This is a genomic window from Pseudomonas sp. PDM22 (genome assembly GCF_014851965.1).
Taxonomy (GTDB): Bacteria; Pseudomonadota; Gammaproteobacteria; order Pseudomonadales; family Pseudomonadaceae; genus Pseudomonas.
This window is the reverse complement of the sequence record NZ_JACVAR010000001.1, coordinates 559301-612937: the sequence shown is the minus strand read 5'-3', so window position 1 is coordinate 612937 and position 53637 is coordinate 559301. Positions and strand designations below refer to the sequence as shown.

Genomic DNA, 53637 nt, shown 5'->3' with positions numbered 1-53637 from the left:
CACGTATCCATGCTGACGACCCAATGCCTTTGCACCAAACTGCGCCGCTCGGCTCGCGCCGTGACTCGCGTCTACGACGATGCCCTGAAGGGCGTCGGGCTGACCACTGCGCAATTCTCCCTGCTGCGGCACCTGTCGCGGCTGGAGCAGCCGAGCATCTCCGAGCTGGCCGATGCCATGGGCCTGGACCGCAGTACGCTGGGGCGCAACCTCAAGCCGCTGGAGGCCGATGGCCTGGTGAAGCTGGAAGAGGGCGAGGATCAGCGCAACCGCATCGTGGCGCTGACGCCGGCCGGGCTCGAGCGCATCGTGCGCGGGCGCGACGCCTGGGACGTGGCGCAGCAGGATGTGGCTGCGCACCTGGGCGATGACAAGCGCCGTCAGCTGGAAGCCTTGCTGGATGAACTGGCCGCGCTGGAGAGCTAGCAGCGGCCTGCGTGCTGTTTAGAAGAACGAATAAAAGCGGGTATATACCCGTGTAGGAGCAACTGATGTCGAAGCTGTCGCGCACGGGGTTCTGGATACTGCTATCCGGCGCCCTGATCCTCGCCCTGTCCCTGGGCATCCGCCATGGCTTCGGCCTGTTCCTCGCGCCGATGAGCGCCGAATTCGGCTGGGGGCGCGAGACCTTCGCCTTCGCCATCGCCCTGCAGAACCTGATCTGGGGGATCGCCCAGCCGTTCACCGGGGCCATCGCCGACCGTTTCGGCGCCATGCGCACCGTGCTGGTGGGTGGCATTCTCTACGCAGTCGGCCTGGTGCTGATGGGCTATTCCGACTCGGCCTTCAGCCTTTCCATGAGCGCCGGCCTGCTGATCGGCATCGGCCTGTCGGGCACGTCGTTCTCGGTGATCCTCGGCGCAGTCGGCCGCGCGGTGCCGCTGGAGCGCCGCAGCATGGCCATGGGCATCTCGGCCGCCGCCGGTTCCTTCGGTCAGTTCATCATGCTGCCGGGCACTCTCGGGCTGATCGGCTGGCTGGGCTGGTCCGCCGCGCTTCTGGCGCTGGGCCTGCTGGTGGCCTTCATCGTGCCGCTGGCGGCGCTGATGCGCGACAAGCCGTTGCCCATGCAGGGCCACGAGCAGACTCTTGGCGAGGCGCTGCGCGAGGCGGCCGGGCATTCCGGGTTCTGGCTGCTGTCCCTGGGCTTCTTCGTCTGCGGCTTCCAGGTCGTGTTCATCGGCGTGCACCTGCCGGCCTACCTGGTGGACCGCCACCTGCCCGCCACCGTCGGCACTACGGTGCTGGCGCTGGTCGGGCTGTTCAACGTCTTCGGCACCTACCTCGCCGGCTGGCTCGGCGGACGCATGAGCAAGCCGCGGCTGCTCACCGGCCTGTACCTGCTGCGCGCGGTGGTGATCGTCGCCTTCATCTGGGCGCCGCTGAGCGTCTGGACGGCCTACGCCTTCGGCATCGCCATGGGGCTGCTGTGGCTTTCCACCGTGCCGCTCACCAACGGCACGGTCGCCACGCTGTTCGGCGTGCGCAACCTGTCGATGCTCGGCGGCATCACCTTCCTGTTCCACCAGATCGGCGCCTTCCTCGGCGGCTGGCTGGGTGGCTACGTGTATGACCACACCGGCAACTACGACCTGGTCTGGCAGGTTTCCATCCTCCTCAGCCTGCTGGCCGGCCTGCTCAACTGGCCGGTACGTGAGCGCCCGGTCGAGCGCGCGGCACTGGGGGCCGCGTGAAGCGCCCGTTGCTGATCGCACTGGTGCTGGGCCTTGGCCTGGCGCTGGCCGGTCTTGCCTGGTGGGGCTGGCAGCGTGGCGGGCTGGCGCTGATGCAGCTCGGAATGGGCAGTTGCTGATGACCGGCGCGCGGGGTAGCGTGGCCTGATCACCGGAGGATTCCCACGATGCGCCCACGTCTTTCCCTGCTCGCCCTGACCCTGCTGCTGCCGATGGCCGCACAGGCCGCCGACTGCCCGGCGCTGCTCAAGACCCAGGGCGAATTGCCCAAGCTGCGCTCCAAGGACAGCCTCGATCTCTGCGAACTGTACGCCGGCAAGCCGCTGCTGGTGGTGAACACCGCCAGCCACTGCGGCTTCACTCCGCAGTTCAAGGGCCTCGAGACGGTCTACCAGCAGTACAAGGGGCAGGGCCTGGAAGTGCTTGGCGTGCCCTCCGACGACTTCAAGCAGGAAGACGCCGATGCCGCCGAGACCGCCAAGGTCTGCTACGGCAACTATGGTGTGACCTTCAACATGACCTCGGTGCAGCACGTCAGCGGCGACGAGGCGATCCCGCTGTTCAAGGACCTCGCCCAGCAGGCCGACCAGGTGCCGCGCTGGAACTTCTTCAAGTACGTGGTGGACCGCCAGGGCAAGGTGGTGGCGCAGTTTTCCAGCCTGACCAAACCGGACGATCCGCAGCTGCAGGCGGCGATCGAGAAGGCTATCGCCAGCCAGCCCTGAGGTGTAGCCCGGGCCCATGCCCGGCTTTTCCTTGCGCCAGAGCGGCGGAAGTGAAATTTCCTGTTACAGGTTCGACGCTGGAGTGCGACAATTCGGGCCCGGCGGCACTGCAATTGGCCGTCGATGTCATGGATACGATTCAGGAGATTCACCCTATGGATGGCAAAGCCCTCTTCCTGGCTGCCTTGCTCGCACAGGCTGTCGCCGCCCCGGCGTTCGCCGCTCCCGCCACTTCCAACCAGAGCGAAGCCCCCGCGGCTGCCGCTGCTCCCGCTCCCGCCGCCGAGTCGGACGAGGAGATGTCGCCCGAGACCTTCGTCGCCAGTCTGCACTTCCAGAAGGGCAAGGTGGTGGTCGGCGATAACCTCGCGACCTTCGACCTGCCGGACAATTTCGTCTTCCTCGACGGCAAGGATGCCGAGCGCGTCCTCGAGGCATGGGGCAACCCGCCCAACGACGAGCCGCCGCTGGGCATGCTGATGCCGGCCGGCGTGTCGCCCTTCGACGCCGAGTCCTGGGCGGTGACCGTGCAGTACGAGGAGAGCGGCTACGTTTCCGACGAGGATGCGGCGAAGATCGACTACGCCGAGATGCTCAAGGACATGCAGGACGACCTCAAGGAAGCCAACCCGCAGCGCGAGCAGCAGGGCTTCGAGGCGATCCAGCTGATCGGCTGGGCCGCGCCGCCGCGCTATGACGCCGCGGAGAAGAAGCTGTACTGGGCCAAGGAGCTGCAGTTCGGCGACGCCAAGGAACACACGCTGAACTACAACATCCGTGCACTGGGCCGCAAAGGCGTGCTGGTGCTGAACTTCGTCGCGGGCATGGAGCAGCTGCCGGAAATCGAGAAGAACGTCAGCAAGGTGCTGGCGATGACCGAGTTCAACCCGGGCAGCCGCTATGTCGACTTCAACCCCAGCGTCGACAAGGTTGCTGCCTATGGCCTGGGCGCGCTGATTGCCGGCAAGGTCGCCGCCAAGGTCGGCCTGTTCGCCACCCTGCTGGTCCTGCTGAAGAAGTTGTGGATCGTTCCGGCCCTGGCCATCGGCTGGATCGCCCGCCGCTTCAAGCGCAAGCCGTCAAACGAGGGCTGATTCGCCGACCCGGGTTTCGCGGCACAAAAAAGCCGGGCATCTGCCCGGCTTTTTCTTTTGCGCTGAAGGATCAGCCTTTCTCGCCCTGGACGGCCTTGCCGCCCACGGTGCCTTCCTTGAGCATGATCTGGTATTCCTTGCCGTCGGACTCCTGCTGGTACAGGCGCACGAGGAGGAAGTCCCAATCCTTGGCGAACCAGAGGATGGTCTTGCGGTTGCTCTTGGTGGGGTCGCGCACGCGCTCCACCTTGATCGCGGTGATCAGGCCGGCCTGGGTGCGGACCTTTTCTTCGCCGAGCACGCGGAAGTCGTAGGTATCGGTATCGGTACCCTCGATCACCTGGTAGCTCATGGCCTTCTTGCCGACAGCCACGTCATGCTGCAGCGCGAGCTGGTAGGTGGACTTGTCCAGCTGGCCCTTGTTCAGCGGCTGGCGCACCTGGTCGCCACGGTCGCTGCCCAGCACCTGCTTCTCGGCCCAGTCGAAATCGAGCTCGGTCTGCTTGTTCTTGCCCAGGCCTTCGCGGGCCCAGCGGTAGGTCAGCGGCAGGTAGGTGTCGTTCTCGACCTTGAACGTGCTGGTCTCGGTGAGGCTGGCGAGCAGCATGGACGCCTTGAAGTCCAGTTCCCAGCGGCCGCCGTCGCCTTGCTTGAGGCTGCGGGAAGCGGTCCCGCTGATCGGCATCTGTTTCCAGTCGGCGGTGTAGCTGGCCTCGAACGGCTTCAGCTCGAAAGCCTGGGCCGGCAGGGTCAGTACAGCCATCAGGAACAGCAGGGCTCTACGCATCACGAATCTCCTAGGTTCGGTACGAATGGCCGGATGCGGGCAGAAGCTCCCCATCCAGCGTGGCGCCATGTTCACCCAGCCTGACTCGGCCTTCGGCGAACCAGCGCATGGCCAGCGGATAGATCACATGTTCCTGCACGTGAACGCGCTGTGCCAGCGTTTCCGGCGTGTCGTCAGACTCTACCGGGATTGCCGCCTGTACGACCAGCGGACCGCCATCAAGTTCCTCGGTGACGAAGTGCACGCTGCAGCCGTGCTCGGCGTCGCCAGCCTCCAGCGCACGCTGGTGGGTGTGCAGGCCCTTGTACTTGGGCAGCAGGGACGGATGGATGTTCAGCAGGCGGCCCTGGTAGTGACGCACGAAGTCCGCGCTCAAGATGCGCATGAAGCCGGCGAGCAGCACCAGATCGGCGTCGAAGCCGTCGATGGCCTGGATCAGCGCGGCGTCGAAGCTTTCGCGGTCGGCGTAGGACTTGTGGTCGAGGAAGCGAGTCTCGATGTTGGCCTTTCGCGCACGCTCCAGGCCATAGGCGTCCGCGCGGTTGGAGATCACCGCGCGGATCACCGCCGGCGTGTCAGCGCCGGCGAGACTGTCGATCAGGGCTTGCAGGTTGCTGCCGGAGCCGGAAATCAGCACCACGACATTGCAAGGTGTGGACATCAGTGACCTTTCAGGTTGTTCAGGACCACGCGCTCGGCGTCGGCGGCGCAAGCGTCGATGCGGCCGATGACCCACGGCTGTTCGCCGGCGTCACGCAGGGCCTTCAGGGAAGCCTCGACCTGATCCTGTGCAACGCAGATGACCATGCCCACGCCGCAGTTCAGCACGCGGTGCATTTCGGTCTCGTCGACGTTGCCTTTTTCCTGCAGCCAGTCGAAGACCGCCGGGCGCTGCCAGCTGGCTACGTCAACCACGGCCTGGGCGTTGTCCGGCAGAACGCGCGGGATGTTGTCCAGCAGGCCGCCGCCGGTGATGTGGGCCATGGCCTTGACCGCGCCGGTCTGCTTGATCAACTGCAGCAGCGGCTTCACGTAGATGCGGGTCGGGGCCATCAGCAGATCGGCCAGGGGCTGGCCGTTCAGCTGGGTGGATTCGATGTCGGCACCGGAGACCTCGATGATCTTGCGGATCAGCGAGTAGCCGTTGGAGTGCGGGCCGGAGGAGGGCAGGGCGATCAGGGCGTCGCCGGCGACCACTTTCGAGCCGTCGATGATCTCGGACTTTTCCACCACGCCGACGCAGAAGCCGGCCAGGTCGTAGTCTTCGCCTTCGTACATGCCCGGCATCTCGGCGGTTTCACCACCGACCAGGGAGCAGCCAGCCAGCTCGCAGCCGGCACCGATGCCGGTGACCACGGTGGCGGCCACGTCGACATTGAGCTTGCCGGTGGCGTAGTAGTCGAGGAAGAACAGCGGCTCGGCGCCGCACACGACCAGGTCGTTCACGCACATGGCGACCAGGTCCTGGCCGATGCTGTCGTGCTTGTTCAGGTTCAGTGCCAGGCGCAGCTTGGTGCCGACGCCGTCGGTACCGGAGACCAGTACGGGCTGCTTGTAACCGGCCGGGATTTCGCAAAGAGCGCCAAAGCCACCCAGGCCGCCCATGACTTCCGGACGCGCGGTGCGCTTGGCGACGCCTTTGATGCGTTCGACCAGGGCTTCGCCGGCGTCGATGTCCACACCGGCGTCCTTGTAGCTCAACGAGGGTTGCTTGTTGCTCATAAATCCAGGCCTATAGAAGGGATGATTCGTCTTGCCGCCGGGTGCGCCGTTCGCGCTTCCCGGCCTGCGCGGGAGGCGCGGGATTTTATCAGGCTTGCCCGGCAGCGGCCATCTCGCGCTGTTGCCGCTGGCCGGACGGCTGTTTAAGGTATAGGCCTTCCTTGCCAGCTCGTTGCACGCTGGCATCTTCGTTTTTGCCGCGAGAGCCCGCCATGCGCCTGACCGCCCGCCTGTTGATCCTCTGCCTGTCGCTGTTCAGCCTGCCGTCCTTCGCTGAAACGCTGGGCAACCTGTACCAGGTGCACGAACCGGTCGCTTCCCAGCAGCCGGACGAGCGCAATGCCGGCCTGACCCGTGCCCTGCAGACCCTGGTGCTGCGCCTGACCGGCAACGCCAGCGCCGCACAGAGCCCGGCGCTGGTCGGCTACTTCAAGGACCCGCAGCAACTGATCAGCCAGTACGGCTTCGAGAACGGCCCGCCCATGGCGCTGGTGGTGGACTTCGATCCGACCGCCACCGACAACGCCCTGCGCCAGGCCGGACTGCCGGTGTGGGGTGCCAGCCGGCCGAGCGTGCTGGCCTGGTGGCTGAACGAAAGCGCCAACGGCAGCAGCCTGGTGGGCGACAGTCAGGAAGCCTCCGCCCCGCTGAACCGTGCGGCCCAGCGCCGCGGACTGCCGCTGCGCCTGCCGATGGCCGACCTCGGCGAGCAGCAGGTCGGCACCCCCGAGAACCTCAACGCGGCCCAGCCGGACGCGCTGCAGGCCGCCTCCGAGCGCTACGGCGCCGATGCCCTGCTGGCGGTGGACGCCAAGGAAGCCGACGGCAAGTGGACCGCCACCTGGCGCGTGTGGATGGGCGACAGCCGTGAACAGGGCCAGGCCCAGGGCGATACCCCGGACGCGCTGGCCGATGCGGTGATGCTCGGTGTGTCGCAGCGTCTGTCGCAGCGTTTCGTCGGTTCGGCAGGCTCGGCTTCGGCCCAGGTCCTGCAGATCGAGGGCGCCGACCTGGCCCGTTACGCCGAAGTCTCGCGCCTGCTGGAGCCGATGGGCGCCAAGCTGGTGGAAGTCCAGGGTAACAAGCTCGTCTACCGCGTGACTGCCAGCACCGAGCAACTGCGTGCGCAACTGGCGCTGGCCCGCCTGCAGGAAGCCCCGGCCGAGCCGGCGCAACCGGCGGTCGACGCCAATGGCCAGCCGGTACCGAACGCAGCCGTTCCGGCCCAGAACACCCTGCGCTTCCACTGGTGACGAGCGCTCCGGAAGCGGGCAAAGTCCCGCTTCCCGGCGCCGATGGCTCTGAGTCGCACGTGGTAGCTGCGTTATCCTTCTGATTTGGATAAACTTTCAGTCACCAAGGCCCACCCCAAGCGATTGAAGAAACGCCCGGCCCGGCATGACTCCTATGCAGCTCCCACTCAGCGTACGTCTGCGCGATGACGCAACGTTCGCCAACTACTACCCCGGTGCCAACGCCGCGGCGCTCGGCTATGTCGAGCGTCTGTGCGAGCCCGAGGCGGGGTGGACGGAAAGCCTGATCTATCTCTGGGGCGCCGAGGGCGTGGGCCGCAGCCACCTGCTGCAGGCTGCCTGCATTCGCTCCGAGCAGTTGGGGGAGCCGTCGGTCTACCTGCCGATGGCAGACCTCGTGGCCTACGGTCCGGAAATCTTCGACAACCTGGAGCAGCGCGAGCTGGTGTGCCTGGACGATCTTGACGCCCTGGCCGGCAAGCGCGAGTGGGAAGAGGCGCTGTTCCACCTGTTCAACCGCCTGCGCGATTCCGGTCGCAAGCTGCTGCTGTCGGCCTCGGTATCGCCGCGCGAGCTGGGGGTGAAGCTGCCGGACCTGAAATCCCGCCTGACCCTCTCGCTGATCTTCCAGCTGCACCCGCTGACCGACGACGAGAAGCTGCGCGCCCTTCAGCTGCGCGCTTCGCGCCGGGGCCTGCACCTGACCGACGAAGTGGGACGCTTCATCCTCACTCGCGGCGCGCGCAGCATGCAGTTCCTCTTCGACCTGCTGGACGAACTGGACAAGGCCTCGCTGCAGGCCCAGCGCAAGCTGACCATTCCCTTCCTCAAGGAAACCATGGGCTGGTAAGCCCCGGTCTCCCCGATTTGCGGTTTCCGATCAGGCGCTCGTCGCTTCCTGTTGTGGCTCCTGGCCTTCGCCCGCCAGTTTGCGGTCGTACTGGAAGCGCCAGCGCGTGTACATCAGCGCCGAACAGAACAGCGACACGCTGAGGATGATCTCCGCCCAGCCGAAGATGGCGTGGTTGGGATCGAAGGCGTTGAGCACGCCGAGGATGAAGTACAGGTTGATCACGTAGCACGCCCAGGCGTGGCCACGCGCGCTGCCGATCAGGATTCCCGGCGCCACCACCAGCAGCGGTAGCAGCTTGAAGCCGAGGAAGGCCCACGGCACCCAGTGCGCGCCACCGTGGGCGTCGGCAAACAGCACGTCCCAGATGACGATGAGCAGCATCAGCCCGATGAAGCTGCCGAGGGCGACCGCGCGGCTGGCGGCCAGCCGGGGTTTTAGCCATTCCATGGGCGGCAGCGGTTTGTTCTTGCGGGCCATTCAGCTCTCCAGTTTGCGGGCGACTTCGGCCAGGCGCTTGCCCAGCGCGCGGCACAGGGTGATTTCGTGTTCGTCCAGGCTGCGCTTGCCGTCGGCCGTAGCGAAGTGGCTGGCGCCATAAGGCGTGCCGCCGCCGCGGGTTTCCAGGAGGGCGGGCTCGCTGTAGGGGATGCCGGTGATGATCATGCCGTGGTGCAGCAGCGGCAGCATCATCGACAGCTGGGTGGTTTCCTGGCCGCCGTGCAGGCTGGCGGTGGAGGTGAACACAGCCGCCGGCTTGCCCACCAGGCCACCGGTCAGCCACAGGCTGCTGGTGCCGTCGAGGAAGTACTTGAGCGGCGCGGCCATGTTGCCGAAGCGGGTCGGGCTGCCGAGGACGAGGCCCGAGCAATCCTTCAGGTCATCCAGGGTGGCATAGAGCGCGCCTTCGGCCGGGATATCCGGGGCAACGGCTTCGCACTCGGTGGAAACCGCCGGCACCGTGCGCACGCGCGCTTCCAGCCCGCCCTGCTCGACGCCACGGGCGATCTGCCGCGCCATTTCGGCGGTGGCGCCGTGGCGGCTGTAGTACAGGACCAGGATATAGGGCGCGCTCAAGGCAGGATCTCCAGCACTTTCTCCGGCGGACGGCCGATCACTGCCTTGTCGCCGACGATGACGATCGGACGCTCGATCAGCTTCGGATGGCTGACCATCGCCTGGATCAGCTGGTCATCGCCCAGCGCCGGGTTGGCCAGGTCCAGTTCCTTGTATTCGTCTTCGCCGGTACGCAGCAGCTGACGTGCGCCAATGCCCAGCTTGCCGAGCAGCGCCTTGAGTTCGGCGGCGCTGGGCGGGGTTTCCAGGTAGCGCACGATGGTCGGCTGGATACCGCGCTCTTCGAGCAATTCGAGGGCACCACGGGATTTGGAGCAGCGCGGATTGTGGAAAATTGAAATCTGGCTCATGTGCCGGGACTCGCAAGGCCGATGAAGTGGCGGCTATTCTAACCGCCTCCTCGGACTGGACTGAACCGCTGTCGTTCGCCGCGATCTACGAGGACGGTTTTTTCAGTGCAGCCAAAGGACACTTCATGCACGAACGCTTGCAGGGCCTGGTCGAATTCGGCCGCTATCTGGTCCAGCGCTTCCTGGCCGACAAGGCGCCCAACAGCGCCGCGGCCCTGACCTACACCACGCTGTTCGCGGTCGTCCCGATGATGACCGTGACCTTCGCCATGCTCTCGGCCGTTCCGGCCTTCGAGGGCATGGGGGAGCGCATCCAGCTGTTCGTGTTCCGCAACTTCGTGCCGTCCACCGGCGAGGCGGTCGAGGCCTACCTGCGCAATTTCACCGTGCAGGCGCGGCACCTGACGTGGCTGGGCGTGGCTTTCCTGGCGGTCACGGCCTTCACCATGCTGGTGACCATCGAGAAGGCCTTCAATGCCATCTGGCGCGTGCGTCAGCCGCGCCGGGGCGTGACTCGCTTCCTGCTGTACTGGGCGATCCTCAGCCTGGGTCCGCTGCTGCTGGGCACCGGCTTCGCCGTGTCCACCTACATTACGTCGCTGTCGTTGCTCTCAGGCCCCCATGCGTTGCCGGGGGCGGCAATGTTGCTGAAGTTCATGCCGCTGCTGGCCAGCGTGGCAGCTTTCACCCTGATCTACGCGGCGGTGCCCAACGCGCGGGTGCCGTTTCTGCACGCGTTGGCGGGTGGTGTCTTCACCTCGATCCTGTTCGAGGCGGCCAAGTCGCTGTTCGGCTTCTATGTGAGCTTCTTCCCTGGTTACAAACTGATCTACGGCGCCTTCGCCACCGTGCCGCTGTTCCTGCTCTGGGTCTACCTGTCGTGGCTGATCGTGCTGTTTGGTGCCGAGCTCGTCTGCAACCTGTCCTCGACCCGGCTCTGGCGCCGCCGCGCCCTGCCGCGCCTGCTGGTGATCCTTGGCGTGCTGCGGGTGTTCTTCGACCGTCAGCGCCACGGCCTGCCGACGCGCCTGGTGCATCTGCACCGCGCCGGTTGGCTGCTGCCCGAAGACGAGTGGGAAGAAGTGCTGGATTTCCTCGAGGGCGAGCAACTGGTCTGCCGTGCCGGTTCGACCACCGCGGCCTGGGTGCTGTGCCGCGACCTGGGCAGCTACAGCCTGCATCACCTGCTCAACCGCAGCCCCTGGCCGCTGCCTTGCCTGGAGGCGCTGCCGGCGGAGCTGGATGAGCCCTGGTACCCGGAATTACGGGAAACGCTGGCGCGCTACCAGGCGGATCGTCAGGCGCTTTTCGGTGACAGTCTGGCGAAATGGTTGAAGCCGTCACATTCCGAGTGACGCAAAACGTCAGTTTGCGGCGAATCTGATGCTTTGACAGCTTTGTACCACTTCAGAAATGCGCCATTTCTGGCTATTTCAGAATTGGCACAGTTCTGGCTATGGAGGATTCAGGACACAGGAGTCCTTCAGAAGTTCCTCCAAGGCCAGCGAATCCATGAAAAAAGACCAGAACAACGTAGTGCACCTGCATCAGCGCGATCTGACGAGCGCCCTGGAGCGGTTGAATAGAATCACTGGTCTGCAGTTCAGCAGCTGGCCCGAATCGCTCCTGCCGTCCGTCTCGCAAGAGGCCGCCGAACCCGCTGCAGCCGAGTCGTCGGACGACGACACGCTGGTACGTCAGCTGGGCTGAATCTTCACAGGCTGGTGGCTACCGGACGTGTTGCTCCGGCCTGCTGTTCCACCGCCTGCATGAAGACTTCCTCGGCGATTACCCGCGACAGGGGAATGGCCGCGCGCAGCTTGATCTGCGCGTCCTCGATCCGCTGGGAGAACACCAGGCGCGCCACGCCAGACAGCAGGATGCGGCTCTGCTTGTTGATCGTGCCATGGTCGATCACCACTTCCCGGCTGCGCTCGCCATCGCGGTAGCTGAGCAGCAGCGTCACCGGCAGGTCCGCCACGCCGGGCAAATGCAGCCAAATCGCGACATTGAAGTCGGCCAGGCGTCCCCCGTTGGCCGCATTGGCCGGCCGTGCGCTGGCGACAATATGGCTGGGAACCTTGCTGACAAGATGGTCTGTAGGCTGCATCGGGCTGTCCTGTCGATGGAGGCTGGCGTACTTGGCGCAGTCGCATTCTGAAGGCCGCTGAATAGTCGGCGAGCGAGAGTCGTCCCGGAAGTCAGGACGAACGTTCGAATTATAGGGAGGAGGTCTCCTGGCATTCCGGGCTTACTGCCGATCTTGCCTGTGACATCTCTCCCAAAATCGACAATCAGGCCAGGCGCAGCGGGTGGCGAGCTACCAATGGCGTGCTGAGGTTGGCGACGGGCAGCGGCAGGATGGTCTGGTTGTCGAAGCTGGCCAGTTGCAGCCACAGGTTCTCGCCTTCGACGAACTGCCCCTGGGCTACCCAGAGCCCGTGATACCAGCCGTTGCCCGGTTCCGGCGTACTCTGCAGGACGCCGGGGTGACGCTGTGCGTCAGGTGCGCGGCGCAGCCAGACCGGACGGGGCAGTCCCTTCAGGTAGCGCAGGCCGAGGTGCAGTCCGTCGTTGTTGAGGTGCCGCCAGCGCACTACCGCAAGGGTTGGCGTGCCGCCGTTGCCGGGGATCAGCAGCAACTGGCCGACCGGCAGCTGCCCGGCCTGCTGGCCGGCGCAGAGGATGCGGGCACCGCCCGCGCTGGCGTCCATCAGCGTCGCTTCCCGGCAGGGGCTCGTCGAGCTGTCCAGCAGGTGCTGCTGAATAGCCGGAAGGCCGACGACTACCCGGCAGGTACCCTTCTGTTCGGCACGCTCATGGCGGCGCGTCTGGTGTCCAAGCCAATGGTGGCGGACGCGCTCCAGCAGCACGCCCTGGTCCAGGCGGCGTAGCGGCGCCGGGTCGTGCAGGGCGATCAGCAGGGCGCCCAGTTCCAGTCGGCGCAGTTGATCGGGCGGCGCGTCAGCGGCCTGTTCGACTGCAAGGCAAGGCTCGTCCGAGCCGAGGTCGACGACGAAGCCTTCCTGTTCCTCGTCGTCCCAGGGCAGCAGGCGGCCGAGTGCGGCCAGCGGCGCCAGGGCTGAAAACAGCTGGGGGGCTTCGCCCTCGGTCAGGTGGAAAGGGTTACTCAAGGCCAGTAGCAGTATCTGCTGGTACAGCCCGCGCAGGGTGCCGGCCGGGATCGGGTCGAATGCCGCCGCCACCGGTTCGTCCAGGCACTCCTGGTGCTCGCCGATCCAGTACAGCAGGTGGCTGTCGCGCCACAGGCTGCCCGGTGGCTGCTGGTATTGCTGGTAGTGCCGCAGCAGGGCCTGGGCGAGGAAGTGCTGGGCCATGTACAGGCACCAGGCCATGTGCGGCCGCGACGGCTTGCGGCCGTGCAGGATCTGCAGCAGCAGGCGCTTGAAGCCGGCGGCGAGTTCGCTGCAGAAGTGTACGAAGAGCGCTGGCGGCACCTTTTCCTGGCGAATCAACCGTTCGTAATGCCGGTATTCTTCGCTGAGGCTTTGCAGGGCGCGTTGTCTTTCCAGTAAGGTCAGCGCGCATCGGTTGAGGCGGAACAGCGTGCCCAGCGCCCTCTGCAGACCTTCCTGCAGGGGCTGTTGCCGCGATTCCTGGAGCCTGACCGCCAGGTTGCTCATTGCCTCGGCGTCTTCTTCGAGGATGTCCGGCACCTCCAGGCGCAGGGCATCGAGCATCATGACCACCCCGCATACACGAGGATTGAAGGCATGGGAGTGCGGCTCCGTATTGTGATTGGCTTGATGGCCGGCCTGATCCTGGCCGGCTGCTCGGCGGACTATGGCACCGATCAGCATGGACAGAAAGTACCCGCTGCGAGTGTAGATGGCCAGTGGCTAGTTATTAATTACTGGGCGGAGTGGTGTGCGCCGTGTCGCAAGGAGATTCCCGAGCTGAATCATCTGGCGCAAGAGGGCAAGGCTAAGGGCTTCCGGGTGCTGGGGGTGAACTTCGACGGGCTGCGCGACGCGGACCTGGCGAAGGCCTCGCAGGACCTGGGCGTGCAGTACACCGTGCTGGCCGACGACCCCGCGCCGCGCTACAGCCTGCCGCGCAGCGAAGCGCTGCCTGTAACCTACATCATCGACCCTGAGGGCAAGATGCGCGAGCAGTTGCTCGGCGAGCAGACCGCCGCCGGCCTGCAGGCGCGACTGAGCGCATTGCGAGAGGAGGAGCAGTGATGGCGAGGATCTGTCTGCACGGCTACATCAGCGGCAAGGTGCAGGGCGTCTATTACCGCCAGAGCACCCAGGAACAGGCAGATCGACTGGAGATCGATGGCTGGGTGCGCAACCTCGAGGACGGGCGCGTCGAGTTGTTGGTCGAAGGTGAGGAAGAGGCGGTGCGCGAGCTGGAGAAGTGGCTGGCGCGCGGCCCGGTGAAAGCCAAGGTGACTGCGGTGGAGTTGCAGCCGATGACACCCCAGGGCATCACCGGCTTCATCGTTCGCCGCTAGGCGTCAGTTGCTGACGCCGGGGTCCGCTGCCAGGCGACCGGCGTCGGTCATCAGGCTGTGGAGGAATTCCTTCTGCAGTTCCGGATCGTTGCGGGTCAGCTCGATCAGGCTCTGTTCCAGTTCGCTCGCTTCCTCTTCCAGGCCGAGGTCGGAGAGGCGCTTCACCCGGTGTACCCAGTGGTGCACATCGTCACCTTCCAGGTCGTCGTAGATCAGTGCGTGGGCTTCCTGCAACTTGCCGCGCAGGGAGCGGCTGACCAGCAGGCTGGCATCGGCGCGGGTGTCGTCCGAAGGGTCCTGGACGCTGAACTGCAGGCGGCCGATGCGGCTGACTTCGTCGTCGCTGAAGGGGCCTTCCAGCAGGTTCAGGCGCAGCACTCCGTGGCGGTCGGTGAGCAGTTCCTGGGAGTTCTTCCCGGCAGTAACGGTCACCGGGCGCTCTGACCAGGGCAGGCTGGAGTACTCGGTGCGCTTTTCGCGCTGCTTCTCGTCGATCGATGCCAGGTTCTGCTCGGCGCGGCCGTTGGACTCGACGTTCATGAACGGGTTCATGCCGTCTATGCCGTAGCGAATCCAGCCGCGGGTGACGCTCTCGGGCAGGTTGCCGAGTGCGAACACGTTGACCACATTGGCGCCGATGCCGCCGACGAAGGCGACGATGCCCAGCGGCATTTCGTAGACCTTGCGCCAGCCCTGATACGGCGTGTAGCGGTCGTAGCGCCGGGTGACCTCGAACTCTGTGACTTCGAAGGTCTTCTGTTCCTGCACGCGGATACGACGCTGCGGCAGTTCCAGGGTGCCCGGCGTGCCCACGTCGATCTGCAGGCTGTGGTCGAGCAACTTGCGCTCGACTCGCTCTTCATGCTCGCTGCGTTGCGACAACTGGTTGGCGCAGCCGCTCAGCAGGAGGCTGCCGCACAGGGCGGCAGCCGCGAGGCTTGTGGTACTTCCGGTGGACATCGCTCTGCTCAGTTGCGGATCTTGGCCGTGATGAAGGCTTGCAGGTCGGACAGGGCGACAGGCTGCGACTCGGCGTCACGGCGGCCCTTGTACTCCAGAGTGCCTTCGTCCAGGCCGCGCTCGCTGACGACGATGCGGTGCGGGATACCGATCAGCTCCATGTCGGCGAACTTCACGCCGGGGCTGGTCTTCTTGTCGCGGTCGTCCAGCAGCACTTCGAAGCCGGCGGCGGTGAGGTCCGCGTAGAGCTTGTCGGTGGCGGCGCGCACAGCTTCGTTCTCGTACTTCATCGGCACGATGGCGATCTGGAAGGGCGCCAGGGCGGCCGGCCAGAGGATGCCGCGGTCGTCGTAGTTCTGCTCGATGGCGGCGGCGACCACGCGGGATACGCCGATGCCGTAGCAGCCCATGATCAGGGTGACCGGCTTGCCGCTCTCGCCCAGTACGGAGAGCTTCATGGCTTCGCTGTACTTGGTGCCGAGCTGGAAGATGTGGCCGACTTCGATGCCGCGACGGATGACCAGCGTGCCCTTGCCGTCCGGGCTCGGGTCGCCTTCGACGACGTTGCGCAGGTCGGCGACTTCCGGTACGGGCAGGTCGCGTTCCCAGTTCACGCCGAAGTAGTGCTTGTCGTCGACGTTGGCGCCGGCGGAGAAGTCGCTCATCAGCGCCACGGAGCGGTCGATGATGCAGGGCAGCGGCAGGTTCAGCGGGCCGAGGGAGCCGGGGGCGGCGCCAATGGCAGCCTTGATCTCCGCTTCGCTGGCCATCTGCAGGGGGCTGGCCACCAGCGGGTGGTTGCCGGCCTTGATTTCATTGAGCTCGTGGTCGCCACGGACGATCAGGGCGATCAGCTTGCCTTCCTCGGCGGCGTGCACCACCAGGGTCTTGATGGTCTTCTCGATCGGCAGGCCGAACTTCTCCACCAGGGCGGCAATGGTCTTGGTCTCGGGGGTGTCGACCAGGCGCAGCTCTTCGCTGGCGGCGCCGCGAGCGGTTTCGCGCGGCAGGGCCTCGGCCTTCTCGATGTTGGCGGCGTAGTCGGTGGATTCGCCGAAGACGATGTCGTCCTCGCCGGAGCCGGCCAGTACGTGAAATTCATGGGAGCCGCTGCCGCCGATGGAGCCGTTGTCGGCCTGCACGGCGCGGAAGTCCAGGCCCAGGCGGGTGAAGATCTTGCTGTACGCGCCGTACATGACGTCGTAGGTCGCCTGCAGCGAGTCCTGGCTGGCGTGGAAGGAGTAGGCGTCCTTCATGATGAACTCGCGGCCGCGCATCAGGCCGAAGCGCGGACGGATCTCGTCACGGAACTTGGTCTGGATCTGGTACATGTTGATCGGCAGCTGCTTGTAGCTGTTCAGCTCGTTGCGCGCGAGGTCGGTGATCACTTCCTCGTGGGTCGGGCCGACGCAGAAGTCGCGGTCATGGCGATCCTTCAGGCGCAGCAGCTCGGGACCGTACTGCTGCCAGCGGCCGGATTCCTGCCACAGTTCGGCGGGCTGGATGGCGGGCATCAGCACTTCCAGGGCGCCGGCGGCGTTCATCTCTTCGCGAACGATGGTCTCCACCTTGCGCAGTACCCGCAGACCCATTGGCAGCCAGGTATAGAGACCGGACGCCAGCTTGCGGATCATGCCGGCGCGCAGCATCAACTGATGGCTGATGACGACCGCATCGGAAGGGGTTTCTTTCAGGGTGGACAGCAGGTACTGACTGGTACGCATCTTTGGCCGTTTTGTCGGTTGCGAAGGGGAATATAGGCTGGGCATTGTACGGTGCAGGTCTGGCTGCGTACAGCGCGCGGCGGGTGGAGACGGAGGAGTGGTGTGAGTCGATTGAATGCAGCGCAGGTACAGGCGTTCATCCGCGCGGGGTTGCCCATGGCGGACGAGATGGATTTCCGCATCGATGCCCTGGAAGGGCGCAGCGCCTTCGCGCGGATCCCCTTCCATGGAAAGCTGGTGAGGCCGGGCGGAACCGTGTCCGGGCCGACCATCATGGCGCTGGCGGACGCGGCGATGTACGCGGTGATCCTGGCGCAGCTGGATAACGTCGAGATGGCTGTTACTTCCAACCTGAATATCAACTTTCTCAGCAAGCCCAAGCCGGAAGACCTGCTGGCCGAGGCGAAGATATTGAAGCTGGGGCGCCGGCAGGTCGTTTGCGAAGTAGCTGTCTACTCGGTCAGCAATCCGCAGGAACTGGTCGCCCATGTAACCGGCACATATGTATTGCCGATGTAACAGCAGTAATGGATACGTTCGAAGTTGTAGGTAAGTTGCAATAAAAAAGCCCGGCAGAAGCCGGGCTTTTTAGTTACCTGCAGTTCGCTCTGGATTACAGAACGGACAGCGGGTAGTCGATGATCAGGCGGAATTCATCAACGTTGCCTTCAGCCTGGTCGGAGTTGGCGCGGTGCCAAGCCTGACGAGCACGGAAGGACAGGTCTTTCGCCGGGCCGCTCTGGATGACGTATTTGGCTTCCAGGTTGGTCTCGCGGTGTTTGCCGTCCGGACCATAGCCATAGTTGGCGTAGGGGCTGGTCGGATCGATCTTGTCGCCGTCGATGTCCTTACCGTAGATGTAGCGGCCCATGAAGGTCAGGCCCGGAACACCGTACTCGGACATGTTCAGGTCGTAACGGCCTTGGATGGATTTTTCACCCGGGCCGTTGAAGTCGGAGTACTGAACGGAGTTGGCGAGGAAGATCGAGTCGCCGCCGGCGTTGTTGTCGCCGATACCGATGTAGTCGAACGGAGTGTTGCCGTTCACTTTCTGGAAGGCGAGGGTCAGGGTGTGCGCGCTGATGGTGTAAGCGGCGGCCAGCGAGTAGGTGTTGTTGCTGATGTCGCCGAGCTTGGAGGAACCTTCGTCGCGGGTGTTGTAGTAGTTGAAGTCCAGGCCGAGGGACTGATTGTCAGCGATCGGCAGGGTGTAGTTCAGGTTCACGTAGTACTGGTCCCACAGGTCTTCGACCTTGGCGCCGTACAGCGAAGCGGAGAACTGGTCGTTGATGGCGTACTTGCCACCCAGGAAGTCAGCGCTGTTGGCGGTAACGCCACCGTACTGGGACCAGATCTCACCGTCACGGTTGGTGGTGTCCTGGCCAGTACCGGAGTAGAAGTGACCGCCTTCCAGATCCAGGCCGTCGATTTCGCTGCTCATCAGGCTGAAGCCGCTGGCGGTTTGCGGCAGCAGGCGGGTGCCGCCTACAGCGAACACCGGAGCGGTGGGCTGCATGTCGCCGAATTTCAGCTCGGTCTTGGAGATGCGGATCTTGACAGCTGCGCCGGCCTTGCCGAAGTCGTCAGCCTTGTCGCCGTCATCGTGAACCGGCAGGTTGCCAGTGCCGCCGTAGCCGCTGCCACCGTCGAGTTTCAGACCCAGGTAGCCGAAGGCGTCAACACCGAAACCAACGGTGCCTTGGGTGAAGCCGGAGTTGTAATTGGCCCAGAAACCCTGGGTCCAGTCACGGGCATCGGTGGCGCCGTCTTTCTTGTTGCGATTGAAGTAGTAGTTGCGAACCAGGAAGTTCAGGCTGCTGTCTTCGACAAAGCCTTTAGCGTCAGCCTGATTGCCTACGAAGGGCTCGGCCATTGCCAGTTGTGTGCTGCCTGCAGAAACGGCCAGGGCGATGGCGCTCCACTTCATCACTTTCATTGTGATTGCTCCTTTGGTTTTGAAATTATTCGCCATCACTAATGCCGCGGTGACGGCTCTTTCTTTTTTTGTCGGCGCTAACTTATAGCACGCGTGTTCAGTTGGCGATAGTTGCCCAAATGAACACACAAAATCTTTACGGGGCTGTCGCAAAGCTGCATGACGCATGTCGCATTCAAGCAGTTCTCATGTTGCAAAAAGAGATTGCCCCCTGATTGCTTCATTGATGCTTCAGTCCTTGTGGTTCTCTATTCCATTGACCACTTCTTAAGTTCTCTCGCCTCCGCGTCCACTTCTCCCAAAGGGGTGGCCGTCGGTGCGCTGTCCTTGCCTCTAGCAACAACCGTGCACAAATGCCCGGAGCTGCCCTCACAGTGTTCGTCTTGCGACGTGTTGACGCATTTCACGGCTTCCGTTGGGGATTTGCAACATCCACGAGCACGCATGTCGTTTTCTGGCATCCCGTAGTTGTAGCTGTTTAAACGATTTTTCGCTGCTGATTGCCGTGATTGCCGTGCAGATTCCTGCACGCGCCTGTTGTCGGGATATGCCAATCCGCGTCATGCACGATCCTGGTGCGACGCTGCAAAGGGCGTGCTCCGGCACGATGCGTCGGTCGGGCATGTTCGTCGGAAGGGCTCTCTAGTATTCTTCGCGCCCTTCGGCTCCCCTGTGGGGCTAGGCTTAAACAAGGCTCGTCGAACAGGAGAGGTCTTATGTTCGCCCTGGATTCCCGTCTCCAGCAGGACACCGTTGCGCTGGGTGATTTCCCGCTGAGCAGCCTGCTGTTGATGAATGACTCGCAGTACCCGTGGTTCATCCTGGTTCCGCGTCGCGAAGACGTCAGTGAAATCTTCCAGCTGGATTCCGCCGATCAGCAACAGTTGTGGCGCGAAGCGACTCAACTGGCGGAAATGCTCAAGGACACTTTCGATGCGGACAAGATGAACGTGGCCAATCTCGGCAACGTCGTCAGCCAACTGCATGTGCATGTGATTGTGCGCAAGCAGGATGATGTCGCCTGGCCGGGGCCGGTCTGGGGCAAGCACCCGGCGGTTCCCTATAAAGAAGAAGAACTGGCGCAGGTGCGCGAGAAACTGCGCATGGCGCTGGGCGATGGCTTTCGCTTCAGCCAGGAGTGAATGATGGATCTGGAGACTCGAGTGATGGACCTGGAGAGCCGGCTGGCCTTTCAGGATGACGCACTGCAGACCCTGAGCGACGTGGTCTACGAGCAGGAGCGGGTGATCGAGCGCACCCGCCTGCAGATGCAGGCGCTGCTCAAGCGCCTGGAAGACCTGCAGGGACAGGTTGGCGTCGCGGAAGATGACGCTCCGCCGCCGCACTATTGAGCCGCACTGGTTAATCAGTACAGAAATGACAAAGCCCGCCGATTGGCGGGCTTTGTCATGGGGCTGTGGATCAGCGGCGGTTGGGCAGGGCGGCGATCACGTCCTCCGCCTGCAGGCCCTTGTCGCGCTGAACTACCGAGAACTCCACGCGCTGCCCTTCGATCAGGATGCGGTGACCCTCGCCGCGAATGGCGCGGAAGTGGACGAAGATGTCTTCGCCCGAGTCGCGGGAGATGAAGCCGAAGCCCTTGGAGGTGTTGAACCACTTCACGGTGCCGGTTTCGCGGTTCTCGCCGAGGAAGGTTTCGATGGGCGCGTGGGGGCGTGCCGGGTTCGGGTTGGCGGCCCACTGCAGCACGACCGCGCCAGCCAGGCTCAGCAGCGGCAGCACGATGGCCGGTTGTTCGCCGATGAAGGGCAGTGGGGCGAGCAGGATCAGCACCTGCAGCACCACGGCCAGAACCACCAGGGCAGTGGCCAGGCCTTGCAGGGCCGAAGGCTGTTTCAGGTTGCTGCCCGGGGCGAGCAGGAGGCTGGTAAGGCCGAGCAGAGCCAGGTAAATGGCATCGCTCTGTTGCAGGTAGGGCAGGGCATCACTGCGCAGACTCGGGATAAGGGACAGCACGAGTGCGGCAACGCCCGTCACGAGATGGACGATCTTGAGCATGGCTACGGATTCACCTTGAGCGGGTAACGAAAAAAAGAAGCAGCCGTCCCCAGGTGCGACGCCGGAAAGGAAAATGAAAGCGTGCTGGGCGGCCTATGCGCGAAGCGCACGGCGGTTATTTAACCGCAAACCACTTGCCTTCTCAAATCAACCGCTTAGGCCATTCGTAGGGGGGGGAAGGCCCGCCGACTGGCGAGCTTCCTTATATAAGGAGGGATCACTCGGCAAGCAGGCTGCGCAGCATCCAGGCGGTCTTCTCGTGTACCTGCATGCGCTGGGTCAGCAGGTCGGCGGTCGGCTCGTCCGCCACCTTGTCGGCCAGCGGGAAGATGCTGCGTGCGGTGCGCACTACGGCTTCCTGGCCCTGCACCAGCAGGCGGATCATCTCCTGGGCGTCCGGTACGCCTTCTTCTTCCTTGATCGAGGACAGGCGCGCATAAGCGGCATAGGTGCCCGGCGCCGGGAAGCCCAGGGCGCGGATGCGTTCGGCGATGCTGTCCACGGCCAGTGCCAGTTCGGTGTACTGCCCTTCGAACATCAGGTGCAGGGTGTTGAACATCGGCCCGGTGACGTTCCAGTGGAAGTTGTGGGTCTTCAGGTACAGCGTGTAGGTGTCGGCCAGCAGACGGGACAGGCCGTCGGCGATGGCAGCGCGATCCTGTTTGGCGATTCCGATATCGATGTCCATGGCGATCTCCTCATCGTGACATGGGTGATTCAAGGTGTTGGGTTCGAGGCTATCACCTGTGCAGGTGCGAAGCTCTTGGTCTATATCAAGGCAATCGATTGAGCTTTTCTATTAAAAGGTTGTGCGTCCGGCTGGCTTTTCCGCCACCGGAGTCCGGCTGCAACCCGTGGATTTTTCAGGCTATAATCGGCCTCTTTGCCGCGGGACGCGGACCCGTGGCGTTACACAGCCAAGGTGTTCCATGCCGATTTACGAGTACCAGTGCCAGTCCTGCGCGCATCAGCTGGAATCGCTGCAGAAGATCAGCGATGCGCCGTTGGTCGATTGTCCGGCCTGCATGGCTCCCGAATTGAAGAAGATGTTGTCGGCTCCGGGCTTCCGCCTGGGCGGCAGCGGTTGGTACGAGACCGACTTCAAGACCGGAGCGAAGAAGAACCTGGCCTCCGGCGATGCTCCAGCGGTCTGTCCGGCCACCGGTTGCGGTGCCGGCGCCTGCTCCGCCAGCGAATGAGCGGTTCCCTAGAATTCAAGACTTTCGAGAAGCGAAACACACCATGATGCGCAGCCACTATTGCGGCCAGTTGAACGAGAGCCTGGACGGCCAGGTAGTCACTCTTTGCGGTTGGGTACACCGTCGCCGCGACCACGGCGGGGTGATCTTCCTCGACGTGCGTGATCGTGAAGGTCTGGCCCAGGTGGTATTCGACCCGGATCGCGTCGAGACCTTCGCCAAGGCCGACCGTGTGCGCAGCGAGTACGTGGTGAAGATCACCGGCAAGGTGCGCCTGCGCCCTGAAGGCGCGCGCAACTCGAACATGGCTTCGGGCGCCATCGAAGTGCTGGGGCATGAACTGGAAGTGCTGAACCAGGCCGAAACCCCGCCGTTCCCGCTGGATGAATACTCCGACGTGGGCGAGGAAACCCGCCTGCGCTACCGCTTCATCGACCTGCGTCGCCCGGAGATGGCCGCCAAGCTGAAGCTGCGTGCGCGCATCACCAGCAGCATCCGCCGCTACCTGGACGACAACGGTTTCCTCGACGTGGAAACCCCGATCCTCGGTCGCCCGACTCCGGAAGGCGCGCGTGACTACCTGGTGCCGAGCCGCACCTACCCGGGTCACTTCTTCGCCCTGCCGCAGTCGCCCCAGCTGTTCAAGCAGCTGCTGATGGTGGCCGGCTTCGACCGCTACTACCAGATCGCCAAGTGCTTCCGCGATGAAGACCTGCGTGCCGACCGTCAGCCGGAATTCACCCAGATCGACATCGAAACCAGCTTCCTCGAAGAAAGCGACATCATCGAGATCACCGAGAAGATGGTTCGCCAGCTGTTCAAGGAAGTGCTGAACGTCGAGTTCGACGAATTCCCGCACATGCCGTTCGAAGAGGCCATGCGCCGCTACGGTTCGGACAAGCCTGACCTGCGCATTCCGCTGGAACTGGTCGACGTGGCCGATCAGCTGAAGGACGTCGAGTTCAAGGTCTTCTCCGGCCCGGCCAACGATCCGAAGGGCCGCGTTGCCGCCCTGCGCGTTCCGGGCGGTGCGAGCATGCCGCGCAAGCAGATCGACGACTACACCAAGTTCGTCGGCATCTACGGCGCCAAGGGCCTGGCCTACATCAAGGTCAACGAACGCGCCAAGGGCGTGGAAGGCCTGCAGTCGCCGATCGTGAAGAACATCGCCGAGCCGAACCTGAACGAGATCCTCGATCGCGTTGGCGCGGTCGATGGCGACATCGTGTTCTTCGGCGCCGACAAGGCCAAGATCGTCTGCGACGCCCTGGGCGCGCTGCGCATCAAGGTCGGCCATGACCTCAACCTGCTCACCAAGGAGTGGGCGCCGATGTGGGTCGTGGACTTCCCGATGTTCGAAGAGAACGACGACGGCAGCCTGACTTCCCTGCACCACCCGTTCACTGCGCCCAAGTGCACCCCGGAAGAGCTGGAGGCCAACCCGGCCGGCAAGCTGTCCCGTGCCTACGACATGGTGCTCAACGGTACCGAGCTGGGCGGCGGCTCCATCCGTATTCATGACAAGTCCATGCAGCAGGCGGTGTTCCGCGTGCTCGGCATCGATGATGCGGAGCAGGAAGAGAAGTTCGGCTTCCTCCTCGACGCCCTCAAGTACGGTGCACCGCCGCACGGTGGCCTGGCCTTCGGCCTGGACCGCCTGGTGATGCTGATGACCGGCGCGGCCTCGATCCGCGAAGTCATCGCCTTCCCGAAAACCCAGAGCGCCGGCGACGTCATGACCCAGGCTCCGGGCACTGTGGATGCCAAGGCTCTGCGCGAGCTGAACATCCGCCTGCGCGAGCAGCAGAAGGCCGCCGAGTAAGTCGATCCAGATTGCCGCGGCGCCCGCAAACCGGGCGCCGCGAGCGAAGCAAACAAGCGATACGGAGTGAGTTATGGCTGGTCATTCCAAATGGGCCAACATCAAGCACCGCAAGGAACGTCAGGACGCCAAGAAGGGCAAGATCTTCACCAAGCTCATCCGTGAGCTGACCGTCGCTGCCAAGCAGGGCGGGGGGATCCCGGCGGACAACCCGCGTCTGCGCCTGGCCGTGGACAAGGCGCTGACCGCCAACATGACCCGCGACACCATCGATCGCGCCATCCAGCGTGGCGTGGGCTCCAGCGAAGCGGACAACATGGCCGAGCTGACCTACGAAGGTTACGCACCCAGCGGCGTGGCGATCATCGTCGAAGCGATGACCGACAACCGCAACCGCACCGCGGCCGAAGTGCGTCATGCCTTCAGCAAGTGCGGCGGCAACCTGGGTACCGATGGTTCGGTGGCCTACATGTTCGAGCGCAAGGGCCAGATCAGCTATGCGCCGGGCGTGAACGAGGAAGCCCTGATGGATGCCGCGCTGGAAGCCGGCGCCGACGACGTGGTGGTCAACGATGACGGTTCCATCGACGTCTTCACCACCTTCGTCGACTTCATCTCGGTCAATGAAGCGCTGACCGAAGCCGGTTTCAAGGGCGACGACGCCGAGATCACCATGATCCCGTCGACCACCGCGACCCTGGACCTGGACACCGCACAGAAGGTCCTCAAGCTGATCGACATGCTCGAAGACCTGGACGACGTGCAGAACGTCTACTCCAATGCGGATATCCCGGACGAGGTGATGGCCCAGCTGGGCTGATCCCTCCACCGGCGCTGGTCTGAAGCCGGAAGCGGGAGTGGTCGTCAGCGGCGCCTCCCGCTTCCGGTTTTTGTTATCTGAAGTACAGGTTACGGACAAGGTTTGATCGGACGGACATGACCCTGATTCTCGGTATCGACCCAGGTTCACGGATAACCGGCTTCGGCGTGGTGCGCGACACCGGCCGTGGCTGCGAGTACGTGGCATCGGGCTGCATCCGTACCGGCAACGGCGAACTGTTCGAGCGCCTGCAGATCGTCTTCCGTGGCGTGCGCGAGGTCATCCAGACCTACCAGCCGACCATGATGGGCATCGAACAGGTGTTCATGGCGCGCAATGCCGACTCGGCGTTGAAGCTGGGGCAGGCGCGCGGTGCGGCGATAGTCGCTGCGGCGGAAGAGGGCTTGCAGATCGCCGAGTACACGGCGAGCCAGGTCAAGCAGGCGATTGCCGGCACCGGAGGTGCGGACAAGCAGCAGGTCCAGATGATGGTCATGCACTTGCTCAAGCTTGTGCAGAAGCCGCAGATCGACGCCTCCGACGCCCTGGCCATCGCCCTGTGCCACGCGCACACCCGGCAGAGCCTGGTGCCACACGGCCTGGTAGGCGCGCGCCGACGTGGCGGACGCTTGCGCCTGTGATATCCGGAAAAACATTGAGCAAGGACAAACACCCGTGATTGGACGCCTGCGTGGCACCCTGGCGGAAAAGCAACCGCCGCACCTGATCGTCGATGTGAATGGCGTGGGCTACGAGCTCGAAGTGCCGATGACCACCCTGTATCGCTTGCCGAGCCTGGGCGAGCCGGTGACCCTGCACACCCACCTCGTGGTGCGCGAGGATGCCCACCTGCTCTACGGCTTTGCCGAGAAGCGCGAGCGCGAGCTGTTCCGCGAGCTGATCCGCCTCAATGGCGTGGGCCCGAAGCTGGCGCTGGCGCTGATGTCGGGGCTGGAAGTCGATGAGCTGGTGCGTTGCGTGCAGGCGCAGGATACTTCCACCCTGGTGAAGATTCCGGGCGTGGGCAAGAAGACTGCCGAACGCCTGCTGGTGGAGCTGAAAGATCGCTTCAAGGCGTGGGAAAATATTCCTTCCATCGCGCCGTTGGTGGTGGAACCCCGACTGGTTGCCGCAGTCTCAAGCGCCGAGTCCGATGCGGTCAGTGCGCTGATCGCACTGGGCTTCAAACCCCAGGAGGCGAGCCGCGCCGTGGCCGCCGTGCAGGAGGAAGGCTTGTCCAGCGAAGAACTCATCCGTCGTGCCCTCAAGGGCATGGTCTAGGTAGCCATCGATGATCGAAGCCGATCGCCTGATCTCCTCTGTAACCGGTCGTGACCGCGAAGAGCAGCTCGACCGCGCCATCCGCCCGCTGAAGCTGGCCGACTACGTCGGTCAGCCGGTGGTGCGTGAACAGATGGAGTTGTTCATCCAGGCGGCCCGTGGGCGCCAGGAGGCCCTCGATCACACGCTGATCTTCGGCCCGCCCGGCCTGGGCAAGACCACCCTGGCGAACATCATCGCCCAGGAAATGGGGGTTTCGATCAAGAGCACTTCCGGCCCGGTGCTGGAGCGGCCTGGCGATCTGGCGGCGCTGCTGACCAACCTCGAACCCAACGACGTGCTGTTCGTGGACGAGATTCACCGCCTCTCGCCCATCGTCGAGGAAGTGCTGTATCCGGCCATGGAAGACTTCCAGCTGGACATCATGATCGGCGAGGGCCCGGCTGCGCGTTCGATCAAGCTCGATCTGCCGCCCTTCACTCTGGTGGGGGCGACCACTCGCGCCGGCATGCTGACCAACCCGCTGCGTGACCGCTTCGGTATCGTGCAGCGTCTGGAGTTCTACGGTGTGGACGACCTGTCCAGCATCGTCGCCCGTTCGGCGGGCATCCTCGGTCTGGAGATCGAGCCGGCGGGCGCCTACGAGATTGCCCGGCGCGCGCGCGGTACGCCGCGGATCGCCAACCGCCTGCTGCGGCGGGTGCGGGATTTCGCCGAGGTGCGCGGCACCGGCCACATCAGCAGCGACATCGCCGACAAGGCGCTGAACCTGCTAGACGTGGATGAAAGAGGCTTCGATCACCAGGATCGCCGCCTGCTGCTGACCATGATCGACAAGTTCGACGGTGGCCCGGTGGGGATCGACAACCTCGCGGCGGCCATCAGCGAAGAAAGACACACGATTGAAGACGTGCTGGAGCCCTATCTGATCCAGCAAGGCTATATCATGCGCACACCTCGGGGGCGTGTAGTGACCCGGCATGCGTACCTGCATTTCGGCCTGAATGTGCCGAAGCGGATGGGGGAGGGGACGACATCGGATCTGTTCGTCCCTGAAGATGGTAATTAATTGCATTTGTAGACGATTGCCGATTGGCAAAGTCTTTACTTGGTTCTAGAGTATGCGCGCGCAACACGGGGGTCAGCCGTTCCAGCAGCGGTATCGGGTCTATTACGAGGACACCGATGCCGGCGGCATCGTCTACTACGTCAACTACCTCAAGTTCATGGAGCGGGCTCGTACCGAGCGGCTGCGTGATCTGGGCTTCGCCCAGTCACAGCTGGCGGGGGAGAACCTGCTTTTCGTCGTTCATTCGGCCGAAGCGCGCTATCACGCGCCGGCCCGCCTGGATGACGAGCTGCTTGTCAGCGTCGAGGTGGAGGAGTTGAACCGTGCGAGCCTGAAGTTTCGTCAACAGGTTCGACGGGCGTCGGATTCGACCTTGCTCTGCGAGGGGCGATTCCTGGTGGCGTGCGTGCGGGCGGACAACCTGAAACCCCGCGCTATCCCAGATGTGTTGCGTGCGGCATTTGCCGGCAGTCCGGACACCCTTTCAGCAGGAGATTAACGTGGAACCGAACGTCGTCGACCATACTTCCATGTGGAGCTTGATCAGTAACGCCAGCGTCGTGGTACAGCTGGTGATGCTGACCCTGGTGGCCGCATCGGTCACTTCCTGGATCATGATTTTCCAGCGCAGCAACATGATGCGCTCGGCGAAGAAGGCCCTGGAAACTTTCGAAGAGCGCTTCTGGTCGGGCATTGACCTGTCCAAACTCTATCGTCAGGCGGGCAGCAACCCCGATCCGGATTCGGGGGTCGAGCAGATCTTCCGTGCCGGCTTCAAGGAATTCTCCCGTCTGCGCCAGCAGGCCGGCGTTGACCCGGATGCGGTGATGGAAGGCGTTTCCCGCGCGATGCGCGTCGCCATTTCCCGCGAGGAAGAGAAGCTGGAAACCAGCCTGCCGTTCCTCGCCACCGTCGGTTCCACCAGCCCGTACATCGGTCTGTTCGGCACCGTGTGGGGCATCATGAACTCCTTCCGTGGCCTGGCCACCGTGCAACAGGCCACCCTCGCCACCGTGGCGCCGGGTATCGCCGAAGCACTGATCGCCACCGCCATCGGCCTGTTCGCGGCCATCCCCGCGGTCATTGCCTACAACCGCTTCGCCGCCCGCTCGGAAATGCTCATCGGTCGCTACTACACCTTCGCCGACGAGTTCCAGGCGATCCTGCACCGCAAAGTGCACACCAGCGACGATTGATCGACGACCAAGAGGTAAGCCGTCATGGCAAGAGTTCGTCACAAGCGCAAGCCGGTCGCGGAAATGAACGTGGTGCCCTACATCGACGTGATGTTGGTACTGCTGGTCATTTTCATGGTGACCGCGCCCATGCTCAACCAGGGCGTCAAGGTCGACCTGCCCAAGGTTTCCAGCGAAGCGCTGCCGCAGGATAACGATTCCCGCGTGCTCACCATCTCCATCAAGGCCGACAAGACCTACTACTGGAACATGGGCTCCGAAGTGGACCCGGATCAGGGCAAGGCCAGCCAGACTGCCGTTGACCTCGATCAGCTGGTGACCGCGGCTACCGCGATCATGGCGCAAAACAGCAGTCAGGGTAAGAAAGTCCAGGTCTTCGTCCGTGGGGACAAGGCAGTCGACTATGGCTCTGTCATGGCCGTCATGGGCGGTCTGCAGAAAGCCGGAGTCGGCAACGTCGGTCTGATTACCGAGGCACCAGGTAGTTGATGCACCAGCTCGAGCGCTCTCAATCGGAAGGCTACTTCTGGCCAACGGTCCTGGCCGTGGCTCTGCACGTCCTGATCTTCGCCATGCTGTTCGTCAGCTGGGCCAGTACGCCTGAACTGCCGCCTTCGCGGCCGATCGTCCAGGCTACGCTGTACCAGCTGAAGTCCAAGAGCCAGGCGACCCAGCAGACCAACCAGAAGATAGCCGGCGAGGCGAAGAAGACTTCGGCCAAGCAATACGAGCAGGAGCAGCTCGAGCAGAAGAAGGCTGAGCAGCAGGCATTGGCTGCTGCGAAAGCCGAGGAACAAAAGAAGGCCGATGCGGCTCAAAAGGCTGCAGATGCCGCCGAGAAAGCCGCTGAAGCCAAGAAGGCAGACGACGCCAAGAAGGTGGCCGATGCTGCCGCAGCCGCCAAGAAAGCGGCTGAGGCCAAGGCTGCCGAGCAGAAACAGCAGGCGGATATCGCCAAGAAGAAAGCCGAGGAAGAGGCCAAGAAAGAGGCCGCTGAAGAGGCGAAGAGGAAAGCTGCCGAGGAGGCTAAGAAGAAGGCCGCCGAGGACGCGAAGAAAAAAGCCGCCGCGGATGATGCCAAGAAGAAGGCTGCCGCGGTCGAGGCTGCGAAGAAGAAGGCTGCTGCTGCAGCCGCTGCCGCAGCCCGCAAGGCCACGGAAGACAAGAAGGCCCAGGCGCTGGCTGACCTGCTGTCCAACGACACGCAACGGCAGCAGGCCCTGGCCGACGAGCAAGGTGACGAGGTGGCGGGCAACTTCGACGATCTGATCGTCAGCCTGGTGAGCCAGCAGTGGAGCCGTCCTCCTTCAGCTCGTAACGGAATGAGCGTAGAAGTGCTGATTCAGATGCTGCCGAGCGGGGCGATCACCGGCGTAAGCGTAACCCGCTCCAGTGGTGACAAGCCGTTCGACGATTCGGCGGTGGCAGCGGTCAAAAACGTGGGCCGTGTTCCCGAACTGCAAAAACTGGATCGTGCCACTTTCGATAGCCTGTATCGTCAGCGCCGAATGGTCTTCAAACCGGAGGATTTAGATCTGTGAGTACCCTGATTCGCTTCGCGCTCTTCGCCCTGGCCCTGGTGGCCGGCGCAGCGCAGGCCGCCGACCCGCTGGTGATCTCCAGCGGTCGTGACTCGGCCGTCCCGATTGCCGTGGTTCCGTTCGGCTGGCAGGGCGGCAACGTCCTGCCCGAAGACATGTCGAACATCATCGGCAGCGACCTGCGCAACTCCGGTTATTTCGAGCCGATCCCGCGCCAGAACATGATCAGCCAGCCGGCCCAGGCCAGCGAGGTGATCTACCGCGACTGGCAGGCCCTCGGTGCGCAGTACGTCCTGGTCGGCAGCATCGTCCCCAGTGGCGGTCGCCTGCAGATCCAGTACGCCCTGCTCAACGTGTCGACCCAGGAGCAGGTCCTGACCGGCAGCGTGGGCGGCACCACCGACCAGCTGCGCGACATGTCGCACTACATCGCCGACCAGTCGTTCGAGAAGCTCACCGGCATCAAGGGGGCGTTCTCCACCAAGATGCTCTACGTGACCGCAGAGCGCTTCTCGGTGGACAACACCCGCTATACCCTGCAGCGCTCCGACTATGATGGCGCCCGCCCGGTGACCCTGCTGCAGTCGCGCGAGCCGATCCTCTCGCCGCGCTTCTCGCCCGATGGCCGTCGCATCGCCTACGTGTCCTTCGAGCAGAAGCGTCCGCGCATCTTCATGCAGTACGTCGACACCGGTCGCCGCGAGCAGATTTCCAACTTCGAAGGCCTCAATGGCGCCCCGGCCTTCTCGCCGGACGGCAACCGCCTGGCCTTCGTGCTGTCGCGTGACGGCAATCCGGAGATCTACGTGATGGACCTGGGCAGCCGCCAGCTGCGTCGCCTGACCAACAACTCGGCGATCGACACCGAACCCTTCTGGGGCGCGGACGGCTCGACCCTGTACTTCACCTCGGATCGTGGCGGCAAGCCGCAGATCTACAAGATGAACGTGAACTCGGGCGCTACCGACCGTGTGACCTTCATCGGCAACTACAACGCCAACCCGAAACTGTCGGCGGACGAGAAGACCCTGGTCATGGTTCACCGCCAGGACGGTTTCACCAACTTCCAGATCGCGGCGCAGGACCTTCAGCGCGGTAATCTCCGGGTACTTTCCAACACCAACCTGGATGATTCGCCCACTGTTGCGCCAAATGGCACGATGCTAATATATGCCACCCGCCAGCAGGACCGGGGCGTGTTGATGCTCGTGAGCATCAACGGACGTGTTCGGTTACCGCTACCCACCGCTCAAGGCGACGTGCGCGAGCCTTCCTGGTCCCCTTACCTGAACTGACGGTTGCCAACTGTTTCAAATTTATACACTGGGGTTCATTAGGAGTTACATGATGGAAATGCTGAAATTCGGCAAATTTGCCGTTATCGCCCTCGCCATGGCTGTTGCCGTCGGCTGTTCGTCCAAGAAAGGCGATGCTACTGGCGAAGGCGCCAATGGCGGCGTTGATCCGAACGCTGGCTACGGCGCCAACAGCGGTGCCGTTGACGGCTCCCTGAGCGACGAAGCCGCTCTGCGCGCTATCACCACCTTCTACTTCGAGTACGACAGCTCCGACCTGAAGCCGGAAGCCATGCGTGCCCTGGACGTACACGCCAAGGACCTGAAAGGTTCCGGCCAGCGCGTAGTCCTGGAAGGTCACACTGACGAGCGCGGCACCCGCGAGTACAACATGGCTCTGGGCGAGCGTCGTGCCAAGGCCGTACAGCGCTACCTGGTACTGCAGGGCGTTTCCCCGGCTCAGCTGGAACTGGTTTCCTACGGCAAAGAGCGTCCGGTTGCCACTGGCCACGACGAGCAGTCCTGGGCCCAGAACCGTCGCGTTGAGCTGAAGAAGTAAGACCTGATGCCGATGCGCCTGCGTTTTCTGACCTTGATCGCATGCGGACTGCCCCTCATGGCGGCAGCCGCGGTTCCGGTACAGGACGGTAATGGTGGCTATGCCAGCACACCGCCCTCGGGTTATGGCACCGCAGGCGCCGATGGCGCCTACGCCGGAGGCGGGATGACTACTCCCGTCTCCGGTCAGGCTCAGCTGTTCATGCAGCTGCAGCAGATGCAGGACGAGATGTCCCGTCTGCGCGGCATGCTCGAAGAGCAGCAGAACCAGATCCAGCAAATGAAGCAGGAAAACCAGGAACGCTTCCAGGACATCGACAGCCGCCTTTCCAGCGGTGCAGGTGCAGGAGCGGCCGGTGCTGCTGTTCAACAGGATTCCTCCGCTGCCGGCGCCAGTGCCGGAGCTGCCGCCGGGGCAGGCGTAGCCGCCGCCCAGCAACAGCAGCCCGCTGCCAGCAGCGAGCCGGGTGACCCGGCAAAAGAAAAGCTTTACTACGACGCCTCCTTTGACCTGATCAAGGCCAAGGATTTCGACAAGGCCAGCCAGGCCTTCGGCGCCTTCCTGCGCAAGTATCCAAACAGCCAGTATGCTGGCAACGCACAGTACTGGCTTGGCGAAGTAAATCTCGCCAAGGGTGACCTGCAGGGCGCCGGCCAGGCCTTCGCTCGCGTCAGCCAGGCCTACCCGAGCAGCGCCAAGGTGCCGGACTCGCTGTACAAGCTCGCTGATGTCGAGCGCCGCCTGGGCAATACTGACAAGGCCCGTGGCATCCTGCAGCAGGTCGTGGCCCAGTATCCGGGCTCTTCCGCCGCCCAGCTGTCCCAGCGTGACCTGAAGAACCTCAAGTAAGGCTCCGCACCGCACTGTCCGAAAACCCGCGCCCGTCGCGGGTTTTTTCGTTAGAATTCCCGCCCCCCGGAAAGCACCAGTGGTTTCAGCTCGGCTGATGTCTGCTGTGTTCCGGGCTTGCCGGGCGCCCAGCGCGCCCACGACTCCAACGCAACGGAGGCGGATGGTCTGTGTAGCCGTCACGCCCGTGGCTGATATGCAACAGACCCTGCGCATTACCGAGATTTTCTACTCGCTGCAGGGGGAGACGCGCACCGCCGGCTTGCCGACTGTGTTCGTTCGCCTGACCGGCTGTCCCCTGCGCTGCAATTACTGCGATACCGCCTATGCCTTCAGCGGCGGTGAAATCCAGTCACTCGACGCCATCCTTGACCAGGTTGCCCACTACCGCCCGCGCTACGTCTGCGTGACCGGCGGCGAGCCCTTGGCCCAGCCCAATTGCATCCCGCTGCTCGAGCGCCTGTGCGATGCCGGCTATGAGGTTTCGCTGGAAACCAGTGGTGCGCTGGATATCTCCGCCACCGACCGCCGCGTCAGCCGCATCCTCGACCTGAAAACTCCGGGCTCAGGGGAGGTGGTGCGCAATCGCTACGAGAACATCGGCGAGCTGACGTCCAACGATCAGGTGAAGTTCGTCATCTGCTCCCGCGAGGACTATGACTGGGCGGTGTCCAAGCTGATCGAGTACCGCCTGGAGCAACGAGCCGGCGAGGTGCTGTTCTCGCCCAGCCACCGCGAAGTGCACGCGCGTGAGCTGGCCGACTGGATCGTCAGCGACAACTTGCCAGTGCGCCTGCAACTGCAGTTGCACAAGATTCTCTGGAACGACGAGCCGGGCCATTGAGCGCGGAGGAGACCTTCTCATGTCCATCAAGCCATCCATGAACGACAAGAAAGCCGTAATCCTGCTCTCCGGCGGCCTGGACTCCGCGACCGTGGTCGCCATGGCCAAGGCAGAAGGCTACGACTGCTACACCATGAGTTTCGATTACGGACAGCGTCACCGTGCCGAGTTGCAGGCAGCCGAGCGGGTCGCTCGCCAGCAGGGCGTGATCGAGCACAAGGTGATCGGCCTGAACCTGAACGGCATCGGCGGCTCCGCCCTGACCGATAGCCGCATCGATGTGCCCGAGGCACCCGGCGAAGGTATCCCGGTCACCTACGTGCCGGCGCGCAATACCGTTTTCCTTTCGCTCGCGCTGGGGTGGGCGGAGGTGCTCGGTGCACGGGATATCTTCATCGGCGTGAACGCCGTGGATTATTCCGGCTACCCGGATTGTCGTCCCGAGTTCGTCGAGGCTTTCGAGCGCATGGCCAACCTGGCGACCAAGGCCGGTGTGGAGGGCGACGGCTTCCGCATCCAGGCGCCGCTGCAGTTCCTTTCCAAGGCGCAGATCATCGAGGCGGGCATCGCCCAGGGCGTGGATTACAGCCTGACGGTTTCCTGCTATCAGGCCGATGATGACGGGCGTGCGTGCGGTAAATGCGACAGCTGCCGACTGCGTTCCGAGGGCTTTTTGGCCGCGGGAATTTCCGACCCGACGCGATATTTCTGAAAAAAGTTTTCGAAGGGTGTTGTTTTTGCGTTAGAAATCAGTATTATACGCCCCACGTTGGGTCGTTAGCTCAGTCGGTAGAGCAGTTGGCTTTTAACCAATTGGTCGTAGGTTCGAATCCCACACGACCCACCAACATGTAAGACAAAAGCCCCGTGATCGAAAGATCACGGGGCTTTTGCCATGTGCCGGAAAAAGTCTGCCGTATGGCCATCCACGGTGCACCGCGTCGTAAGGCGGTGGTGATAAAATCGCCGGCATAATCAGACCGTGCCTGTTGAGGTTTTCACACGATGTCCCAGATTTCCGAACGCCTGCTGGTCCAGGCCCATCTGGCGGCGAAGCAGCCGCGGGTGCTGAGCGTGCAGGAGGAAGCCGACTACCGTGCGGCCATCGCCGCCGAGCTGAAGGCGCAGAACGCCGTGCTCGTCGCACACTACTACTGCGACCCGGTGATCCAGGCGCTGGCCGAAGAGACCGGCGGCTGCGTTTCCGACTCGCTGGAAATGGCCCGTTTTGGCAACCAGCATTCGGCGCAGACCGTGGTGGTCGCCGGTGTTCGCTTCATGGGCGAGACCGCGAAAATCCTCAACCCGGAAAAGCGCGTACTGATGCCGACCCTGGAGGCGACCTGCTCGCTGGACCTGGGCTGCCCGGTGGAAGAATTCTCCGCTTTCTGCGACCAGCATCCCGAGCGCACCGTGGTGGTCTACGCGAACACCTCGGCAGCCGTGAAGGCGCGCGCCGACTGGGTAGTGACCTCCAGTTGCGCTGTGGAGATCGTCGAGCACCTGATGGACAACGGCGAGCCGATCCTCTGGGCGCCGGACCAGCACCTGGGCCGCTATATCCAGCGCGAGACTGGCGCCGACATGCTGCTCTGGGACGGTGCCTGCATCGTTCACGAGGAGTTCAAGGCCAAGCAGCTGGAAGACCTCAGGGCGATCTACCCGGACGCCGCGATCCTGGTGCACCCGGAGTCGCCGGAAGCGGTGGTGGACCTGGCCGATGCCGTGGGCTCCACCAGCCAGCTGATCAAGGCCGCGCAAACGCTGCCGAACAAACGCTTCATCGTCGCCACCGACCGCGGCATCTTCTACAAGATGCAGCAGCTGTGCCCGGACAAGGAATTCATCGAGGCGCCCACTGCCGGCAATGGCGCGGCCTGCCGCAGCTGTGCGCACTGCCCGTGGATGGCCATGAATACCCTGGAGCGCACCCTGGCGTGCCTGAAGGACGGCTCGGGCGAAATCTTCGTCGACCCGGCGCTGATTCCCAAGGCAATCAAGCCGCTCAAGCGCATGCTCGACTTTACCCAGGCGGCGAAGTTGAAGCTGGCGGGCAATGCCTGATCAGCATGCGTGAATGAAAAAGCCCGGCAGATGCCGGGCTTTTTTGTGGGCGGGAGAAGGGCTCAGCGTCCCATCATTTCCTTGAGGATGCGCTCCTGCTCGCGGAACTCCTGCTGGCGGGCATCCAGGCGCGCGGCCAGGGTGAAGTTGCCGCCGGCGCGGCGCTTGGCGAAGTCCAGCTGCTCGATCGCCTGCTTGTAGTCGCCGGTGAGTGCGTAGTACTCCGCGCGGGCCTGGTACACGCCAATGGCGTTGCCACTCAGGGTGCAGGCGTCGGCCAGGCGGTTCCACACGTCCGGGTCCAGCGGGCGGCGCTGGGACAGCTTGAACAGCGTTTTCTCGGCATCGGCCGCGCGGTTGGTCTTCATCATCAGGTCGGCATTGGCCTGGATCAGCGGGTAGCTGTCCGGGTACTGGCCGAGCATCTTCTGCACCCGCGCCTGGGCGTCGGGCAGCTTGTTGGCGGTGATGTCGAGATCGGACATGGCCAGGTTGTAGCTGATGTCGTTGGGCGCCTTGGCCAGCAGCTGCTGCAGGTTGCTGCGGGCGTCGTTGAGCTGGCCGATCTTGGTCTGCGACAGCGCAAGGCCGTAGCGCGCAGCGTCGTTCTTCGGGTCTTCGTCGAGTTGCGCGCGGAACTGCTTGCTGGCCATGCCCGGCGTGTCTTCGAACATCTGCTGGACGCGGGCGCGCATCAGCTCGTAGCGCAGCGAGTCTTCCTTGCCGCCCTTGGGGTACTGCTCGGCGCGGTTGCGGGTGTCGGCGATACGCGATTCGGTGACCGGGTGAGTCAGCAGGAATTCCGGCGGCTTGCCCTCGTAACGGTACTGGCGGGCCAGGCGCTCGAACATGTTGGGCATGGAGCGCGGGTCGTAGCCGGCGCGGACCATGGTGGCAACGCCGACGCGGTCGGCTTCCTGTTCGTTCTGCCGGGAGAAGCGCAGTTGGTTCTGGATGGCCGCGGCCTGGGTGCCGGCGATGGCAGCGATACCCGCATCACCGGCGCCGGCGGCGGCGGCGATGATGCCGGCCAGCATGGCGGCCATCACCGGTACCTGCATGCGCTGTTGTGCTTCGATGCCGCGGGCGAAGTGGCGTTGGCTGAGGTGGCCGAGTTCGTGCGCCAGTACTGCGATGTACTCGCCTTCGGTCTGGGCATAGATGAACAGGCCGCCGTTGACGCCGACCACGCCGCCAGGGGCGGCGAAGGCGTTGATCTGTTTGTCTCGGATCAGGATGAACGCCAGGCGGTGGTCCTGCAGTTCGCTGGACTCCGCCAGGCGGTAGACGCTGGACTCGACATAGTCCTTGAGTTGCGGATCGTTGAGCGTGTCGACCTGGTTGCGCAGCATGCTCAGCCAGGCGCGGCCGAGCTGGAACTCCTGCTCCGGGGAGACGATGGACGAGCTGGCGTCCCCCAGGGAAGGCAGGTCGTCCGCCAGGGCCGGCATGGCGAAGGCGACAGCGAGCGACAGCAGGGCAGGGCGGAGTACTTTCATGTACACGAGGCTCGTTCCGAGAAAGGCTCTACTTTAGCCGCACGCTTACGCCTATGCCTAGTTTGCAGGGCGGAAGTGCGGCGCAATTCGAATCGGGTATTTCCGCTCCGTGGCCCTTTCAACCCCGAGTCTGACGGCTTCATTAATGAACAGCGTCTCTGCAGGGCCTGGTTACTTTTCCAACGCTTTCGGTATTCTTGGGCGCCCTGACTGGAGTTCGTTTCGATGTCCGATTCCACGCCGTCCGTCCCCGCCTGTGACGCGGAGCTGGACGCCAGCGGTCTCAATTGTCCGTTGCCGCTGCTCAAGGCCAAGCTGGAGCTGAACCGGCTTCCCAGTGGAGCGGTGCTCAAGGTGATCGCCACCGATGCGGGCTCGCAGCGCGACTTCCGCGTTTTCGCCGATCTTGCCGGGCACTCGCTGCTGCATGAAGAGGTCGAAGCCGGCGTCTATCGCTACTGGCTGCGCAAGAAGTAGCCCTTGATCGCGGGTAACCGCGACGTTACCCCATTCGTTTCGCAGGTTTCGTTGATGCTCAAGGTTTTGCAGGACTGGATGCAGCGCTATTTCTCCGACGAGGAGGCGATAGTGCTGGCGGTCATTCTCGGACTGGGATTTACCGTCATCCTGACCTTTGGCGGGATGCTCGCGCCGGTGCTGGCGGCGATGGTCATCGCCTTCCTCATCCAGGGCATGGTCGGCGTGCTGGAGCGCCTGCGTGTGCCACATCTGTTCGCGGTGTGGCTGGTCTATTCGCTGTTCCTCGGGCTGCTCGCAGTGTTCCTGCTGGTGCTGGTGCCGCTGCTGTGGAAGCAGCTGTTCACTCTGTTCAACGAACTGCCCGGCATGCTCGGCGAGTGGCAGGCGACCCTGTTGATGCTGCCTGAACGCTATCCGGACATGGTCACCGAGGAGCAGGTGCTGCACACCGTCGAGGCGGCGCGCAGCGAACTGGGTGAGCTCGGCCAGTGGGCGCTGACCTTCTCCCTGTCGGGCCTGCCGGTGGTGGTCAACATCATGATCTACCTGGTGCTGGTGCCGATCCTGGTGTTCTTCTTCCTCAAGGACCGCCGCCGCTTCTACCACTGGTTCCGCCGCTACCTGCCCCGTGAGCGCGGGCTGATGAAGCAGGTGTGGAACGAGATGAACCAGCAGATTGCCAACTACATCCGTGGCAAGGTCATCGAGATCTTCATCACCGGTGTGGCGACCTACATCGCTTTTGCGCTGCTGGGGCTGAACTACGCGGCGCTGCTCGCGCTGCTGGTCGGCCTGTCGGTGGTCGTGCCTTATATCGGCGCAGTAGTGGTCACCGTGCCGGTGGCGATGATCGCGCTGTTCCAGTGGGGCTGGAGCGACCAGTTCATCTACCTGATGGCCGCCCACGCGATCATCCAGGCGCTGGACGGCAACGTGCTGGTGCCGCTACTGTTCTCCGAAGCGGTGAACCTGCACCCGGTGGCGATCATCTGCGCGGTGCTGCTGTTCGGCGGGCTGTGGGGCTTCTGGGGGGTGTTCTTCGCCATCCCGCTGGCGACTCTGGTGAAGGCCGTGCTGGATGCCTGGCCGCGACAGCCGCCATTGGAGCCGCAAGTCAGCCCGATGATGTAAACGAAAAAGGCCGCTGATCAGCGGCCTTTTTCATTGGCGCTGGCTCAGCGGCTTACTGGTTCAGCGCTTGAGCGGCGGCGAGCACGGCGTCCACGTGCCCGGGCACTTTCACGCCGCGCCACTCCTGGCGCAGCACGCCCTTGGCGTCGATCAGGAAAGTGCTGCGGTCCACGCCCATGTATTCCTTGCCGTAGAGCTTCTTCAGCTTGATCACGTCGAACAGCTGGCAGACGGCCTCATCCTTGTCGCTGATCAGCTCGAAGGGGAAGCACTGCTTGGCCTTGAAGTTCTCGTGGGACTTGATGCCATCGCGGGAGACGCCGAACACCAGTGTGTTGGCCTTGGCGAAGTCCTCGATCCTGTCGCGGAAGCCCTGGCCTTCGGTGGTGCAGCCAGGGGTGCTGTCCTTGGGGTAGAAGTACAGGACGACCTGCTTGCCCTTGAGTTCGGACAGGCGGAATTCGACGCCGCTGGTGGCCGGGGCCTGGAAATCGGCGACGGGTTTGTTCAGTTCGACTGCCATGGGAATTTTCTCCTTGGGAGCATCCTTACGGATGCTGCGGACGCCAGGGTTCGATCAGCGCGTCCAGGTTCAGCGCATCGGCGAAGTCGAGGAACTGATCGCGCAGCCAACTGATCTGGGTGCCGGCCGGCAGCGTCACGGTGATGGTGGCGTTGAGCATGCTGGTGTTGGTGTGCGGCGCCTGGTAGGTGTCGCAGGTGAGGTTTTCCAGCTCGATGTTGTGATCGATGAAGAACTGGCACAGCTCGTTGAGGATGTCCGGACGATAGACGGCGCTGACATAGGCCACATAGGGCAGGGCCTGGGCGCGGGTGACGTGGACATTGCTGCGCGTGACGCTGAGGGTGAAGCCGTGACGCTTGGCCAGGGGCGGCAGGCCGCCTTCCAGGCGGGCCAGGGCATCCCAGCTGCCGGAGATCTGCAGGATCAGCGCACTGAACTCGCCGTGACGGGTCAGGCGGCTGCTGACCACCGAGCAGCGGTTGTCGACGCAGGTGCGGCACAGCACGCTGGTCAACTCCATCGGGTTCGGGCCCAGAGCACTGATCAGAAGGAATTGTTCACGAGGGTGAGAGGTGGACATGCAGCTTTCCTGGGAGTGGCGGCCAAGCGGGCCGCATCGACAAAGGAGAAAGGGTAGCGAAAAGCGCCGATGAGGGGAATGTCTGACCGCTCGCGGGTCGCTGCGTCACCTTGTGCGTGGCCGGTGGCGACAGTACCATTACGGCTTTCTTTTTCCGGCAGGAGCGGTTGCATGATTGCGGGCAGTATGGTGGCGCTGGTCACCCCCTTCGATGCTCAGGGTCGACTGGATTGGGACAGCCTCGCCAAGCTGGTGGACTTCCACCTGCAGGAAGGCACCAATGCCATCGTAGCGGTCGGCACCACGGGTGAATCGGCCACTCTGGACGTGAACGAACACCTGGACGTCATCCGTCGCGTCGTCGACCAGGTCAACGGCCGTATCCCGGTCATCGCCGGCACCGGCGCCAACTCCACCCGCGAAGCCGTCGAGCTGACCGAGGCCGCCAAGTCCGGCGGTGCCGACGCCTGCCTGCTGGTGACCCCGTACTACAACAAGCCGACCCAGGAAGGCCTGTACCAGCACTTCCGCCACATCGCCGAAGCCGTGGCCATCCCGCAGATCCTCTACAACGTGCCGGGTCGTACCGCCTGCGACATGCTGCCCGAGACTGTCGAGCGCCTGTCCAAGGTGCCGAACATCGTCGGCATCAAGGAAGCCACCGGCGACCTGCAGCGCGGCAAGGAAGTACTGGATCGCGTCGGCAAGGACTTCCTCGTCTACTCCGGTGACGACGCTACCGCCGTCGAGCTGATGCTGATGGGCGGCAAGGGCAACATCTCGGTGACCGCCAACGTCGCCCCGCGCGCCATGAGCGACCTCTGCGCCGCCGCCATGCGTGGCGATGCCGCCGCTGCCCGCGCCATCAACGATCGCCTGATGCCGCTGCACAAGTCGCTGTTCATCGAATCCAACCCCATCCCGGTCAAGTTCGCCCTGCACGAAATGGGGCTGATTCCAGAGGGCATCCGCCTGCCTCTGACCTGGCTCAGCCCGCGCTGCCACGAACCGCTGCGTCAGGCCATGCGCCAGACCGGCGTCCTGGCTTAAGGAGCTCCCTCGCATGAAGCGACTGGCAGGACTGACTGCGCTCGCCCTGGTTATCGGCAACACCTCCGGCTGCGGCTGGCTGTGGGGCCCGGAAGGCTACTTCCGCGACCGTGGCGACGATTACCTCAACGCCCGCGAAACCGCACCGATGAAGGTGCCCGAGGGCATGCAGAGCAAGCAGCTCGACCCGCTGCTGCCGATTCCGATGAACGTCGCCACCAGCACCGAGAAGGAAGGCGAGTTCGAAGTGCCGCGTCCGCAGCCGCTGTCCGGCGCCGGCGAAGTCAGCGACTTCAGCCTGCAGAAGAGCGGCGACTCGCGCTGGCTGGTTGCCCAGCGTCCGCCGGCCGAAGTCTGGCCGGTCGCTCACCAGTTCTTCCAGGACAACGGCTTCTCCATCGCCAACGAACGTCCGCAGACTGGCGAATTCAGCACCAACTGGCAGCCGCTGTCGCAGCTCTCCGCGCCCCTGGCGCGTCGTCTGAGCAGCCGTGTGTCGGGCGTCGAGCCAGACAGCGAAGCGCGCGTTCGTGTGCGCATCGAGCCTGGCGTGCAGACCAACACCAGTGAAGTCTACGTGCTGAGCGAAACCCGCCCGGCCGGCAGCACCGCCACTGGCGATTGGCCGACCAAGCCGGCCGTGCCGAGCCTGGACGCCGCGCTGCTCGACGAAATGATCGCCAGCATGGCCACCAGCGCCGAGAAGGGCGGCTCCGTCTCCCTGCTCGCCGCGCACTCGGACTACGACACCCCCGGTGCCGTCCAGCTGAACAAGGACGGCAGCGGCAACCCGGTGCTGACCGTCGACTCCGATTTCGATCGTGCCTGGGTCAGCGTCGGCCGTGCGCTGGATCGTGCCGACATCCGTGTCGACGACCTCAACCGCAGCCTGGGCGTGTACTACGTCAACATCGCCGAAGGCGCGAAGAAGAAGGACGAAGACAAGCCTGGCTTCTTCAGCCGCCTGTTCGGCGGTGGCGAGAAGACCAAGGAAGAAGAGGACGCCAAGGCCCAGCGCTACCAGGTTCGCCTGACCAGCGTGAGCAACACCGTCCAGATCACCGTCGACAAAGACATCAACACCTCCGCACCGGCTGACGTGGCGCAGGGTGTGTTGGAAAAACTCCAGGAGAGTATGCGGAATGCACTTCGCGGTCCTGGGGAGCGGAAGCCGGGGCAATTCGGCCTTGGTGAGCAGTTCTGACACCCGGATACTGATCGATTGCGGCTTCCCGCTGCGTGAAACCATCCGCCGTCTGGCACGCCTGGGCGTAGAGCCCGGGCAGCTGGACGCGGTACTGGTCACGCACGAGCACTCCGATCACATCAACGGCGTCGAACTGCTGGCCCGGCACCATCGAATACCCGTGTACCTCAGCGCCGGCACCCTGCAGGGAATGCGCAAGCCGGTGACACCGGCGGGGCTGCTCAAATGCGGCGACCGCCTGGTACTGAAAGACCTGGAAGTCACTGCGGTGAGCGTCTCCCACGATGCGCGGGAGCCCCTGCAGTACGTGTTTTCCGATGGCCGGAAGCGCTTTGGCCAGCTCACCGATCTGGGAGCCGCCACGGCGCAGGTGCTGGAATGCTATCGTGGCCTCGATGCGTTGATCATCGAAGCGAATCACGATACCGACATGCTGGCCCGCGGTCCGTATCCCTACCCACTCAAGGTCCGTGTAGGCGGCCAGTGGGGACATTTGAACAACCGGCAGGCCGCCGAACTCGTGGCCCAGCTGGGCTGGGAAAGCCTGCAGCACCTGGTGCTGGCGCATCTCAGCGAAAAGAACAACTCGCCGCAGCTGGCCCGGCAAAGCTTCGTCGACACCCTTGGGTGCGACCCGGACTGGCTGCAGGTGGCCGATCAGCATTCTGGACTCGACTGGCGCACCATCGCCTGAGCCCACCCCTTAAGCAAGCGGAGCCCATCATGGAAAAACGCGAAGAACTCTATCGCGGCAAGGCCAAGTCGGTTTACACCACCGATGACGCCGACCGCCTCGTCCTGCTGTTCCGCAACGACACCTCGGCGTTCGACGGCAAGCGCATCGAGCAGCTTGATCGCAAGGGCATGGTGAACAACAAGTTCAACGCCTTCATCATGCAGAAGCTCGAAGCCGCCGGTATCCCGACCCAGTTCGACGCCCTGCTGTCGGACAACGAAGTGCTGGTCAAGAAGCTCGCCATGATTCCGGTCGAGTGCGTCGTGCGCAACTACGCCGCCGGCAGTCTGGTGCGCCGTCTGGGCGTCGAAGAGGGCCTGCAGCTCACTCCGCCGACCTTCGAGCTGTTCCTGAAGAACGACGCCCTGGGCGACCCGTTCATCAACGAATCCCACGTCCAGGCCTTCGGCTGGGCGACCCTGGAGCAACTGGCCGAAATGAAGGCCTACTCCTTCAAGGTCAACGAAGTGCTGAACAAGCTGTTCGACGACGCCGGCCTGCTGCTGGTGGACTTCAAGCTCGAGTTCGGCCTGTTCCACGGCAAGATCGTCCTCGGCGACGAGTTCAGCCCGGACGGCTGCCGTCTGTGGGACAAAGAGACCCGCAAGAAGATGGACAAGGACCGCTTCCGCCAGGGTCTGGGCGACGTCATCGAGGCCTACGAAGAAGTGGCCCACCGCCTCGGCGTACCGCTCTGATCTGACCAGTGCACGCAAGCGCCTGATACCACGCGAAAAAATCCTGAATAAGGGCTTCGCCTTCGGGCTTCAAGCTGGTATCATGCGCGCCGCACGGAGAGATGCCGGAGTGGCCGAACGGGACGGATTCGAAATCCGTTGAACTGGCAACAGTTCCTAGGGTTCAAATCCCTATCTCTCCGCCATTACATATGGCCGAAACCCCTGAAATGCTTAGCGTTTCAGGGGTTTTGTCTTTTCTGCGTCCTGCGTTTGTCGAAGAAGTGTCGAAGGCGCTGAGCTTTCGTTACCGTCAGAGCTATCGCACAATGCCCTGAGCTTGAATGCCCAGGATGCAAGGATGCGCACGAACTACGTTCTGATCGACTACGAGAACCTCCCGGTCAAATCCCTGGAGCTGCTTCAGGAACCGCACTTCCGCCTGCGGGTCTTCCTTGGTCCCAAGAATTCGAAGCTCCCGACTGAGCTGGTCGTTGCGATGCAGCGCATGGGAGAGCGGGGCGAATACGTCGTTCTAGAGACTTCGAGCCCCAATGCCCTGGATTTCCATATCGCGTATTACCTTGGCCGTCTCGCCCTGGAAGAGCCAACCTCGTTCTTCCATATCATTTCCGCTGACAAAGGCTTCGACCCGCTGCTGAAGCACCTCAAGGGCAAGGGCATCTATGCCGTGCGCTCTGAGAGCATCGAGGCGATGCCCTGCTTCAAAGCACTTCCGGCACTCGAAGCGACCATTGCCGCGACCGCTGCCAGTGGAAACAAGTCACCCGCGAGCAGTCCGGCACCCAGCAAACCTGCTCCGAAGAAGACAAAGACTCCAGTCTCCGGCCAGCTGAAAGTCGCGATGCATGACCTTATCAGCCGCAAAGGCGCAAAGCCGAGAACCATCGCGAAGCTGATCAACACGATCCATTCGACGCTGGGGAAGGCCAGTGGAGTCAAGCTCGCGGAGGCCGAAGCCGTGTACAAGCAGCTCTGTGATCAGGGCTTCGTGAAAGTGAATGGCGAGAAGGTCACCTACTCATTGCCAGAGCGTGTCTAGTCCTCGCATCGGGTTGAACCTCACCGCATCCTGCAGATGATCCGGCGAAAGATGGGCATAGCGCATTGTCATCGCCAGAGAGCCATGACCCAGGATCTTCTGCAAGGTGAGGATATTCCCGCCGTTCATCATGAAGTGGCTCGCGAAGGTGTGTCGCAGCACGTGGGACGCTTGGCCAGCGGGGAGGGCAATGCAGGTCTTGATGGTCTGGTCGAAGCTGTTCCGGCAGTTGGAGAACAGGCCGTGTTCCAAGAAGTGCCGCTGCAACGCAGTTTCCAGCTCCCCATCGATGGGGACAGAGCGCGTCCGCTTTGACTTCGTGTTCACGAAGGTGACGCATCCGGCACGTACACGGGCAGGCCCCAGCGATTCCGCCTCACCCCTGCGGGCACCAGTGGACAGGCATACCCGGGCCACCATCTCGACGTGTGGGGTCTTGCAGCGCTTCCTGATGGCTCCGAACAGGGTCCTGATCTGGTCTTCATTCAGCCAGGTCAATTCGCGCTCCTGAAGCTTGAGCGGTTTGACACGCTGGAGCGGATTGGCGAAGTCGACATCACCTAGCTGCAGCAACTCGTTGAATACCGCGCGCAGGTAGCCAAGCCGGTTATTTAGGGTCTTCCCATTGGCACCAGCGCCCAGCTGTCGAGTCCTGTACTCGGCGTAATGGGGAGCCGTCAGCTGACTGGCAATGGGATCGCCCAAGTCCTTAGCCACCATGTGTAGGAGGCGCTTTCGGTTCTCACCGTCTGCGAGGGTGTGGCCGTGCAGTATCCCCCAGCGATCAACCAGCTCAGAAAGTCGCCGCCTGTCTTTGGACTTAGCTGACCATGCAGGGTTCTCAATGCACTTTTGGCGCACTGTGGCTTCGTAGCGTTGAGCCTCACCCTTGGTCTTGAATCGCTTGCGGAAGCGCTTGCCCTTGATGGGTTCGACGTCGACGAACCATCGGCCATCATCGAGCTTGGTGATGCTCATCAGACGGCATATCCCCTTCGCAAATAGCGGTCGGAGATCAGGTTCTTGATGTGCTTTTCGAGGTCCCGCCGAGTCCAACCTTTCGCTAAGTAGTGGTCTTCGATCACGTGCCAGAATTCGAGGCTGTAGGCGGACTCAATCGCCTTTTTGCGGGGATACGCTCGCGTGCAATGAGGCTGATGAACTGGCCCAGGAACATCTCGCAGTTCTTGCCGGAGAAGCCCATGGCCGTCTTGCGATAGCGCCGATACTCGACACGTTCAATGAGCGGATCGGCCTCCACCTGGACCTTCACGTCTTGCATGATCAGCGTCCAGAACGGGTCATGCTGAGTACGCAGGCCGAGCAGCCGATACGCCTCGCAGCCGTACACCCAGAGATGATCGAGGTGCTGGGAGATACCTTCATAGGTCCGGGTGCCAATCACGCCGCCAGATGCCTTTACGGAGCCCTGAGCGAACTGATTGATGATGGTGTGGTGGTAGCGGAACTCGATGCGCCAAACCGGCTGCTTGGGGTTGTAGGCTGCGTCGCTGTCACCAAACGGATCTCCGTTGTGGGTTGACCAGACGGCGTTCCAGTAGTCGAGCTTGTCGGTAGCGCGGGCCTGTAGCGACTTGTTGTAGACCGCCAGCTGGATGCCTGTCGGCGAGCCGAACATGTAGGTTTCACCACGTCCGTAGACCGAGGCGTTGCCGTTGAACTCGATGCGGTCGATGCCGCTGATCTGGCGTACCCGATTGGATCGGCAGTACATGCGATCCACGATGTTCTCTTTCGGGGTCCAACCTTGCACATCCAGGGCGATGTGGACGGCGCATTGGTTGGGTTCGCAGTGCGTCATCACTGCTGCCGCGAGTGAATCCATGAGTCCCTGGAGCGCCTTCGGTGCCACGCCATCAATCGCATGAGGCGAAACCTCAATCTTGAGGTGAGAACCGATGCTCTCCAGCTTCATGTTGTGGTTCTTGATCAGCAGGATCAGGCCGAGGTCTGCATTCTGCAGACGGAACTGATACCCGGAGTCGCGCCCAATACGCCCCTTGGACCACTCGTAGCCGGCGAACTCGACGATAGGTTCCTGGGAGTCGAATAGCGCGATGACTTCGGGGCGAATCAGTCCGTTGTACAACTGGCGGACGGTATCCACGCCGCAGCGCAAAACGCGCACTCCAGAAAGGTCGGTCATTTTCGCCGTGTAGCAGTCGATGAAGAGGCGGCCACGCGGGGAGTCGATGATTTGACCGTCCGGTTGAACTAGCAGTCGACGTTGATCACTGAACTTTGCCATCTAAATTCTCCAACGTTATCCATTAATGTCCATTTCACTGCGTGTGTTGTTAGACGTGTTACAGGGACGTCAGCCGCGCCCAGCCGGCGGGGCGCTCGTGCCTTACGCTACCTGCCGGTGGGCGCGGCGACGTCCAGCACTCCAGCTGAGCCGGATTGAACCAACAGGCAGGGATTGCGGGTTGATCGAGCTGGGCGCCGACGTCGAGGAGGTAAGTCATCAGCACGAGAGCAACAACGTTAATCAGTCCCTCTAGGCTCATCGCGTTGTCCTCGTTTGCATTTCCTGGGCATGAGCGCGCCCGTCGCTGGAATACAGGCGCTCGCGCCGGTGATTCAGCGTTCGGAAATGGTGGAATTGAGAGGCTTTGAAACGGGGCTCTGGGGCGCGCCGCAGTGGTTATCTCACCACAAAATCAGGTGCTGGAACGGGGCTATGCCGAAGGCGAATGGGACCGGAAACGTAGTCCAACACTATCCAATTAAGCCCATTCACTCCGCTCGGACATGCACGACCGGCATCGCCCAACACCAAGGGCTCTGCCCTTGTCATCCCGCTCTTGCCGCCGAGGGCTCGGGAGCGCGGGGCGGAGAAGCTGCCCCACGCTCACCGGCCGAGGCTGGTGACGGGCACGCGTTCAAGGGTTCGCTCCGCCCGTGCTTCCGTTCGCCGGAACGGTAGGGCTGTTCCGACGAGCCGGGAGCGCGGCCCTTGAGCGCGGATCGTTAGGGTGGGCGATGCGGTCCAGTACGTTGCCGGAACCATGCCGGTCGCGGTGCCGCATCACCCGGATCGTGCGAATGTCGGACCAGAACAATTCGTTCGGGTAGTGCCCCTCGCCGTTAGCCGCGACGACGAGGAAATAGGGATCACTGTGAACGCCTTCGAGTGCCAGGACGACGCCAACAACATGAAGCAGGCACCAGAGCGGCTCGGGGTCTTGTTCCCATACCAATTCGAAGAGGACGGTTTGGCCCAGATAGGTAAGGGCGCTCTCGGTATCCAGGGCGACGCGGTTGCTAGTCATTGCTGTAGTCCCCCGCATCGAAGTTCTCTTTGCCACTGAGCAGCTCAGCTCGGAAGCGGACCATGTTCACCACCTGCATTCCCCCCATGGTGGTGCTGGGGATGGTGCCGTTACGCACCCACTCCTCAGCCTCTTCAACACTCACGCCGCACATTTCTGCGAAGGCGGGGACGGTGCAAATGTCGGGGCTCGATTGGTGTTCGGTCATAGGGGCATCTCCTTTTCCATAAGCTGGCTGGTGAACAACGCGACGTTGACCAACACGTGCTTGCCGACCTTCTCGTGAGGGATGTAGCCGTTGCGAATCCAACCCCAGACAACGTCATGACGGTCGCCCATGCGAATCCAGTCGGCGAACTCCCTCCAGGGCATCACCGGAGGCGGGCTAGAAAGGTCTTTTTGAGACGGGTTGAGTCCTTCTACATTCATGGCCTTTGCTGCACTATGCTGGTCAATACTGGCAACAGCTAAAGTCAGATTGACTCTAGCTGAAATGAAGCATATTCAGCTCAAGTCAATTTGACTAGAGTCTATTTAGATGAATAAGTAATGATCAAACAGCGCGTCATAACCATTTTGTCGTGGTCCGATATCCGGCTGCCTAAGCTGGAGGAACTGACCGGCATCAGCCGCTACACCTGGAGCAACCTGAAGAACCCGTCCAAGAACAGGGAAATCAAAGAAGAGGAAATTCTCGCGATTGCAAAGGTTTTCCCGCAGTTCCGTTGGTGGTTGCTGACAGGCGAAGTGATGCCAGAGGTGGGGCAGACCAGTCCCGACTACGAAGACGCGAATCAAAATTTGGCCAATCAAGGCGCGGGATGACGCTCACCACTGAAGTGAGCAAACGCTGGTTCGCATGGCGCTCCAGCGGACGAGTGATAGTGGAAAAAAAAGAGGCCAGGTCTGACGCTCTTGTGATCAGACAGCCTTTCAGGAAGCAGGGACGAGACGTGCATGGATAAGCGCGAGACTGACGAACAACTCAAAAGCCTGAGTTTCGACATGGATGAGGAAATCGACGATCGCAACGAACGTCGAGGCCGGAGAGCCGCGCCACCTCGCCACGCCCACACTCCCATGGATCCCAGCCACGCCATCATTCTGGCCGCTATCATCATCGTCGGCGGTCTGTGGGGTGGGAAGCTGCTCTACGACTACATCCAGGAACAGCGAATCAAAGCCGCACTCAACGAAGCTGCTGCCTATATGCAGCAGACCATGCAGCAGGCCGAGCAAAACTCCAAGCGTGCGCAGGCAGAAATGCAACAGCGAATAGCGGCAGAGGAAGAGGCTAGAGAGCAACGGCGCGCTGATCAGCTCGCCCAGGTGCAAGCGGAGAAAGCCAGAGCTATACAGGAACAGCGCTTCCAATCCTCCCAATGCCAGTTCTGGTGGCAGCAACACAGCCAGAACCCTACTGCGCGTACTGCACAGAAGAAGGCTGAAGCTTGCGAGGATTGATGCAGACCTCCTCTTGCTCAGTCAGATTTGAAAAGTAATGGAAAGATGAGCCCGTCTCCTTTTAGCTAGCGTGTTTGAAATACCAAATATAGATCGTCTTGCGATTCATAAACTGATGGTGGGACTGGGAATGCAGAGATGGCTTCGCACCAACGAGAAACAAGAGTTTATATCCTCAGTTCGGATGGTTAGCGAAAGCTTGCTATTGACCAGAGGAAATCTTGAAAGCTGGAAATGGGTAATTATATCGATTCACAACGCAATGCAAGCCGCTATGGTTATCAGCTTAAGGGCTGGTAACAATCTCAGAGTAATGCCAGCCAAGCTTGCAGAGAAGTGGCTCTCAGCATATCAGGAAGATAGGCCGCTACCGGAGGAGCGAATGGATTCCTTCGGAAATCTCTATTCTAAAGTCAAGAACGAACAAGTCATGGGTTTCTTTGTTCATAGCAGAGCACTTCCCGCCACAGATGAGTTGGACAGGAGTATGGAAAAAGTATTGGACTTGAGAAATCAATTCATTCATTTTCTGCCTCAAGGCCTGTCGCTCGAACTATCCGGTATGCCTGCTATTTGTTTGTCTATACTAAAAGCTATTAAGTTTCTAGGGTGGGATTCTGGAAACGTAATATGGATGAGCGAGTTAGAAGCTCAAACCGCTCTCAACGAGGTTCTCCGGGCGACGGCTATCGCTGAAGAACTGAAAGTTGAATATGAAAAGTAATGGTGAATTCCTCGAAATATTGAGCCTATTACTTTATGAAGTATTGGCGTGCTTAAAGAGAAACTAAAATAATTCTATTCCTCTAAGTAAGAAAGGAGTTAGCCTTGAGCGGGAAGAAATTTTCGTGGCCGAAAATGCCTGACTCCAACTCGGAATTCGAATCTCTAATGAGGGCAATCGATGATGAACTTGCCGAGCGCAAGCTCGAGCCCTGGAAAAGACCTCTCCATATAGGGCGTTTACTGTGGGAGGCTTTTGGCTGGGGAGGAAACATATTCCCCCCGAAAGAACTCGCTTACCAGGAAGGTTTTAGCGGAGAGATCATAATTGCAAAGGCAAATAAATGGTATGAAGATGTATATGGCGATCATCTGAAGTTGGAATTTGCTTTTGGATTTGCTCCACTCAAGGTAGGTAACTCAATTTGGCGTATTCGCCTGGGTCACTTCTACGGAACAGTGAATTTCTTCATTGACAAAAATCTTAACAACAAAGGATTGAAACTTTCTACGCCAAAAGACAAAAGCGGAGCGGGATGCAACATACTTTGCGAAATAGAAGGTCTTACGCAGGCATATTCAGACCGACTGAACGATAATGACCTGGTCGCGATATTTAACTTCTACAAACTTCTTATCAAGTGCTTCACGTGGCGAGAGAGACTGCCCGCAAACGAGCTGTTTAGGATCTCTTCCGCAGACTACGAAGAGTCCACCTCCAGTCTTTTGGCGAGAAATTTTGAACAGTCCATGTGGGCCTCGCAACAGTCAGCCGAGAAATTAATTAAAGGAATTCTGGAGAAAGCTGGGTTAAATTACGAAAAGGGAAGAAAAGGGCATGACCTAATATTTCTTGCCGAAAGTTTAAAATCCGGAGTCGGCATAAATATTAGTAAGTCCCTGCTTGATATTGCCAACAGTTCTCCGAATGTCCGATATGGTGGGGCTTCTCATACAGAGGCGAGTGCTCTTCAAGCAAATCATGCGGTATTGGGAATAATGTCACAGATAATCGACCACCCCGGCACCTCCCAGGTTTTAGGTCTTTAAACCGCTAAGCTCATCGTGCGAATGTGTCGAGAAAGTGTCGAAATCACTCGCCGCCACTTACTATCAATGGCCTATATGCCCCTTCTGAAAGCCCCTTTTTCTGCGGTGTTAGCCAATAATGACCATCAAAGGCCAACCCCAAAAAGGGGTTCAAATCCCTATCTCTCCGCCATTATTGCAATGGCTGAAGCCCCTGAAATTCCTAGCGTTTCAGGGGCTTTGTCTTTTCTGCGCCAGTGCCAGTGCCGAAAAAGTGTCGAAGCCCTCGACGCGAGCCTGCTTCCGTTCCCTCAGCGTCTGCAGCAAAATGCCACGAGCATGGACAGCCTGAGCAGCAACGGATGCGCACTCACTACGTTTTGATCGACTACGAAAGCATTCCCGTCAGATCACTCGATCTGCTGCAGGAAGCGCACTTTCGCTTGCGGGTCTTCCTGGGGCCGAACAACTCCAAGCTATCGACTGACCTGGTCATCGGAATTCAGCGGATGGGGGAGCGCGCCGACTACGTCCGGATCGACGCCGCAGGCCCCAACGCACTCGACTTCCATATTGCCTACTACCTGGGGCGCTTCGCCCTGGAAGATCCCACGGCTTCCTTCCACGTCATATCGGCTGACAAGGGCTTTGATCCCCTCCTGAAGCACCTGGAGAGCAAAGGCATCCTGGCGACCAGGTCCGAAAGTATCGAAGCCATGCCGTGCTTCAAGGAGCTTCCCGCCTTGCAGGCCACCCTGGCTGCCAGTGCCGCGAGCGCCCAGGCCTCCCAGCCGGTCAAGAAAGCACCGGCAAAGACCGCTCCCGCGAACGATGCGCACCTGAAGACAGTCATGGTCGACTTGGTGCGTCGCAAGGCTTCAAAACCGGCCTCCACCAAAACGCTGATCAGCACCATCCGAGCAACCCTCGGCAAGGACGTCCCCGCATTAGAGGCTGATCGCGTCTACCAGGCCCTGTGCAAGCAAGGCTTCGTAAAGGTGAAAGGACTGAAGGTCAGCTATTCACTGCCGGAGCGTGTCTAGCGTTCTCAGCGGATTAAATCGCACAGCATCCTGCAGGTGATCCGGCGACAGGTGTGCATAGCGCATAGTCATCGCCAACGACGTATGCCCCAGGATCTTCTGCAGCGTCAGGATATTCCCGCCATTCATCATGAAGTGCGACGCAAACGTGTGGCGCAGTACGTGGGATGCCTGGCCAGTGGGCAGGGCGATACAAGTCTTGATGGTCTGATCGAAGCTGTTGCGGCAGTTCGAGAAAGTCCCGTATCTGGTGAAGTGATCCTGCAGGGCATCCTCGAGGACGCTATCGATAGGCACTGACCGAGCCCCGCTTCGACTTCGTGTTCACGAAGGTCACGCAACCACCGCGAACTCGTCCAGGAACAAGCCCCTCAGCCTCTCCCCAGCGCGCTCCCGTTGCCAGACCAACCCTCGCCACCATTTCCACGTGCGGCGTCTTACAGCGCTTCCTGATGACCTCAAGCAGCGTGCGGATCTGTTCCTCAACCAACCAGGTCAACTCCCGCTCCTGGAGCTTGAGCAACTTCACCCGCTGCAGCGGATTCGCATAGTCAATCTTGCCCAACTGGTGCAGCTCGTTGTACACCGCCCTTAGATACGCCAAGCGGTTGTTTAAGGTCTGGCCATACGCCCCTGACGCCAACTGCTGCGCCCGATACTCCGTGTAGCAGTTATCCGTCAGATGCAGCGCCACCGGGTCGTCCAGGTCATCGCTCAGTTGCAGCAACAGCCGCGCGCGGTTTACACCGTCACTCCGCGCTCGGCCATGAAGAACGCTCCAGCGTTCGACCAACTCGGACAGCCGCCGGCGATCCTTGGGATGAATCGCCCCTAGTTTCCAAGACACTCTCCGAGCTCTGGAAACAGTGCTTTTCAAACTCCACTGGCGATAGCTGCATAGCGCTACTGTGCCGGCGTTTGGCGTTATAAAACATCTCGATGTAATCGAACACATCACTGCTTGCTTCGTCGCGGGTGGCGTAGGTTTTCCGTCGGATGCGTTCCCGCTTCACCAACTGGAAGAAGCTTTCCGCTGCCGCGTTGTCATGGCAGTCGCCGCGTCGACTCATGCTGCTGATCAGATTGTTGGTCTTGAGGAAACTCTGCCAACTTGGGTTTGCGCCGCCACACCGCCATCAGCAAGGCATCGATGGCCAGGTCGCTGCACATCCGTGGCTTCATCGGCCAGCCAACCACCTGGCGTGAAAACAGATCCAGCACCATCGCCAAGTACAACCAACCCTCATAAGTGCGGATGTAGGTGATTTCAGTGACCCAGACCTTGTTCGGTTCACTGACGTTGAACTGCCGCTCCAGGCGGTTGGGCGAGGCCGCCGCCGGCTTGCCCCCGTAATAACCGGGGCGCCGACGATAGCCGGTCTGCGAGCGCAGCCCTTCTCCCCGCATCAGGCGAGCCACGCGGTGCCGGCCACAGGCCTCCCCCAGCTCACGCAGGTCGTCGTGGATCTTGCGATCGCGTAGACCCCGCCGCTTTCCAGCCAGGCATGTTTGATCAACCCGAGTGGACGCTGGTCTTCCTGCGCGTACGGATTTCGGCTCGGACAACCAGGCGTAGTAACCGCTGGGATGTACTTGAAGGTCTGGCAGACACGACGTACCGGGCACTCCGCCGACAACTTGTTGATGACGGCGCACTTCAGCCGGACTCCTTGGCAAAGTACGCGGCGGCCTTTTTAAGATATCTCGCTCTTCGGTTACCCGCTTGAGTTCCGCACGCAGACGACGCAGTTCGGCCTGTTGATCATCTTCTTGCTGCCGCTGTTCCCGGGGCTTGCTGCAGCGCTTGATTCAGGCATGCAGGCGGTGCACCGACATGCCCAGCCGCGCTGCCACCTCGGCGACGGGAACGCCGCGCTCGGTCACTTGCTTGACCGCTTCGATTATTAGTTCTTCGGGGTAACG

65 protein-coding genes, 2 tRNA genes and 2 pseudogenes (1 of these 69 running past the window's edge) are annotated in these 53637 nt (G+C 62.2%); 44 read left to right on the top strand and 25 right to left on the bottom strand.

Features of this window, described 5'->3' with window-relative positions:
• Positions 1 to 9: 9 nt before the first annotated feature.
• From IB255_RS02990 to IB255_RS02975, 5 genes are all read left to right on the top strand, one after another.
• On the top strand, positions 10 to 426 hold the full coding sequence (locus tag IB255_RS02990) for a MarR family winged helix-turn-helix transcriptional regulator (protein ID WP_081520132.1): 417 nt from the start codon (positions 10 to 12) through the stop codon (positions 424 to 426).
• Positions 427 to 500: 74 nt separating this feature from the next.
• A complete protein-coding gene (locus IB255_RS02985; protein ID WP_139791678.1) occupies positions 501 to 1694 on the top strand; it encodes an MFS transporter in 1194 nt (397 codons plus the stop codon).
• Positions 1691 to 1813, top strand: coding sequence for a hypothetical protein (locus IB255_RS30905; RefSeq protein ID WP_263866016.1), 123 nt, complete (start codon positions 1691 to 1693; stop codon positions 1811 to 1813). The genes IB255_RS02985 and IB255_RS30905 overlap by 4 nt, the downstream gene beginning before the upstream one ends.
• Positions 1814 to 1861: 48 nt before the next feature.
• Positions 1862 to 2419: a glutathione peroxidase gene (locus IB255_RS02980; RefSeq protein WP_081520134.1), complete on the top strand. Its 558-nt coding sequence runs from the start codon at positions 1862 to 1864 to the stop codon at positions 2417 to 2419.
• A gap of 155 nt (positions 2420 to 2574) precedes the next feature.
• A complete protein-coding gene (locus tag IB255_RS02975) occupies positions 2575 to 3513 on the top strand; it encodes a DUF2167 domain-containing protein (RefSeq protein ID WP_081520135.1) in 939 nt (312 codons plus the stop codon).
• A 70-nt stretch (positions 3514 to 3583) separates the two neighbouring features.
• Here IB255_RS02975 and IB255_RS02970 read toward each other — a convergent pair whose 3' ends face one another.
• The 3 genes from IB255_RS02970 to purM are packed head-to-tail and all read right to left on the bottom strand — an operon-like array spanning position 3584 to position 6022.
• On the bottom strand, positions 3584 to 4300 hold the full coding sequence (locus tag IB255_RS02970) for a DUF3108 domain-containing protein (protein ID WP_081520136.1): 717 nt from the start codon (positions 4298 to 4300) through the stop codon (positions 3584 to 3586).
• A gap of 10 nt (positions 4301 to 4310) precedes the next feature.
• Positions 4311 to 4961 carry a phosphoribosylglycinamide formyltransferase gene (purN, locus tag IB255_RS02965; protein WP_081520137.1) on the bottom strand — a complete coding sequence of 217 codons (651 nt, stop codon included), beginning with the start codon at positions 4959 to 4961 and terminating at the stop codon, positions 4311 to 4313.
• Positions 4961 to 6022: a phosphoribosylformylglycinamidine cyclo-ligase gene (gene purM / locus IB255_RS02960; RefSeq protein WP_081520138.1), complete on the bottom strand. Its 1062-nt coding sequence runs from the start codon at positions 6020 to 6022 to the stop codon at positions 4961 to 4963. Before purM ends, purN begins: the two co-directional genes overlap by 1 nt.
• 212 nt (positions 6023 to 6234) lie before the next feature.
• Here purM and IB255_RS02955 point away from each other — a divergent pair, with 212 nt between their 5' ends.
• Positions 6235 to 7275, top strand: coding sequence for a DUF2066 domain-containing protein (locus IB255_RS02955; RefSeq protein ID WP_081520139.1), 1041 nt, complete (start codon positions 6235 to 6237; stop codon positions 7273 to 7275).
• A 145-nt stretch (positions 7276 to 7420) separates the two neighbouring features.
• Positions 7421 to 8125 (top strand): DnaA regulatory inactivator Hda, encoded by a 705-nt coding sequence (gene hda, locus IB255_RS02950; RefSeq protein WP_024764559.1) that lies wholly within the window; start codon positions 7421 to 7423, stop codon positions 8123 to 8125.
• Between the two features lie 30 nt (positions 8126 to 8155).
• Here hda and IB255_RS02945 read toward each other — a convergent pair whose 3' ends face one another.
• From IB255_RS02945 to arsC, 3 genes are read right to left on the bottom strand one after another with little or no spacing between them, the layout of a single operon-like run.
• Positions 8156 to 8605: a DUF2069 domain-containing protein gene (locus IB255_RS02945; protein ID WP_081520140.1), complete on the bottom strand. Its 450-nt coding sequence runs from the start codon at positions 8603 to 8605 to the stop codon at positions 8156 to 8158.
• Positions 8606 to 9202: an NAD(P)H:quinone oxidoreductase gene (gene wrbA, locus IB255_RS02940; protein WP_081520141.1), complete on the bottom strand. Its 597-nt coding sequence runs from the start codon at positions 9200 to 9202 to the stop codon at positions 8606 to 8608.
• Entirely contained in the window at positions 9199 to 9552 is a 354-nt protein-coding gene (gene arsC / locus IB255_RS02935) for an arsenate reductase (glutaredoxin) (protein ID WP_081520142.1), read from the bottom strand. The genes wrbA and arsC overlap by 4 nt, the downstream gene beginning before the upstream one ends.
• A gap of 125 nt (positions 9553 to 9677) precedes the next feature.
• Between arsC and IB255_RS02930 the strand changes: the two genes are divergently transcribed.
• Both IB255_RS02930 and IB255_RS02925 read left to right on the top strand, forming a co-directional pair.
• Positions 9678 to 10907 carry a YihY family inner membrane protein gene (locus IB255_RS02930; RefSeq protein ID WP_081520143.1) on the top strand — a complete coding sequence of 410 codons (1230 nt, stop codon included), beginning with the start codon at positions 9678 to 9680 and terminating at the stop codon, positions 10905 to 10907.
• Between the two features lie 157 nt (positions 10908 to 11064).
• A complete protein-coding gene (locus IB255_RS02925; protein WP_081520144.1) occupies positions 11065 to 11262 on the top strand; it encodes a hypothetical protein in 198 nt (65 codons plus the stop codon).
• Positions 11263 to 11266: 4 nt separating this feature from the next.
• On the opposite strand, the gene IB255_RS02920 is transcribed toward IB255_RS02925, so the two are convergent.
• Together IB255_RS02920 and IB255_RS02915 are read right to left on the bottom strand one after the other, a co-directional pair.
• Positions 11267 to 11662, bottom strand: coding sequence for a hypothetical protein (locus IB255_RS02920; RefSeq protein ID WP_081520145.1), 396 nt, complete (start codon positions 11660 to 11662; stop codon positions 11267 to 11269).
• 184 nt (positions 11663 to 11846) lie between these two features.
• Positions 11847 to 13256 carry a PilZ domain-containing protein gene (locus IB255_RS02915; RefSeq protein WP_081520146.1) on the bottom strand — a complete coding sequence of 470 codons (1410 nt, stop codon included), beginning with the start codon at positions 13254 to 13256 and terminating at the stop codon, positions 11847 to 11849.
• 30 nt (positions 13257 to 13286) lie between these two features.
• On the opposite strand from IB255_RS02915, the gene IB255_RS02910 reads away from it, so the two are divergent.
• Together IB255_RS02910 and IB255_RS02905 are read left to right on the top strand one after the other, a co-directional pair.
• A complete protein-coding gene (locus IB255_RS02910) occupies positions 13287 to 13757 on the top strand; it encodes a TlpA disulfide reductase family protein (RefSeq protein ID WP_081520147.1) in 471 nt (156 codons plus the stop codon).
• Positions 13757 to 14032 carry an acylphosphatase gene (locus IB255_RS02905; protein WP_081520148.1) on the top strand — a complete coding sequence of 92 codons (276 nt, stop codon included), beginning with the start codon at positions 13757 to 13759 and terminating at the stop codon, positions 14030 to 14032. Before IB255_RS02910 ends, IB255_RS02905 begins: the two co-directional genes overlap by 1 nt.
• 3 nt (positions 14033 to 14035) lie before the next feature.
• On the opposite strand, the gene IB255_RS02900 is transcribed toward IB255_RS02905, so the two are convergent.
• Both IB255_RS02900 and IB255_RS02895 read right to left on the bottom strand, forming a co-directional pair.
• On the bottom strand, positions 14036 to 14992 hold the full coding sequence (locus IB255_RS02900; RefSeq protein WP_081520149.1) for a hypothetical protein: 957 nt from the start codon (positions 14990 to 14992) through the stop codon (positions 14036 to 14038).
• An 8-nt stretch (positions 14993 to 15000) separates the two neighbouring features.
• Positions 15001 to 16716: a proline--tRNA ligase gene (locus tag IB255_RS02895; protein WP_081520150.1), complete on the bottom strand. Its 1716-nt coding sequence runs from the start codon at positions 16714 to 16716 to the stop codon at positions 15001 to 15003.
• A 111-nt stretch (positions 16717 to 16827) separates the two neighbouring features.
• Between IB255_RS02895 and IB255_RS02890 the strand changes: the two genes are divergently transcribed.
• Entirely contained in the window at positions 16828 to 17235 is a 408-nt protein-coding gene (locus tag IB255_RS02890; RefSeq protein WP_139791665.1) for a PaaI family thioesterase, read from the top strand.
• Between the two features lie 94 nt (positions 17236 to 17329).
• Here IB255_RS02890 and IB255_RS02885 read toward each other — a convergent pair whose 3' ends face one another.
• The gene (locus IB255_RS02885) at positions 17330 to 18652 is read right to left on the bottom strand and encodes an OprD family porin (protein ID WP_081520152.1); all 1323 of its coding nucleotides are present in this window, start codon (positions 18650 to 18652) and stop codon (positions 17330 to 17332) included.
• 716 nt (positions 18653 to 19368) lie between these two features.
• Here IB255_RS02885 and IB255_RS02880 point away from each other — a divergent pair.
• On the top strand, positions 19369 to 19794 hold the full coding sequence (locus IB255_RS02880) for an HIT family protein (RefSeq protein ID WP_081520153.1): 426 nt from the start codon (positions 19369 to 19371) through the stop codon (positions 19792 to 19794).
• Positions 19795 to 19797: 3 nt separating this feature from the next.
• Positions 19798 to 20004 (top strand): SlyX family protein, encoded by a 207-nt coding sequence (locus IB255_RS02875; RefSeq protein WP_045210356.1) that lies wholly within the window; start codon positions 19798 to 19800, stop codon positions 20002 to 20004.
• A 70-nt stretch (positions 20005 to 20074) separates the two neighbouring features.
• Here IB255_RS02875 and IB255_RS31150 read toward each other — a convergent pair whose 3' ends face one another.
• Positions 20075 to 20671, bottom strand: a complete 597-nt coding sequence (locus IB255_RS31150; protein ID WP_081520154.1) for a cold-shock protein — start codon at positions 20669 to 20671, stop codon at positions 20075 to 20077.
• 217 nt (positions 20672 to 20888) lie between these two features.
• Positions 20889 to 21359, bottom strand: a complete 471-nt coding sequence (locus IB255_RS02865; protein ID WP_081520155.1) for a Dps family protein — start codon at positions 21357 to 21359, stop codon at positions 20889 to 20891.
• 241 nt (positions 21360 to 21600) lie between these two features.
• Between IB255_RS02865 and IB255_RS02860 the strand changes: the two genes are divergently transcribed.
• The 17 genes from IB255_RS02860 (at position 21601) to nadA (ending at position 35210) form a co-directional block, all read left to right on the top strand.
• Positions 21601 to 21870 carry an FmdB family zinc ribbon protein gene (locus IB255_RS02860; protein WP_081520156.1) on the top strand — a complete coding sequence of 90 codons (270 nt, stop codon included), beginning with the start codon at positions 21601 to 21603 and terminating at the stop codon, positions 21868 to 21870.
• A gap of 43 nt (positions 21871 to 21913) precedes the next feature.
• A complete protein-coding gene (aspS, locus tag IB255_RS02855; protein ID WP_139791666.1) occupies positions 21914 to 23692 on the top strand; it encodes an aspartate--tRNA ligase in 1779 nt (592 codons plus the stop codon).
• 73 nt (positions 23693 to 23765) lie between these two features.
• Complete coding sequence (locus IB255_RS02850; RefSeq protein WP_081520157.1) at positions 23766 to 24512, top strand: YebC/PmpR family DNA-binding transcriptional regulator; 747 nt, start codon at positions 23766 to 23768, stop codon at positions 24510 to 24512.
• Positions 24513 to 24628: 116 nt separating this feature from the next.
• Entirely contained in the window at positions 24629 to 25153 is a 525-nt protein-coding gene (ruvC, locus tag IB255_RS02845; RefSeq protein WP_081520158.1) for a crossover junction endodeoxyribonuclease RuvC, read from the top strand.
• 34 nt (positions 25154 to 25187) lie between these two features.
• Positions 25188 to 25793, top strand: coding sequence for a Holliday junction branch migration protein RuvA (gene ruvA, locus IB255_RS02840; RefSeq protein ID WP_081520159.1), 606 nt, complete (start codon positions 25188 to 25190; stop codon positions 25791 to 25793).
• Between the two features lie 10 nt (positions 25794 to 25803).
• The gene (gene ruvB, locus IB255_RS02835) at positions 25804 to 26862 is read left to right on the top strand and encodes a Holliday junction branch migration DNA helicase RuvB (RefSeq protein WP_138215289.1); all 1059 of its coding nucleotides are present in this window, start codon (positions 25804 to 25806) and stop codon (positions 26860 to 26862) included.
• A gap of 52 nt (positions 26863 to 26914) precedes the next feature.
• The gene (gene ybgC / locus IB255_RS02830) at positions 26915 to 27361 is read left to right on the top strand and encodes a tol-pal system-associated acyl-CoA thioesterase (protein WP_081520161.1); all 447 of its coding nucleotides are present in this window, start codon (positions 26915 to 26917) and stop codon (positions 27359 to 27361) included.
• 1 nt (position 27362) lies between these two features.
• Positions 27363 to 28058: a protein TolQ gene (tolQ, locus tag IB255_RS02825; protein ID WP_045210353.1), complete on the top strand. Its 696-nt coding sequence runs from the start codon at positions 27363 to 27365 to the stop codon at positions 28056 to 28058.
• A gap of 24 nt (positions 28059 to 28082) precedes the next feature.
• Complete coding sequence (gene tolR, locus IB255_RS02820; protein ID WP_081520162.1) at positions 28083 to 28547, top strand: protein TolR; 465 nt, start codon at positions 28083 to 28085, stop codon at positions 28545 to 28547.
• Entirely contained in the window at positions 28544 to 29599 is a 1056-nt protein-coding gene (gene tolA / locus IB255_RS02815; protein WP_139791667.1) for a cell envelope integrity protein TolA, read from the top strand. The genes tolR and tolA overlap by 4 nt, the downstream gene beginning before the upstream one ends.
• A complete protein-coding gene (tolB, locus tag IB255_RS02810; RefSeq protein WP_192209784.1) occupies positions 29596 to 30894 on the top strand; it encodes a Tol-Pal system beta propeller repeat protein TolB in 1299 nt (432 codons plus the stop codon). The genes tolA and tolB overlap by 4 nt, the downstream gene beginning before the upstream one ends.
• A gap of 52 nt (positions 30895 to 30946) precedes the next feature.
• Complete coding sequence (pal, locus tag IB255_RS02805; protein WP_017522099.1) at positions 30947 to 31453, top strand: peptidoglycan-associated lipoprotein Pal; 507 nt, start codon at positions 30947 to 30949, stop codon at positions 31451 to 31453.
• Positions 31454 to 31459: 6 nt separating this feature from the next.
• Positions 31460 to 32302, top strand: a complete 843-nt coding sequence (gene ybgF / locus IB255_RS02800) for a tol-pal system protein YbgF (protein WP_081520165.1) — start codon at positions 31460 to 31462, stop codon at positions 32300 to 32302.
• A gap of 196 nt (positions 32303 to 32498) precedes the next feature.
• Positions 32499 to 33146, top strand: coding sequence for a 7-carboxy-7-deazaguanine synthase QueE (queE, locus tag IB255_RS02795; protein WP_192209783.1), 648 nt, complete (start codon positions 32499 to 32501; stop codon positions 33144 to 33146).
• Positions 33147 to 33183: 37 nt separating this feature from the next.
• Positions 33184 to 33858 (top strand): 7-cyano-7-deazaguanine synthase QueC, encoded by a 675-nt coding sequence (queC, locus tag IB255_RS02790; RefSeq protein ID WP_081520349.1) that lies wholly within the window; start codon positions 33184 to 33186, stop codon positions 33856 to 33858.
• Positions 33859 to 33917: 59 nt separating this feature from the next.
• Positions 33918 to 33993, top strand: a tRNA-Lys gene (locus tag IB255_RS02785).
• Between the two features lie 158 nt (positions 33994 to 34151).
• Entirely contained in the window at positions 34152 to 35210 is a 1059-nt protein-coding gene (gene nadA / locus IB255_RS02780) for a quinolinate synthase NadA (protein WP_192209782.1), read from the top strand.
• Between the two features lie 62 nt (positions 35211 to 35272).
• Here nadA and IB255_RS02775 read toward each other — a convergent pair whose 3' ends face one another.
• Complete coding sequence (locus IB255_RS02775; protein ID WP_081520168.1) at positions 35273 to 36709, bottom strand: M48 family metalloprotease; 1437 nt, start codon at positions 36707 to 36709, stop codon at positions 35273 to 35275.
• A gap of 225 nt (positions 36710 to 36934) precedes the next feature.
• Here IB255_RS02775 and IB255_RS02770 point away from each other — a divergent pair, with 225 nt between their 5' ends.
• Positions 36935 to 37186 carry a sulfurtransferase TusA family protein gene (locus IB255_RS02770; protein WP_017522093.1) on the top strand — a complete coding sequence of 84 codons (252 nt, stop codon included), beginning with the start codon at positions 36935 to 36937 and terminating at the stop codon, positions 37184 to 37186.
• 54 nt (positions 37187 to 37240) lie between these two features.
• The gene (locus tag IB255_RS02765) at positions 37241 to 38320 is read left to right on the top strand and encodes an AI-2E family transporter (protein WP_192209781.1); all 1080 of its coding nucleotides are present in this window, start codon (positions 37241 to 37243) and stop codon (positions 38318 to 38320) included.
• Between the two features lie 52 nt (positions 38321 to 38372).
• Here IB255_RS02765 and IB255_RS02760 read toward each other — a convergent pair whose 3' ends face one another.
• Both IB255_RS02760 and IB255_RS02755 read right to left on the bottom strand, forming a co-directional pair.
• Positions 38373 to 38843 (bottom strand): peroxiredoxin, encoded by a 471-nt coding sequence (locus IB255_RS02760; protein ID WP_192209780.1) that lies wholly within the window; start codon positions 38841 to 38843, stop codon positions 38373 to 38375.
• Between the two features lie 25 nt (positions 38844 to 38868).
• Complete coding sequence (locus IB255_RS02755; protein WP_081520171.1) at positions 38869 to 39426, bottom strand: glycine cleavage system protein R; 558 nt, start codon at positions 39424 to 39426, stop codon at positions 38869 to 38871.
• Between the two features lie 171 nt (positions 39427 to 39597).
• Between IB255_RS02755 and dapA the strand changes: the two genes are divergently transcribed.
• The 6 genes from dapA to IB255_RS02725 all read left to right on the top strand — a co-directional run bounded on the left by dapA (position 39598) and on the right by IB255_RS02725 (position 44159).
• Positions 39598 to 40476: a 4-hydroxy-tetrahydrodipicolinate synthase gene (gene dapA, locus IB255_RS02750; RefSeq protein WP_045210343.1), complete on the top strand. Its 879-nt coding sequence runs from the start codon at positions 39598 to 39600 to the stop codon at positions 40474 to 40476.
• Between the two features lie 13 nt (positions 40477 to 40489).
• Positions 40490 to 41680, top strand: coding sequence for an outer membrane protein assembly factor BamC (gene bamC / locus IB255_RS02745; RefSeq protein WP_081520172.1), 1191 nt, complete (start codon positions 40490 to 40492; stop codon positions 41678 to 41680).
• On the top strand, positions 41619 to 42377 hold the full coding sequence (locus IB255_RS02740; RefSeq protein WP_081520173.1) for an MBL fold metallo-hydrolase: 759 nt from the start codon (positions 41619 to 41621) through the stop codon (positions 42375 to 42377). Before bamC ends, IB255_RS02740 begins: the two co-directional genes overlap by 62 nt.
• A gap of 29 nt (positions 42378 to 42406) precedes the next feature.
• On the top strand, positions 42407 to 43117 hold the full coding sequence (gene purC / locus IB255_RS02735; RefSeq protein ID WP_045210340.1) for a phosphoribosylaminoimidazolesuccinocarboxamide synthase: 711 nt from the start codon (positions 42407 to 42409) through the stop codon (positions 43115 to 43117).
• Positions 43118 to 43212: 95 nt separating this feature from the next.
• Positions 43213 to 43302 (top strand) — tRNA-Ser (locus IB255_RS02730).
• A 155-nt stretch (positions 43303 to 43457) separates the two neighbouring features.
• A complete protein-coding gene (locus tag IB255_RS02725) occupies positions 43458 to 44159 on the top strand; it encodes a PIN domain-containing protein (protein WP_081520174.1) in 702 nt (233 codons plus the stop codon).
• Here the strand turns inward: IB255_RS02725 and IB255_RS02720 are convergent.
• The 5 genes and pseudogenes from IB255_RS02720 to IB255_RS02700 form a co-directional block, all read right to left on the bottom strand.
• A complete protein-coding gene (locus tag IB255_RS02720; RefSeq protein WP_081520175.1) occupies positions 44139 to 45137 on the bottom strand; it encodes a tyrosine-type recombinase/integrase in 999 nt (332 codons plus the stop codon). The two genes, IB255_RS02725 and IB255_RS02720, sit on opposite strands and share 21 nt — an antisense overlap.
• Positions 45137 to 46428 (bottom strand): annotated as a pseudogene (locus tag IB255_RS02715) (hypothetical protein). Before IB255_RS02715 ends, IB255_RS02720 begins: the two are co-directional and overlap by 1 nt.
• Positions 46429 to 47065: 637 nt before the next feature.
• Positions 47066 to 47455, bottom strand: coding sequence for a hypothetical protein (locus tag IB255_RS02710; protein WP_081520177.1), 390 nt, complete (start codon positions 47453 to 47455; stop codon positions 47066 to 47068).
• Positions 47448 to 47663 carry a hypothetical protein gene (locus IB255_RS02705; RefSeq protein ID WP_081520178.1) on the bottom strand — a complete coding sequence of 72 codons (216 nt, stop codon included), beginning with the start codon at positions 47661 to 47663 and terminating at the stop codon, positions 47448 to 47450. The genes IB255_RS02710 and IB255_RS02705 overlap by 8 nt, the downstream gene beginning before the upstream one ends.
• Positions 47660 to 47884 carry a hypothetical protein gene (locus IB255_RS02700; RefSeq protein WP_081520179.1) on the bottom strand — a complete coding sequence of 75 codons (225 nt, stop codon included), beginning with the start codon at positions 47882 to 47884 and terminating at the stop codon, positions 47660 to 47662. Before IB255_RS02700 ends, IB255_RS02705 begins: the two co-directional genes overlap by 4 nt.
• A 120-nt stretch (positions 47885 to 48004) precedes the next feature.
• On the opposite strand from IB255_RS02700, the gene IB255_RS02695 reads away from it, so the two are divergent.
• The 5 genes from IB255_RS02695 (at position 48005) to IB255_RS02675 (ending at position 51714) form a co-directional block, all read left to right on the top strand.
• Positions 48005 to 48280, top strand: a complete 276-nt coding sequence (locus tag IB255_RS02695; RefSeq protein ID WP_033998342.1) for a hypothetical protein — start codon at positions 48005 to 48007, stop codon at positions 48278 to 48280.
• Positions 48281 to 48412: 132 nt separating this feature from the next.
• On the top strand, positions 48413 to 48919 hold the full coding sequence (locus tag IB255_RS02690; protein WP_081520180.1) for a hypothetical protein: 507 nt from the start codon (positions 48413 to 48415) through the stop codon (positions 48917 to 48919).
• Between the two features lie 130 nt (positions 48920 to 49049).
• Entirely contained in the window at positions 49050 to 49643 is a 594-nt protein-coding gene (locus tag IB255_RS02685) for a hypothetical protein (RefSeq protein ID WP_139791669.1), read from the top strand.
• A gap of 104 nt (positions 49644 to 49747) precedes the next feature.
• On the top strand, positions 49748 to 50692 hold the full coding sequence (locus IB255_RS02680) for a HEPN domain-containing protein (protein WP_081520182.1): 945 nt from the start codon (positions 49748 to 49750) through the stop codon (positions 50690 to 50692).
• Positions 50693 to 51033: 341 nt separating this feature from the next.
• Entirely contained in the window at positions 51034 to 51714 is a 681-nt protein-coding gene (locus IB255_RS02675) for a PIN domain-containing protein (RefSeq protein WP_081520183.1), read from the top strand.
• Here the strand turns inward: IB255_RS02675 and IB255_RS02670 are convergent.
• From IB255_RS02670 to IB255_RS30745, 4 genes and pseudogenes are all read right to left on the bottom strand, one after another.
• Positions 51694 to 52534 (bottom strand): annotated as a pseudogene (locus tag IB255_RS02670) (tyrosine-type recombinase/integrase); the annotation flags it as partial. The gene IB255_RS02675 and the pseudogene IB255_RS02670 sit on opposite strands and share 21 nt — an antisense overlap.
• On the bottom strand, positions 52464 to 52784 hold the full coding sequence (locus tag IB255_RS30750; RefSeq protein ID WP_225594642.1) for an IS3 family transposase: 321 nt from the start codon (positions 52782 to 52784) through the stop codon (positions 52464 to 52466). The gene IB255_RS30750 and the pseudogene IB255_RS02670, both read right to left, overlap by 71 nt.
• A complete protein-coding gene (locus IB255_RS02665; protein WP_230986169.1) occupies positions 52759 to 53454 on the bottom strand; it encodes an IS3 family transposase in 696 nt (231 codons plus the stop codon). Before IB255_RS02665 ends, IB255_RS30750 begins: the two co-directional genes overlap by 26 nt.
• Before the next feature lie 69 nt (positions 53455 to 53523).
• Positions 53524 to 53637, bottom strand: the 3' portion of a protein-coding gene (locus IB255_RS30745; RefSeq protein ID WP_225594641.1) for a transposase. The gene runs 12 nt beyond the window's last position; the window shows 114 of its 126 coding nt (coding positions 13–126); the start codon falls outside the window, past its right edge — the gene reads right to left on this strand; its stop codon occupies positions 53524 to 53526.

Coding starts and splice junctions, on each gene's coding strand:
- queC (WP_081520349.1), top strand. CDS start 33,184: ATGAACGACAAGAAAGCCGTAATCCTGCTCTCCGGCGGCCTGGACTCC.
- IB255_RS02885 (WP_081520152.1), bottom strand. CDS start 18,652: ATGAAAGTGATGAAGTGGAGCGCCATCGCCCTGGCCGTTTCTGCAGGC.
- IB255_RS02930 (WP_081520143.1), top strand. CDS start 9,678: ATGCACGAACGCTTGCAGGGCCTGGTCGAATTCGGCCGCTATCTGGTC.
- IB255_RS02895 (WP_081520150.1), bottom strand. CDS start 16,716: ATGCGTACCAGTCAGTACCTGCTGTCCACCCTGAAAGAAACCCCTTCC.
- IB255_RS02725 (WP_081520174.1), top strand. CDS start 43,458: ATGCGCACGAACTACGTTCTGATCGACTACGAGAACCTCCCGGTCAAA.
- ruvB (WP_138215289.1), top strand. CDS start 25,804: ATGATCGAAGCCGATCGCCTGATCTCCTCTGTAACCGGTCGTGACCGC.
- IB255_RS02760 (WP_192209780.1), bottom strand. CDS start 38,843: ATGGCAGTCGAACTGAACAAACCCGTCGCCGATTTCCAGGCCCCGGCC.
- hda (WP_024764559.1), top strand. CDS start 7,421: ATGACTCCTATGCAGCTCCCACTCAGCGTACGTCTGCGCGATGACGCA.
- purC (WP_045210340.1), top strand. CDS start 42,407: ATGGAAAAACGCGAAGAACTCTATCGCGGCAAGGCCAAGTCGGTTTAC.
- IB255_RS02700 (WP_081520179.1), bottom strand. CDS start 47,884: ATGAATGTAGAAGGACTCAACCCGTCTCAAAAAGACCTTTCTAGCCCG.
- IB255_RS02945 (WP_081520140.1), bottom strand. CDS start 8,605: ATGGCCCGCAAGAACAAACCGCTGCCGCCCATGGAATGGCTAAAACCC.
- aspS (WP_139791666.1), top strand. CDS start 21,914: ATGATGCGCAGCCACTATTGCGGCCAGTTGAACGAGAGCCTGGACGGC.
- bamC (WP_081520172.1), top strand. CDS start 40,490: ATGAAGCGACTGGCAGGACTGACTGCGCTCGCCCTGGTTATCGGCAAC.
- IB255_RS02955 (WP_081520139.1), top strand. CDS start 6,235: ATGCGCCTGACCGCCCGCCTGTTGATCCTCTGCCTGTCGCTGTTCAGC.
- IB255_RS02880 (WP_081520153.1), top strand. CDS start 19,369: ATGTTCGCCCTGGATTCCCGTCTCCAGCAGGACACCGTTGCGCTGGGT.
- IB255_RS02920 (WP_081520145.1), bottom strand. CDS start 11,662: ATGCAGCCTACAGACCATCTTGTCAGCAAGGTTCCCAGCCATATTGTC.
- queE (WP_192209783.1), top strand. CDS start 32,499: ATGCAACAGACCCTGCGCATTACCGAGATTTTCTACTCGCTGCAGGGG.
- IB255_RS02910 (WP_081520147.1), top strand. CDS start 13,287: ATGGGAGTGCGGCTCCGTATTGTGATTGGCTTGATGGCCGGCCTGATC.
- purM (WP_081520138.1), bottom strand. CDS start 6,022: ATGAGCAACAAGCAACCCTCGTTGAGCTACAAGGACGCCGGTGTGGAC.
- IB255_RS02770 (WP_017522093.1), top strand. CDS start 36,935: ATGTCCGATTCCACGCCGTCCGTCCCCGCCTGTGACGCGGAGCTGGAC.
- arsC (WP_081520142.1), bottom strand. CDS start 9,552: ATGAGCCAGATTTCAATTTTCCACAATCCGCGCTGCTCCAAATCCCGT.
- tolR (WP_081520162.1), top strand. CDS start 28,083: ATGGCAAGAGTTCGTCACAAGCGCAAGCCGGTCGCGGAAATGAACGTG.
- IB255_RS02720 (WP_081520175.1), bottom strand. CDS start 45,137: ATGAGCATCACCAAGCTCGATGATGGCCGATGGTTCGTCGACGTCGAA.
- IB255_RS02925 (WP_081520144.1), top strand. CDS start 11,065: ATGAAAAAAGACCAGAACAACGTAGTGCACCTGCATCAGCGCGATCTG.
- ybgF (WP_081520165.1), top strand. CDS start 31,460: ATGCCGATGCGCCTGCGTTTTCTGACCTTGATCGCATGCGGACTGCCC.
- IB255_RS02765 (WP_192209781.1), top strand. CDS start 37,241: ATGCTCAAGGTTTTGCAGGACTGGATGCAGCGCTATTTCTCCGACGAG.
- ruvC (WP_081520158.1), top strand. CDS start 24,629: ATGACCCTGATTCTCGGTATCGACCCAGGTTCACGGATAACCGGCTTC.
- IB255_RS02970 (WP_081520136.1), bottom strand. CDS start 4,300: ATGCGTAGAGCCCTGCTGTTCCTGATGGCTGTACTGACCCTGCCGGCC.
- pal (WP_017522099.1), top strand. CDS start 30,947: ATGGAAATGCTGAAATTCGGCAAATTTGCCGTTATCGCCCTCGCCATG.
- IB255_RS02755 (WP_081520171.1), bottom strand. CDS start 39,426: ATGTCCACCTCTCACCCTCGTGAACAATTCCTTCTGATCAGTGCTCTG.
- IB255_RS02740 (WP_081520173.1), top strand. CDS start 41,619: ATGCACTTCGCGGTCCTGGGGAGCGGAAGCCGGGGCAATTCGGCCTTG.
- IB255_RS02980 (WP_081520134.1), top strand. CDS start 1,862: ATGCGCCCACGTCTTTCCCTGCTCGCCCTGACCCTGCTGCTGCCGATG.
- IB255_RS02695 (WP_033998342.1), top strand. CDS start 48,005: ATGATCAAACAGCGCGTCATAACCATTTTGTCGTGGTCCGATATCCGG.
- IB255_RS02705 (WP_081520178.1), bottom strand. CDS start 47,663: ATGACCGAACACCAATCGAGCCCCGACATTTGCACCGTCCCCGCCTTC.
- dapA (WP_045210343.1), top strand. CDS start 39,598: ATGATTGCGGGCAGTATGGTGGCGCTGGTCACCCCCTTCGATGCTCAG.
- IB255_RS02685 (WP_139791669.1), top strand. CDS start 49,050: ATGCAGAGATGGCTTCGCACCAACGAGAAACAAGAGTTTATATCCTCA.
- IB255_RS02775 (WP_081520168.1), bottom strand. CDS start 36,709: ATGAAAGTACTCCGCCCTGCCCTGCTGTCGCTCGCTGTCGCCTTCGCC.
- IB255_RS02865 (WP_081520155.1), bottom strand. CDS start 21,359: ATGGACATCGATATCGGAATCGCCAAACAGGATCGCGCTGCCATCGCC.
- IB255_RS02860 (WP_081520156.1), top strand. CDS start 21,601: ATGCCGATTTACGAGTACCAGTGCCAGTCCTGCGCGCATCAGCTGGAA.
- IB255_RS02975 (WP_081520135.1), top strand. CDS start 2,575: ATGGATGGCAAAGCCCTCTTCCTGGCTGCCTTGCTCGCACAGGCTGTC.
- IB255_RS02915 (WP_081520146.1), bottom strand. CDS start 13,256: ATGATGCTCGATGCCCTGCGCCTGGAGGTGCCGGACATCCTCGAAGAA.
- purN (WP_081520137.1), bottom strand. CDS start 4,961: ATGTCCACACCTTGCAATGTCGTGGTGCTGATTTCCGGCTCCGGCAGC.
- IB255_RS02675 (WP_081520183.1), top strand. CDS start 51,034: ATGCGCACTCACTACGTTTTGATCGACTACGAAAGCATTCCCGTCAGA.
- IB255_RS02850 (WP_081520157.1), top strand. CDS start 23,766: ATGGCTGGTCATTCCAAATGGGCCAACATCAAGCACCGCAAGGAACGT.
- nadA (WP_192209782.1), top strand. CDS start 34,152: ATGTCCCAGATTTCCGAACGCCTGCTGGTCCAGGCCCATCTGGCGGCG.
- IB255_RS30750 (WP_225594642.1), bottom strand. CDS start 52,784: ATGAGTCGACGCGGCGACTGCCATGACAACGCGGCAGCGGAAAGCTTC.
- IB255_RS02875 (WP_045210356.1), top strand. CDS start 19,798: ATGGATCTGGAGACTCGAGTGATGGACCTGGAGAGCCGGCTGGCCTTT.
- IB255_RS02690 (WP_081520180.1), top strand. CDS start 48,413: ATGGATAAGCGCGAGACTGACGAACAACTCAAAAGCCTGAGTTTCGAC.
- ybgC (WP_081520161.1), top strand. CDS start 26,915: ATGCGCGCGCAACACGGGGGTCAGCCGTTCCAGCAGCGGTATCGGGTC.
- IB255_RS02990 (WP_081520132.1), top strand. CDS start 10: ATGCTGACGACCCAATGCCTTTGCACCAAACTGCGCCGCTCGGCTCGC.
- IB255_RS02905 (WP_081520148.1), top strand. CDS start 13,757: ATGGCGAGGATCTGTCTGCACGGCTACATCAGCGGCAAGGTGCAGGGC.
- IB255_RS31150 (WP_081520154.1), bottom strand. CDS start 20,671: ATGCTCAAGATCGTCCATCTCGTGACGGGCGTTGCCGCACTCGTGCTG.
- IB255_RS02710 (WP_081520177.1), bottom strand. CDS start 47,455: ATGACTAGCAACCGCGTCGCCCTGGATACCGAGAGCGCCCTTACCTAT.
- IB255_RS02900 (WP_081520149.1), bottom strand. CDS start 14,992: ATGTCCACCGGAAGTACCACAAGCCTCGCGGCTGCCGCCCTGTGCGGC.